This window comes from Porphyromonas circumdentaria (genome assembly GCF_900167105.1).
Lineage (GTDB): Bacteria > Bacteroidota > Bacteroidia > Bacteroidales > Porphyromonadaceae > Porphyromonas > Porphyromonas circumdentaria.
Genome location: NZ_FUXE01000006.1, coordinates 1 through 57,671, shown reverse-complemented (window position 1 = coordinate 57,671; position 57,671 = coordinate 1). Strand labels below are relative to the sequence as shown.

General features: G+C 43.0%; 49 protein-coding genes (1 of these 49 running past the window's edge). 10 read left to right on the top strand and 39 right to left on the bottom strand.

Going from position 1 to position 57,671, the window contains the following annotated elements:
* Positions 1-344 carry the 3' portion of a tail fiber domain-containing protein gene (locus B5D06_RS03750; protein WP_159442687.1) on the top strand. 1,030 nt of this gene lie to the left of the window's left edge, so the window shows 344 of its 1,374 coding nt (coding positions 1,031-1,374); the start codon falls outside the window, past its left edge; its stop codon occupies positions 342-344.
* Positions 345-348: 4 nt separating this feature from the next.
* Positions 349-1,551, top strand: a complete 1,203-nt coding sequence (locus tag B5D06_RS03745) for a hypothetical protein (RefSeq protein ID WP_078736685.1) — start codon at positions 349-351, stop codon at positions 1,549-1,551.
* 186 nt (positions 1,552-1,737) lie between these two features.
* Here B5D06_RS03745 and B5D06_RS03740 read toward each other — a convergent pair whose 3' ends face one another.
* The 12 genes from B5D06_RS03740 to B5D06_RS03685 form a co-directional block, all read right to left on the bottom strand.
* On the bottom strand, positions 1,738-3,657 hold the full coding sequence (locus B5D06_RS03740) for an ABC-F family ATP-binding cassette domain-containing protein (protein ID WP_078736684.1): 1,920 nt from the start codon (positions 3,655-3,657) through the stop codon (positions 1,738-1,740).
* A complete protein-coding gene (locus tag B5D06_RS03735; RefSeq protein ID WP_159442686.1) occupies positions 3,654-5,642 on the bottom strand; it encodes a tetratricopeptide repeat protein in 1,989 nt (662 codons plus the stop codon). Before B5D06_RS03735 ends, B5D06_RS03740 begins: the two co-directional genes overlap by 4 nt.
* A 65-nt stretch (positions 5,643-5,707) precedes the next feature.
* A complete protein-coding gene (def, locus tag B5D06_RS03730; RefSeq protein WP_078736682.1) occupies positions 5,708-6,280 on the bottom strand; it encodes a peptide deformylase in 573 nt (190 codons plus the stop codon).
* Between the two features lie 5 nt (positions 6,281-6,285).
* A complete protein-coding gene (gene ruvX, locus B5D06_RS03725) occupies positions 6,286-6,717 on the bottom strand; it encodes a Holliday junction resolvase RuvX (protein ID WP_078736681.1) in 432 nt (143 codons plus the stop codon).
* 52 nt (positions 6,718-6,769) lie between these two features.
* A complete protein-coding gene (locus B5D06_RS03720) occupies positions 6,770-7,306 on the bottom strand; it encodes a histidine phosphatase family protein (RefSeq protein WP_078736680.1) in 537 nt (178 codons plus the stop codon).
* 36 nt (positions 7,307-7,342) lie between these two features.
* A complete protein-coding gene (locus B5D06_RS03715; protein ID WP_078736679.1) occupies positions 7,343-7,930 on the bottom strand; it encodes a S4 domain-containing protein in 588 nt (195 codons plus the stop codon).
* Positions 7,931-7,940: 10 nt separating this feature from the next.
* A complete protein-coding gene (locus B5D06_RS03710) occupies positions 7,941-8,828 on the bottom strand; it encodes a glycosyltransferase family 9 protein (protein ID WP_078736678.1) in 888 nt (295 codons plus the stop codon).
* Between the two features lie 108 nt (positions 8,829-8,936).
* Positions 8,937-9,827, bottom strand: coding sequence for a bifunctional methylenetetrahydrofolate dehydrogenase/methenyltetrahydrofolate cyclohydrolase FolD (gene folD / locus B5D06_RS03705; protein ID WP_078736677.1), 891 nt, complete (start codon positions 9,825-9,827; stop codon positions 8,937-8,939).
* A gap of 9 nt (positions 9,828-9,836) precedes the next feature.
* Positions 9,837-11,165, bottom strand: coding sequence for a signal recognition particle protein (gene ffh / locus B5D06_RS03700; protein ID WP_078736676.1), 1,329 nt, complete (start codon positions 11,163-11,165; stop codon positions 9,837-9,839).
* A 37-nt stretch (positions 11,166-11,202) separates the two neighbouring features.
* On the bottom strand, positions 11,203-11,553 hold the full coding sequence (gene panD / locus B5D06_RS03695; RefSeq protein ID WP_078736675.1) for an aspartate 1-decarboxylase: 351 nt from the start codon (positions 11,551-11,553) through the stop codon (positions 11,203-11,205).
* A gap of 36 nt (positions 11,554-11,589) precedes the next feature.
* Positions 11,590-12,228: a LolA family protein gene (locus B5D06_RS03690; RefSeq protein ID WP_078736674.1), complete on the bottom strand. Its 639-nt coding sequence runs from the start codon at positions 12,226-12,228 to the stop codon at positions 11,590-11,592.
* Complete coding sequence (locus tag B5D06_RS03685) at positions 12,225-14,726, bottom strand: FtsK/SpoIIIE family DNA translocase (protein ID WP_078736673.1); 2,502 nt, start codon at positions 14,724-14,726, stop codon at positions 12,225-12,227. The genes B5D06_RS03690 and B5D06_RS03685 overlap by 4 nt, the downstream gene beginning before the upstream one ends.
* 907 nt (positions 14,727-15,633) lie before the next feature.
* On the opposite strand from B5D06_RS03685, the gene B5D06_RS03680 reads away from it, so the two are divergent.
* Positions 15,634-18,309 carry a thiol protease/hemagglutinin PrtT gene (locus B5D06_RS03680; protein ID WP_078736672.1) on the top strand — a complete coding sequence of 892 codons (2,676 nt, stop codon included), beginning with the start codon at positions 15,634-15,636 and terminating at the stop codon, positions 18,307-18,309.
* 261 nt (positions 18,310-18,570) lie between these two features.
* On the opposite strand, the gene B5D06_RS03675 is transcribed toward B5D06_RS03680, so the two are convergent.
* From B5D06_RS03675 to B5D06_RS03640, 8 genes are all read right to left on the bottom strand, one after another.
* Positions 18,571-20,241, bottom strand: a complete 1,671-nt coding sequence (locus B5D06_RS03675) for a formate--tetrahydrofolate ligase (RefSeq protein WP_078736671.1) — start codon at positions 20,239-20,241, stop codon at positions 18,571-18,573.
* 429 nt (positions 20,242-20,670) lie between these two features.
* A complete protein-coding gene (gene rpsO, locus B5D06_RS03670; protein WP_078736670.1) occupies positions 20,671-20,940 on the bottom strand; it encodes a 30S ribosomal protein S15 in 270 nt (89 codons plus the stop codon).
* A gap of 118 nt (positions 20,941-21,058) precedes the next feature.
* Positions 21,059-21,940 (bottom strand): nucleoside phosphorylase, encoded by an 882-nt coding sequence (locus B5D06_RS03665; RefSeq protein ID WP_078736669.1) that lies wholly within the window; start codon positions 21,938-21,940, stop codon positions 21,059-21,061.
* A gap of 42 nt (positions 21,941-21,982) precedes the next feature.
* Complete coding sequence (locus tag B5D06_RS03660) at positions 21,983-23,050, bottom strand: tetratricopeptide repeat protein (protein ID WP_078736668.1); 1,068 nt, start codon at positions 23,048-23,050, stop codon at positions 21,983-21,985.
* A 122-nt stretch (positions 23,051-23,172) separates the two neighbouring features.
* Positions 23,173-24,123: a thioredoxin-disulfide reductase gene (trxB, locus tag B5D06_RS03655; protein ID WP_078736667.1), complete on the bottom strand. Its 951-nt coding sequence runs from the start codon at positions 24,121-24,123 to the stop codon at positions 23,173-23,175.
* Between the two features lie 24 nt (positions 24,124-24,147).
* On the bottom strand, positions 24,148-25,035 hold the full coding sequence (fabD, locus tag B5D06_RS03650) for an ACP S-malonyltransferase (protein WP_078736666.1): 888 nt from the start codon (positions 25,033-25,035) through the stop codon (positions 24,148-24,150).
* A gap of 27 nt (positions 25,036-25,062) precedes the next feature.
* Positions 25,063-26,517, bottom strand: a complete 1,455-nt coding sequence (locus B5D06_RS03645; RefSeq protein ID WP_078736665.1) for an aminoacyl-histidine dipeptidase — start codon at positions 26,515-26,517, stop codon at positions 25,063-25,065.
* 10 nt (positions 26,518-26,527) lie between these two features.
* A complete protein-coding gene (locus tag B5D06_RS03640; RefSeq protein ID WP_078736664.1) occupies positions 26,528-27,547 on the bottom strand; it encodes a lysylphosphatidylglycerol synthase transmembrane domain-containing protein in 1,020 nt (339 codons plus the stop codon).
* Between the two features lie 156 nt (positions 27,548-27,703).
* On the opposite strand from B5D06_RS03640, the gene rsmA reads away from it, so the two are divergent.
* Positions 27,704-28,498, top strand: a complete 795-nt coding sequence (gene rsmA / locus B5D06_RS03635) for a 16S rRNA (adenine(1518)-N(6)/adenine(1519)-N(6))-dimethyltransferase RsmA (RefSeq protein WP_078736663.1) — start codon at positions 27,704-27,706, stop codon at positions 28,496-28,498.
* 121 nt (positions 28,499-28,619) lie between these two features.
* Here the strand turns inward: rsmA and cdd are convergent, their stop codons facing one another.
* The 3 genes from cdd to gap all read right to left on the bottom strand — a co-directional run bounded on the left by cdd (position 28,620) and on the right by gap (position 31,442).
* Positions 28,620-29,102 (bottom strand): cytidine deaminase, encoded by a 483-nt coding sequence (cdd, locus tag B5D06_RS03630; RefSeq protein ID WP_078736662.1) that lies wholly within the window; start codon positions 29,100-29,102, stop codon positions 28,620-28,622.
* 66 nt (positions 29,103-29,168) lie between these two features.
* A complete protein-coding gene (gene pheS / locus B5D06_RS03625) occupies positions 29,169-30,191 on the bottom strand; it encodes a phenylalanine--tRNA ligase subunit alpha (protein ID WP_078736661.1) in 1,023 nt (340 codons plus the stop codon).
* A 246-nt stretch (positions 30,192-30,437) separates the two neighbouring features.
* On the bottom strand, positions 30,438-31,442 hold the full coding sequence (gap, locus tag B5D06_RS03620) for a type I glyceraldehyde-3-phosphate dehydrogenase (protein WP_078736660.1): 1,005 nt from the start codon (positions 31,440-31,442) through the stop codon (positions 30,438-30,440).
* 1,043 nt (positions 31,443-32,485) lie between these two features.
* On the opposite strand from gap, the gene leuS reads away from it, so the two are divergent.
* From leuS to B5D06_RS09160, 4 genes are all read left to right on the top strand, one after another.
* Positions 32,486-35,269, top strand: coding sequence for a leucine--tRNA ligase (leuS, locus tag B5D06_RS03615; protein ID WP_078736659.1), 2,784 nt, complete (start codon positions 32,486-32,488; stop codon positions 35,267-35,269).
* Between the two features lie 38 nt (positions 35,270-35,307).
* Complete coding sequence (locus tag B5D06_RS03610) at positions 35,308-36,303, top strand: YitT family protein (protein WP_078736658.1); 996 nt, start codon at positions 35,308-35,310, stop codon at positions 36,301-36,303.
* A 73-nt stretch (positions 36,304-36,376) separates the two neighbouring features.
* Entirely contained in the window at positions 36,377-36,508 is a 132-nt protein-coding gene (locus B5D06_RS09115; protein ID WP_260398662.1) for a hypothetical protein, read from the top strand.
* Positions 36,505-36,729, top strand: coding sequence for a DUF2752 domain-containing protein (locus B5D06_RS09160; RefSeq protein WP_394364845.1), 225 nt, complete (start codon positions 36,505-36,507; stop codon positions 36,727-36,729). The genes B5D06_RS09115 and B5D06_RS09160 overlap by 4 nt, the downstream gene beginning before the upstream one ends.
* Before the next feature lie 130 nt (positions 36,730-36,859).
* Here B5D06_RS09160 and B5D06_RS03600 read toward each other — a convergent pair whose 3' ends face one another.
* From B5D06_RS03600 to B5D06_RS03540, 13 genes are all read right to left on the bottom strand, one after another.
* Positions 36,860-39,124 carry a RelA/SpoT family protein gene (locus B5D06_RS03600; RefSeq protein WP_078736656.1) on the bottom strand — a complete coding sequence of 755 codons (2,265 nt, stop codon included), beginning with the start codon at positions 39,122-39,124 and terminating at the stop codon, positions 36,860-36,862.
* A 20-nt stretch (positions 39,125-39,144) separates the two neighbouring features.
* Positions 39,145-39,525: a 2-amino-4-hydroxy-6-hydroxymethyldihydropteridine diphosphokinase gene (locus tag B5D06_RS03595; RefSeq protein WP_078736655.1), complete on the bottom strand. Its 381-nt coding sequence runs from the start codon at positions 39,523-39,525 to the stop codon at positions 39,145-39,147.
* A complete protein-coding gene (locus B5D06_RS03590; RefSeq protein ID WP_078736654.1) occupies positions 39,526-40,599 on the bottom strand; it encodes a bifunctional 3-deoxy-7-phosphoheptulonate synthase/chorismate mutase type II in 1,074 nt (357 codons plus the stop codon).
* Complete coding sequence (locus B5D06_RS03585) at positions 40,583-41,869, bottom strand: glycosyltransferase family protein (RefSeq protein ID WP_078736653.1); 1,287 nt, start codon at positions 41,867-41,869, stop codon at positions 40,583-40,585. The genes B5D06_RS03590 and B5D06_RS03585 overlap by 17 nt, the downstream gene beginning before the upstream one ends.
* A complete protein-coding gene (locus tag B5D06_RS03580; RefSeq protein WP_078736652.1) occupies positions 41,851-43,224 on the bottom strand; it encodes a UDP-2,3-diacetamido-2,3-dideoxy-alpha-D-glucuronate deacetylase VimE in 1,374 nt (457 codons plus the stop codon). The genes B5D06_RS03585 and B5D06_RS03580 overlap by 19 nt, the downstream gene beginning before the upstream one ends.
* A gap of 1 nt (position 43,225) precedes the next feature.
* On the bottom strand, positions 43,226-44,206 hold the full coding sequence (locus tag B5D06_RS03575) for a GNAT family N-acetyltransferase (RefSeq protein ID WP_078736651.1): 981 nt from the start codon (positions 44,204-44,206) through the stop codon (positions 43,226-43,228).
* 66 nt (positions 44,207-44,272) lie between these two features.
* The gene (recA, locus tag B5D06_RS03570) at positions 44,273-45,334 is read right to left on the bottom strand and encodes a recombinase RecA (RefSeq protein WP_078736650.1); all 1,062 of its coding nucleotides are present in this window, start codon (positions 45,332-45,334) and stop codon (positions 44,273-44,275) included.
* A gap of 3 nt (positions 45,335-45,337) precedes the next feature.
* Positions 45,338-45,793: a peroxiredoxin gene (locus tag B5D06_RS03565; protein WP_078736649.1), complete on the bottom strand. Its 456-nt coding sequence runs from the start codon at positions 45,791-45,793 to the stop codon at positions 45,338-45,340.
* 115 nt (positions 45,794-45,908) lie between these two features.
* Positions 45,909-46,913: a bifunctional diaminohydroxyphosphoribosylaminopyrimidine deaminase/5-amino-6-(5-phosphoribosylamino)uracil reductase RibD gene (gene ribD, locus B5D06_RS03560; RefSeq protein ID WP_078736648.1), complete on the bottom strand. Its 1,005-nt coding sequence runs from the start codon at positions 46,911-46,913 to the stop codon at positions 45,909-45,911.
* Between the two features lie 23 nt (positions 46,914-46,936).
* Complete coding sequence (locus B5D06_RS03555; RefSeq protein WP_143742606.1) at positions 46,937-47,533, bottom strand: ribonuclease HII; 597 nt, start codon at positions 47,531-47,533, stop codon at positions 46,937-46,939.
* A gap of 9 nt (positions 47,534-47,542) precedes the next feature.
* Positions 47,543-48,757, bottom strand: coding sequence for an aminotransferase class V-fold PLP-dependent enzyme (locus tag B5D06_RS03550; protein ID WP_078736646.1), 1,215 nt, complete (start codon positions 48,755-48,757; stop codon positions 47,543-47,545).
* A 435-nt stretch (positions 48,758-49,192) separates the two neighbouring features.
* Positions 49,193-50,473, bottom strand: a complete 1,281-nt coding sequence (gene eno / locus B5D06_RS03545) for a phosphopyruvate hydratase (RefSeq protein ID WP_078736645.1) — start codon at positions 50,471-50,473, stop codon at positions 49,193-49,195.
* Positions 50,474-50,610: 137 nt separating this feature from the next.
* Positions 50,611-52,764 carry an ATP-dependent Clp protease ATP-binding subunit gene (locus tag B5D06_RS03540; RefSeq protein WP_078736644.1) on the bottom strand — a complete coding sequence of 718 codons (2,154 nt, stop codon included), beginning with the start codon at positions 52,762-52,764 and terminating at the stop codon, positions 50,611-50,613.
* 560 nt (positions 52,765-53,324) lie between these two features.
* On the opposite strand from B5D06_RS03540, the gene B5D06_RS03535 reads away from it, so the two are divergent.
* Positions 53,325-54,527 carry a leucine-rich repeat domain-containing protein gene (locus tag B5D06_RS03535; protein ID WP_078736643.1) on the top strand — a complete coding sequence of 401 codons (1,203 nt, stop codon included), beginning with the start codon at positions 53,325-53,327 and terminating at the stop codon, positions 54,525-54,527.
* Between the two features lie 21 nt (positions 54,528-54,548).
* On the opposite strand, the gene B5D06_RS03530 is transcribed toward B5D06_RS03535, so the two are convergent.
* The 3 genes from B5D06_RS03530 to B5D06_RS03520 form a co-directional block, all read right to left on the bottom strand.
* Positions 54,549-55,328 carry a TatD family hydrolase gene (locus B5D06_RS03530; RefSeq protein ID WP_221416027.1) on the bottom strand — a complete coding sequence of 260 codons (780 nt, stop codon included), beginning with the start codon at positions 55,326-55,328 and terminating at the stop codon, positions 54,549-54,551.
* A gap of 10 nt (positions 55,329-55,338) precedes the next feature.
* Positions 55,339-56,322 (bottom strand): polyprenyl synthetase family protein, encoded by a 984-nt coding sequence (locus tag B5D06_RS03525; RefSeq protein ID WP_078736642.1) that lies wholly within the window; start codon positions 56,320-56,322, stop codon positions 55,339-55,341.
* 216 nt (positions 56,323-56,538) lie between these two features.
* Positions 56,539-57,243 (bottom strand): energy transducer TonB, encoded by a 705-nt coding sequence (locus B5D06_RS03520; protein ID WP_078736641.1) that lies wholly within the window; start codon positions 57,241-57,243, stop codon positions 56,539-56,541.
* A 172-nt stretch (positions 57,244-57,415) separates the two neighbouring features.
* On the opposite strand from B5D06_RS03520, the gene B5D06_RS03515 reads away from it, so the two are divergent.
* On the top strand, positions 57,416-57,671 hold a 256-nt coding region (locus tag B5D06_RS03515), incomplete at its 3' end, for a transposase family protein (protein ID WP_143742603.1).

The following is a 57,671-nucleotide window of genomic DNA, read 5'->3' as shown; positions in this document are numbered from 1 at the left end:
TGACGGAGCAACTCTCTCAACTTTCATCTTCTGTTCTTGACAAAAACAATAATATTGAAAACGACCCAACACTCAATAATCGCCCTGTTCTTTATGGCAATCGCCCTAATCCATTTGCTACAACAACGGAGTTCTTCTATTTCATTCCAGAGAGTAGCACAGATGCCTATATTGCAGTATTGGATATGCAAGGAAAAATGATTGAAACTCTACCCTGTAAGGAAAGAGGTGTAAAAGGGAAAATATCTTACTCTGCACACAATCTTGCAGATGGCCTTTATCTCTACAGTCTAATCGTAGACAATGAAGAGATAGCAACAAAGAAAATGATTGTAAAGAAGTAAACGTATGAAGTACTTAAAGTATATCTTTTTTCTACTGTTTCTCTTTCAAGGCATCTCCCTCTCGCTACAAGCTCAAGAGGATGGGTGTGGCACGAGAACAGGTAGAATCCCTCGAATTCGAGAGAGTGAATTAGCTCAATGGGAAAGGATTGTGTTGGCAAACGAGCATCAAGAGCAAGTTATACGAGTTAATGTGCACTTTGTGCTCCATCCCAATGACATTATTTTCTTAGACACCCTGCGCAACTTCCATCCTTCTATGCCCGAAGGTTCTGGGCTTGAAAATGGGTATCAATATGCAGAAAGACTCGTAAAAAGTACCAACGAAATACTCGAATCCAACTCAAAGATGTTTCTTATACCTGGCAATACGGTGGAAGTGCGCCCTGCTAAAATTAAGATACAGCTCTCTGGAGTCTTTTTCGATGTAGGATTTCCGTCCCAGGGTCCTGGTCTTAAATCAACTCATGATATCCACAAAAAGAATCCAGACGATTGCTTTGAAGTGTATATCTATGGGAAGGGAGGACACAATATTAGATATTCTGGGATAGCATCTCTTCCTGGCACCTATCTAATTCTTTATAATAACTGGTGTAGTTACCTAAATGATTACAACAAACTTCAAAACAATCCTCAAGAGCCCGTTTACAGTTATGCTATTCAGGTAAGAACTTTAGCTCATGAATTAGGGCATTGTTTAAGCCTGTATCATTCAATGGTGCGAGGAAGAAACGATGACTGTAGCGATACTCCAACCTCAAAAGAAGCAAAGGATTACGCGTTAGAAATTATCAAAGTAAAGGATCGCGATCCAGGACACTATTGGGTAAAGACCCGTTATGCAGAAACAGATACAATAATACCTGACGGAGATCGCTGGAAAACCAAGAGTAATAACCTCATGGACTACGGATCAGGGATACCAGCAGCTATAACTCCTCAACAAATCGCTAAGATGCATATACGCCTCACTAACCCTGAAATGCACTTCTACAAAAAAGGAAACATAAGAAAGGAGACAGAGATTGTTAGGAATTTCTCAAACAATAAAAGTGTTATCGCCCGTAAGGTTGTTATTGCTCCCAACGAAACTCTTACTATACCTCCCGAAAAAGCTCTATTCGTATCCTGTAAAGAGTTGGAAATTAAAAAGGGATTTGTAGTGGGAAAAGGAGGAGTATTCCAGGTTAATATAGAAAAGTAGAGGCTCTATCTATTTCCTTATAGCCTTGCACTTATTATAAAGAGACAATTATTGCCCCTTGAAACTCTGCAAATAGAGTTTCAAGGGGATTTTTATCAAAGTTCCGTAATAGCAACCTTATTCCCTTGGCCTGCAAAAATCTATTGAAACAGATTTTTAACAGCCAAGTATCGGTGCATGAAGGCACTACTCCATCAGCATCATGAGTTCTTCCCACTCATCCATTGCCTCTTGCAAAGCCTTTTGTAGCGTATCATAGCGTGCAAAAAGGTTGTTATCCGATGTCGCGCCCGATTGAGAGAGTGCCTGCTCAATCTCTTTTAACTCCCCCTCCAGTTCGGCTACTTTCGCCTCGGCCTTTTCGGCAGCCCGCTCTAAGTTGCGTTGCTGACGCGCCTTTTCTTTCTGCTCTTGGTAGCTCTCTTTTGAGGAGTTACCATTTTCTTTTGCTGTTTTAAGAGCAGGCTCCGTTTTAGCCTCCAACTGAGCAAGGCTCTCTAAACGACGCTTTTGCAGATAATCGTAGATGCCGCCCAAATGGGGGATAACCCTCCCATGAGAGAACTCGAAAACCTGATCGACCAAGCCATCAAGAAAATCTCTATCGTGCGAAACGACAATAACCGTTCCCTCAAAAGTTTTAATCGCTTCCTTAAGAACATCTTTCGAGCGCATATCCAAGTGGTTGGTCGGTTCGTCCAGTATGAGTAGGTTGGCAGGCTCAAGCAGTAATATCAAAATAGCCAAACGCGCTCTCTCACCCCCACTAAGTACAGAGACAGGTTTATCTGCCAATTCGCCACCAAACATAAAGGCTCCGAGTAGGTTGTTTATCTTCTCACGAACGGGGCCTATGGCAGCACGGTCTACGGTGTCTCGTATTGTCAGCTGGGGGTCCAACTCCTGTGCTCTGTTCTGCGAGAAGTAGGCAATCCTTATATTGTGCCCTATTTTGAGTTGCCCCGTATAGTCCGCAATCTGCCCCATAATACACTTGACCAATGTGGACTTACCAGCACCGTTTTTCCCAACAAAAGCAACTTTGTCGCCTCGGCGAAGTGTCATATCGACCTCTGAAAAGACACGATGCTCCCCATAACTCTTGGCAAGCTGCTCTATAATCAAAGGAAAATCTCCCGAACGCTCGGCAGGAGGAAAGCGAAAGTGCATAGCACTCTCATCGAGTATATCCAGCTCTATGCGGTCTATCTTCTCCAACTGTTTGATACGGCTCTGCACCTGAATCGACTTGGTCGCCTTGTAGCGGAAGCGTTCGATAAAAGCCTCCGTCTCCTCAATCTTCTTCGCCTGATTTTCATAGGCTCTGCGTTGCTGTTCCAAACGTTCGTGGCGCAACGTCACATAATGAGAGTAGTTGGTTTTATAGTCGTAAATGCGCCCCAACTCTATTTCGATGGTTCGTGTAGTAGTCGCATCCAAAAAAGCACGGTCGTGCGAGACCAAAAGTAGGGTAACCCCCGAGGTCTTGATGAATTGCTCCAGCCATTCGATAGACTCAATGTCGAGGTGATTGGTCGGCTCATCTAAGAGAAGCAAATCAGGTCTCTGTAAAAGTATCTTTGCCAACTCGATACGCATGCGCCACCCTCCGCTGAACTCTCGGGTAGGTCGCTCGAAGTCGCTACGTTCAAACCCCAAGCCGAGTAAAGTGCGCTCTACCTCTGCTCTGTAATTCCCCTGTCCCAAAAGAAGTAGTTTCTCGTTTTGGTGCGAGAAGCGTTCAATCAACTCTTTATAGGCATCGCTATCGAAGTCGGTACGTTGCTCCATTTCCTGCGCCAAAAGGTCTACCTCTCTCTTCAAATCCTGTAGCGAGGCAAATACTTTCTCGGTCTCCTCTATTACAGAGCACTCGTCTACAAGAGACATCACTTGCGGTAGATACCCGATGGTCAAATCTTTCTGACGAGCAATGGAACCGCTCGTGGGTTCCTCCTTGCCTGCGATTAACTTTAGTAGAGTAGATTTTCCTGCCCCATTCTTCCCCACCAGAGCTACACGCTCTTTGGCAGAAACTACAAATGTTACGTCGTCGAATAATAGTTGCTTTCCGAAGTCTACGGTTAGATGATTGACTGCAATCATTGTCGAGTCTTTTTGATGATACTATAGGCTTGATATATTCCTCCCTCTCCCGCTTTTCTCAGGTCTTTGATTGCCTCCTCTTTTTTGCCGAGGAAAAGGAATAAAAGCCCCCTATTAAAGTAAATCTCGGGATGTTCTAATCCCTCCAAAGCTCTATTATAATCTTCCAAAGCCAAGGCTTTCTGTCCCATTCTCTCCAATAAGACAGCACGGTTATAATAGGCATAATAAAACTTAGGTGATTTTGCTAAAACGTTATCCAAGTCCGAACGAATCTGTTCGTAACTCAAAGAAGGAGTTTTGCTCGGCTGCGAAGAGAGCCCCGAGAGGGAAGAAACTCCCATAACATGGGTTTTACGATCCAAAGGAGAGGCTTCTTGCTCGGCACTGCCTCTACTCAACTCCAACGTACGCTTACGTACCGCTGCACGAGCAAAGAAGAATAGAGGTTGTTTGGGATTTAACCTTATAGCCTCCGAGAGTGCGCGCTCTGCCAATTCTACATCTTGCAAAAGAAACGCCGCTATCCCTAAACGAAAGTAAACCTCTTCTGTTTTTTTTGCAGCACTATTGAGAAATTGGAGTTCCTGCTGTAAAAGCTGGATATCTAAAGTATCTATAATCTGGCCCGATGGGGTTAGAGATAATCGCTTGGGCAAGGTGTGTGCATCGTTATACTCCTCCACAAGGGCACTGTAGTAGAGACGAGGAGTAAGTCCTCCCTTTGAGACAGGCGGGAAATAGCTTAGAGTAAAGAAGTCCAAGGGCTCTAATGCCACCTCTCGATTCTGTATCTTACCCCGCAAAGACTGTGGTACATGAAGAGAAGTTTGAGCAAGCGAAGTCTCTGTAGTCTCAATCAGTTGATTATAGGCATCTATCGCTTCTTCCTCCTCGCTACGGGTCTCTTTTGCTATCGTCTTGGGAGCTTTCTTTTTGAAGTTCTTCCTTCTTTGCTGCTGTTCTGCCTGCCATAAATCTCGGTCTGAGCCCGCCAAATCACCCAACGCTTTTTTTACTTCTGCCCTCGCCAACAATCCCATCAAGAAATTAGGATAACGCTCCAAAACCCGATTAAAGCTCTTTAGTGCTGTTTTATAGTCGCCAATATCCATGCTTAAAAGACCTTGATTGTACAAAGCCATATAGTCGTTGGGGCGTTGCTTTAACACATGCTGTAAATCGGCCAAGGCATTATTGGCATCTCCCAAAGAGGCTAATAGCAAAGCTCTATTGTAACGTGCCGTTAGATCGTTGGGGGCGATTTGAATAGCCCGAGAGTAATCGTCAATAGCCCCCTCATAATCGTTGGAGTGATATCTCACCAAGCCGCGGTTAATATAAAAATTCTTGTCGTTAGGCTCATAAAAAATGGCACTGTTTAGAAAAGACAAGGCCTCTTTGTACTCTTTCTTCTGTGCCGAAAGATAGCCCAGAGAGGCATAAGCCTGCGCTTGTGTGGAGTCTATCGAAAGAGAGTTTTTGATGGCTGCCATAGCCGAAACAGTGTCTCTACTCTGCAGCAGGAGATCACCTTTCAGCAAATAGGCATATTTGTTCTTTTTATCTTTCTGTAGCAGTTTATCAATGGTATTGGCACTCTCTTCATACTGTTTGTCCCCAAAGAGTGCTTCAGCCAAACTCAATGCCACCTCTACGTCATCTGGAAGAAACTCGTAGGCTTTCTTCAAATTGACAACGGCTTGAGCATTATCCTTTAGAGCCCTTTGTGATAGTCCTCGCACCAAATATGCCTTAGCAATGAAAGCGTTCCGCTCTATCGCCCATCCAGCATCCTCTTCAGCTCCCTTATAGTCTTCCAACATAAACTTGGAAAGAGCTCTGAAATAATAGGGATCTGCCATCCAGGGGCGCAGTTCTATTACTTGGTTGAAATAGCCTATTGAGACGAGATAATCATTGAAAAAAAGAGCATTCTGACCAATAGTCATCACTCTGTTTACATCAATCTGGGCAAATGCCATAGAAATGAATAGAAACAGAGCAACAAAAAAAGACAGAAAAGCTTTCATCAAAATAAAGAGAAAAACTACCTGTTAGACTTCTTCTTGGGAGGAGCTATCACAACAGGATAATGAGGACGCACTCTTCCGCTCTCGATATTGGCTAATTTGTTTTTGATAAGCTTCTTGCGAAGAGGGCTAATACGATCGGTAAAAACGATCCCTTCTAAATGATCATACTCGTGCTGTATAACTCTTGCAGCAAAGCCAGAGAACGTTTTTGTTTGAGGAGTAAAGTTTTCGTCTAAGTACTCAATCGTAATACCTTTAGGACGGATAACCTTCTCGTGTATTCCAGGAAGACTCAAACACCCTTCATCTTCGGCAAGCGTATCCTCGCTAAAGTCTGTAATATGTGCATTTATCATCACAGTCTTAAAATCTTTACACTCTGGGAAAACATCTGCCATAGGGGTAGCATCAATAACCAACAGGCGAATAGACTTACCTATTTGAGGAGCGGCCAACCCGATTCCATCCGATTCATACATAGAAATCCACATGGACTGTATAAGTTCTTTCAAGCCTGGGTATTCTGGTGTAATATCTTGTGCCACCTCTCTCAAAACTGGGTGCCCATATAAATATACTGGTAACATACTCTTTACTGATTTAACTGTTTATACTCCAAAGATTCCATATAAGATTGAAGTATAATAACGGCACTAACTTCATCTACTAATGCCTTATTTCTCCTTTTCATCTTCCCCATGCCACTCTCCAAAATGGTACGTTGAGCCAGTTTGGAAGTAAAGCGTTCATCATATAAAACTACCTTGGCTTGAGGAAACGTCTCTTGTAGTTGCGCCACTAAAGGGCGTATTTTCTTCATCGTCTCACTCTCCTCACTATTCATTTGCGTAGGATGCCCAACAACTATAAGATCAACTTTTTCGGCGGAGATATACCTCGTAAGGAAAGAAAGTAGCTCCGAGGTCGCTACAGTCGTAAGGCCTCCTGGAATAATTCTAAGAGGATCTGTAACCGCCAGTCCTGTGCGATTTACTCCATAGTCAATAGCTAATATTCGTCCCATAACAGCGATAGAGTTAGTACTCTATACTCTAAACGTTTCTCAAACAATCGGTCTAAAACTCCAATAAAGTGTGCGACGCAAAACCAGGCAGAGAGGCAAACGCTTTCTCTATCGTAGTCTCTCCAACAAGGGTACGAGCACAGTTGATCACCCCTCCATGGCAAAAGAGCAATATATGCTTGTGCTTCTCGCGTTTCTTTTCTTCAAAGAAATGATGTACTCGATTGAGTTGATCCTTTAGAGACTCCCCATTGGGGGTAGGATTGTTGATGTAATAAGAGAAGAAGTCAGGAACATCCTCTGTAGTAAGAATCTCCGTCCAAGGTCTTCCCTCCCAATCCCCAAAATTCATCTCCTTAAGGCGATCATCTCTTTGAGCCTCTGGATAACCACAGTAGGAAGCCAATCTTACAGCTCTCTGTAGTGGACTTGTAAAAACGGCATCGGGCTGTAACTGCACAATCGCCTTTCGAGCCCCCTCGGCCTCACGCTCAAAATTTTCGGGTATAACATCAACATCCGTAGCACCATAGCAAAACTGGTTGCCATCCAAAAGCACCGATGTATGACGTACTAAGCTAACTTTCATAATCTCTAAAACATTCTTTTGAGTAGAGTCCCTTGATCAAACCCTTTTCTTTTTTTGAGGGGAAGAAAACTTATTACCCTGAGAATAAGGCTTTTTCTTTCCATCCGAAAAGTTATGCTCCTCTCGATTGCGATGCGGATAGAAGCTCTTTTCTCGTCTTTCTCCTTTTTGTGGGGACCTACTATCGGTATGTTTTCTTACTGCATCCGCTCCTGATTCTTCTTCTTCCCAATGTTTTCTAAACTTGGCAGGCTTACTGGTTGACGATTTGAAACCTGTACGAGAGGATTTCGCCCCTCTTGCTGCATGATTACTACTACCACGATTAGAAAAATTCTTACGACGATAATGGTCATCCTCGTCCAAGTCTACGTACTCACTCCCTATGCGAATAGGGGCTTTCTGCGCCAATTGCATCTTCTGCTCGGCTGCAAACTCTCTGATTAGGTCTCGTACGGGCAACTCTTCTCCATCAAGAGTTACTACATCGTCCTCCTCTATCACATCTGCCAGCTCTGCCAAAACGCCATTAACCATTACGCGCCCCTCTAAAATCAAAGCCTCTACTTCTCTTCGTGAGCCTAATCCTGTCTCACTTAGAAGTTTGTTAATTCTCATGTTCATGCAGTGTATCCTATTGTTGTGTTGTTATAAACTCTGTTAGTTGTTCTTTTGCTAAAAAGATTTTCCTTTCGAGGCAAGATAAATCCTCTATAAAGAATGTAGGTACTTTCACCAATTCTGCCATTCGAATCGACGATGCATCCACCCCCACAAAGAGATCCAAAGAAGCTAATAGTGCCAACTCTTGCGAAAAAGAGAGATTGGAAACCATGTGTATGTTGTCTAATCCTCTCTCTACATCTTTTGGGAAAGTAGAAAAGTCGCTCTTATTGAGACCGAAAATCAATACTGGTTTCGAAAAAAGCTGACGGATATAAGTAGCCTTACTGTATATTTCCTCCCAAGACAACTCTCTATCTTGTTTTTTCAGAGGCGCAAACCCAATAGCATGCTGGGGTAGCAACGATGTATTTTTCAATTTACCCTCTGTTATCGAATGGGTCTCTGTGGGGAAAAAGCGAGCTCTCTCGAAAAGGTCTCTATAAACTCGGAGGTACTCCCCTCCACTCTTGTAAGGGATGTAGTCGGTCAAAAGAGAAGATCGAAACGAATATCTTTTAGGTACCGCATAGTACTTTACACTCCCAAAAAGACGAAGATAGCCCCCCAAAAAGCGAGTCTGCTTATTGTTGTACAAATCGAAGATATAATCAAACCTCTCGTATAGAAGTTTGCGTCCTAAGACAAGCATTCCCCGTAGCGTGCCATCGTTTCTCCTCAAATCTATGGTCATAGGCTCCAAATTTTTGGGAGGAGCGACCACAATACCAGTAATTGAGGGCTTAAGAAGATAAGTGAATTGGTGTTGTGGATAGCTTTGAGCAATAGAGTAAATCAAGTCTAGCGACAAACAAACATCGCTGAGAGAGGCTGGATGAATAATAAGAATATGTGCCACAGGTCTATCTATTTGCTAAAAAACAAACTATCCACTAAATACTTACTCGAGAAAAGAAGATCTCCCCCTACCCTCTTTATAGAAAAGAGTGAAAGAGGGGGTTAGAGTTTAATTGAATAGTATTTTCTGTCCTGCCTTCAAGGTATTCATCATAAGAGAGACGATGGTCATGGGACCAACCCCTCCAGGTACAGGAGTTATGTAGGAGCAAAGAGGAGCGACCTCGTCAAACTTAACGTCTCCTGTCAGGCGGAATCCACTCTTGCGTGTGCTATCGGGAACTCTCGTAGTACCCACATCTACTACCACAGCACCAGGCTTAATCATGTCTTTAGTAACAAACTCGGGACTTCCCAATGCCGCAATGATTATATCTGCCGATTGGCACATCTCCTTCAAGCCTTGTGTGCGACTATGACACACCGTCACAGTACAATCTCCAGGATACCCCTTTTGAGCTAAAAGCTGAGCAATAGGCTTACCAACAATATTGCTACGACCTAAAACAACACAATGTTTACCTGATGTAGGTATTTCATAGCGACGAAGAAGCTCTACAATGCCCTGAGGAGTAGCCGAAACAAAACAGGGCAGACCAATACTCATACGACCTACATTGATGGGATGAAAACCATCCACATCCTTGCGGTAGTCCACGCGCTCTATAACTCTCTGCTCATCTATATGCTTAGGAAGAGGCAACTGTACAATGAAACCATCAACCTCTGGATCATTGTTTAACTGATCTATCGTAGCCAACAATTGCTCCTCTGTAACGTCGCTTTCAAAGCGTATCAAAGAGGAGGCAAAGCCGACTTCCTCACAAGACTTTACTTTAGAAGCAACATAAGTTTCACTTCCTCCGTCGTGCCCTACCAAAATGGCAGCCAAGTGAGGGCGTTTACCTCCGTTGCTTACAATCTTTTCGACCTCTAAAGCAATCTCTTTTTTTATCTCGTCTGAGATTTTTTTCCCATCTAATATCTTATAGGTTTCCATATTTGTTTTTTATTTGTGGCGCAAACGAGCCATTTTCTTGGGATTATTACCCATGGTTTGAATTGTTTTCATCATCTTTTTCGCCTGATCAAACTGTTGAATCAAACGATTGACTTCTTGGACTGTAGTACCACTTCCGTCTGCAATTCTCTTACGGCGAGAGCCATTCAATAAACCAGGGTGCGAACGCTCTTCGGGAGTCATCGAGTATATAATAGCCTCTATCCCCTTAAAGGCATTGTCGTCTATATCCATATCCTTAATAGCCTTACCAACACCAGGAATCATACCCATCAAATCCTTGATATTCCCCATCTTTTTGATTTGTTGGATTTGCTTTAGAAAGTCGTTGAAATCGAACTGGTTTTTAGCAATTCGCTCCTCCAATCTGCGAGCCTCACGCTCATCATACTGTTGCTGTGCACGCTCCACGAGAGAAACAATATCTCCCATCCCCAATATACGGTCTGCCATACGCTCTGGGTGGAAAACATCTAATGCCTCCATTCCCTCGCCCGTACCAACAAACTTTATCGGTTTATCAACCACAGTTCTAATAGAGAGAGCTGCCCCACCTCGGGTATCCCCATCCAGCTTGGTAAGAATCACTCCATCAAAGTCGAGACGCTCATTAAACTCTTTGGCAGTGTTAACGGCATCCTGCCCAGTCATCGCATCTACAACAAATAGAATTTCGTGAGGAGAAATAGCCTTCTTGATAGAAGATATTTCATTCATCATCTCCTCATCAATAGCTAAACGACCCGCCGTATCAACGATAACCACATCGTGATTCTTGGCTTTAGCCTCTTCAATGGCATGAAGAGCTATTTCAATAGGATTCTTATTAGTAACCTCTGCGAAAACAGGTATAGAGAGTTGCTCTCCAAGCACTTTCAATTGGTCAATAGCTGCAGGACGATAAACGTCACAGGCTACGAGTAGCGGATTTTTAGAACGTTTATTCTTGAGAAGATTGGCCAACTTACCAGAAAAAGTTGTCTTACCCGATCCTTGAAGCCCCGACATAAGGATAATAGTAGGCTCTCCCTTTAGATTCAGGTCTACCGCCTCGCTACCCATCAATTTGGCCAACTCGTCGTGGACGATTTTAACCATCATTTCACTGGGGCGTACTGCTGTTAAGACGTTACGTCCGAGTGCTATTTCCTTAACGTTATCGGTAAATTTCTTGGCAACATTATAGTTAACGTCGGCCTCTATGAGGGCGCGTCGTACATCTTTTAAGGTCTCTGCAACGTTGATATCCGTTATCTGACCTTCACCTTTTAGTTTTTTGAAAGATCGCTCTAAGCGTTCACTAAGATTTTCAAACATATTGTATTGTGTTCAAGAGTCTTTCTTTTGGTTGTTGTTATTGAGAAATACGATTGTTCTGGTCTGGGAATGCCAAAGCCGGGCGGAAAGCGCGCGCTTCCTCGACCTCCATCCAAGCATAGGCCATGATGATAACGACATCTCCCTGCTGACACAGACGAGCAGCAGCCCCATTGAGGCAAATCACCCCACTATCGGCAGGGCCCTCAATGACATAAGTTTCAAAACGCTCCCCATTGTTATTGTTTACAATCTGTACTCTCTCGCCAGGCAATATATTTACAGCCTCCATCAAAGTCTTATCTATGGTTACACTACCTACATAGTTAAGATTGGCCTCTGTAACATGCACACAATGTAATTTGGACTTAAGTACCTGTACTAACATATTCTCTCTTTTTCTTTTTTATCTCTTTATTCTTGCTCATCTTAAATCGACCAACTCACTTCCAGGATAGTCTGAATGCTTTTGGCTAAATAGACGATTAGAAATATTCTTTTGGGTAACTAACGAATCGATATACATAACCACCCGCGTACCATCACTAAAAAGGGTCATTAGCTCAAGAGGCAACCCTGTTTTTGGGCTAATGGTAAGCTCTATATGGTGGATATTCATCGTATTCTTTTTGGGTGTGAAAGAGAAAGCTCTCCCCTTTTTATTCTCGGGAAGTTCTCGCACCGTATACATCTCCTGCGATGTGGAGAGGTAGGCTAGCGGATTTATCGTAGCCAAATCCTCTACGGTCGGATGCATCAGGGTAAATGTTTTCTCCTCCTTATTATAATAGGAAAAGAGAGTTCCATTGTAGGTAGCGGTAAAAACCGTGTAGGTAAGCCTGAACTTCTCTTTATAGGTAATCAGTTGCCCCTGATCACGCTGGAGCAACTCTCCCGTAGACGTATAAGTATGCGAACTGAAAAGAATTTCGGCTCCACCCTCTAACTGCTTCTTCAAAGGCGATAGATGTTGCGACAAGCCCTCTCTCTGAGCAAAGAGAAAAACGGGCACACACAGTAAAAGCAACGAAAAGGTCAAGGCCTTAAAAACAGACTTTTTCATTTTAGAGAATCCAACAAATTTTGCAAAGTATAAAAGTCTTGGATTAAAACTTCTCGAGATTTACTTCCGTGCTGGGGGGCAACAATACCTGCAGCCTCCAACTGATCCATAATACGTCCTGCTCTATTGAAGCCTATTTCAAAGTGTCTTTGAATCTTAGAAGTAGATCCCTGCTGTGTTTCTACTACCATACGAGCCACCTCTTCAAAGAGAGCATCTCTTCGGTCCAGAGAGACTACTCGTCCCTCCTCTACCTCTTCTACAGGAGCCTCGGGAAGAGTATAAGGAGCCGTAAAAGAGGGCTGTTTCGAAATCATATCAACGATGCGCTGTGTCTCGGGAGTATCAATAAGGGCACACTGCAAGCGAAGCATCTCTTTACCTTGATAAAAGAGCATATCCCCACGTCCAACCAAGTGATTGGCTCCAGGACCGTCCAATATGGTACGAGAGTCTGTAGCAGAAAAAACCTTAAAGGCTATACGAGCTGGAAAGTTAGCTTTGATCGTACCCGTTATGATGTCGGTAGTCGGACGCTGTGTAGCCAAAACCATATGAATACCTGCTGCACGAGCTTTCTGCGCTATACGTGTAATGGGACGCTCAACCTCCTTGCCCGAGGTCATAATAAGATCGGCAAACTCGTCTATAATGAGCACGATATAGGGTAAGAACTTATGATGTGCAGCCTCGGAGAGCTCTCCATTTTGGATACGTTTGTTATACTCCGTTATATTACGAACTCGGGCCTCTGTTAAAAGCCGGTATCGATTATCCATTTCCACACAGAGAGAATTGAGTGTAGGAACGACCTTCGACATATCTGTAATGATGCACTTATCCTCATCTGGCAATTTCGCCAAATAATGTCTATCGAGCATTTCATAGACAGAGAACTCCAACATCTTGGGGTCTATCATGACAAACTTCAACTCCGATGGATGTTTGCTGTACAACAAAGAAGAAATCATAACGTTCAAACCGACACTCTTACCCTGCCCCGTTGCACCTGCAATCAACAAGTGTGGCATTTTGGTAAGGTCAAACATAAAGACTTCGTTGGTAATGGTTTTTCCCATAGCGATAGGAAGCTCCATCTTGTTTTCTGCAAACTTACGCGAAGATAAGAGAGAGTAAAACGAAACCGTTTGAGGACGTTTGTTCGGCACCTCTATACCAATAGTTCCCTTACCTGGTATAGGTGCTATAATACGTATCCCCCCTTCCGACTTCAAGCTAAGAGCAATATCGTCATCTAAATTGCGGATGCGAGATATCTTTATACCTGCATCGGGCTCGATTTCGTAGAGTGTTACGGTAGGCCCAATAGTTGCCTTAGTGGGGCGAGCTTTTATTTTGAAACTCTCCAGCGTATCTATAATTTGTCGCTCGTTACTTGCTATCTCTTCATAGTCGGGCGTATTGTCCTCCTTCTCATAGATCTCCAGCAAGTCGAGCGAGGGGAAAACGTAGTGAGGCAACTCTAAATCTCCACGGGAGGTCATAATCTGCTTCGCACCATAATCGGGTAAGTCTTGCTCTCCCTGAGGTACTTCGATTATAAGAGAAGAGGAAGAGGTAGGAGAGGAAGTAGTAAGTTCAGACTGCGTAGAGACTTCGGGCTGCGAAGCCCCCTCTGAACGGCCTAAGAGCACCACTCTCTCTGTAGACTCCTCTTCGGGCAAAGTTTTTTCTTCACGCTCTTTTTGTTCCTCTATCTCTCGTGTTCTTTCCGTCACAGTATTCTCTCCTTCAAAAGAAACCTCCGATTGAGGGCGACGCTTTACCCAAGAGAACGAGAGCGAATTTTGCAGCCAAAGAGCCGACTTCTGACTAATCGTAACGACAATCAGGATAAGAGAGAAGAGAATAACCCCCACCGTACCCAAATGGCCTAAATGGGTTAATAAGAATTGCGTAAAAAAGGCTCCCTGCGTCCCTCCTATCTGAAAAGGGAATGTCAAATCCAGCACAAGGCTGAAATATGTAGAAGCAACCGAGAGCCAAAGGGCAAAAAAAACTGTAACAAAAAACAGTTTCGGCATTGAGGTCTTGTAACCTCTGGAAGAGATAAAAATCCTCCGAATGGCAAAAACCAGAGGAAAAAGCAGTAAAGCAATACCTCCTACTCCGAGAAAACTGTCGATAAGCCAATCTGAGAAATAAACTCCCCAGCGACCTCCTATATTACTAATCTTGTCAGGCTCTTCTATAGTAGAAGAGAGCGTCCGATATTTAGAGAGTATACTCTGGTCCTTCGAAGCCGTAAAAAGGTACGAAAGAGACGATAAAAGCAAGAAAAGGGTTAGAAAAAAGATAACAAGAGCCCCCAAAAAGCGATAAAGACGGGCATTCTTGCTAAAAGAAAAAGAGAGACCTGCCGTCTTCCTTGCGCCTTCTTTATGTCTTTTCGTGTCGCTGTTTCCCCTACCCTTTGGAGTAGTTCTACTTTTTCTATTTCCCTGTTGAGAAACCTGTCTACCCTTTTGTGAGTTCATAGTTGCACAAAGATACTACTACTTTAGCAATGTATATCAATCGATATATAGAAATATTCACTCTATAACAAGAACTTAAGAGCATCGGGTACTCTCTTGAGATCGATTTCAAAAGAGTTTCGGCTAACCGCTCCTGTCTTTTCACACCCAAAGTACTGAAAAAGAGCCTATCAGAGAGAGCTTCCCGAGTAATCAAAACTCAATCGTAATGTAGCTATTAAAATGCCTATAAAGCAGAACAAACAATTCTCTTAGAGGATAATCCTCCCTGTCAGCCTCACAACAGATTACGAGGAGAAACTATAAAAGCGAGGCAAATAAATCATTAACTCTTTCAAAAAAAAAATTTAGACATACCTATAAACTCAAAAAGCATAGAGATATTCTTTATTTGCAGATTACGTATATATATATTCAATCTTAATATACATATATTCAACTTGCATATATATATATTCAGATTGCAAATAGAGAATTATTCAAGAGAAAACATCTTTTACGAAGCATCTTTTGAGGTTTTCCAAGGAGAGGTTGAAGTTTTTATAAAGAGACTTTGTGCCATTTTGAAACAAATGAGACTTTCTACACACGACTAACAAATAGAGAGCACAAAGAGAAAAATTTTGGAAAAACTTCACACTCCCAAAAGGCTTCTTATGCTCTTACCCCAAGCGAAGACTTCCGCCTAACAACCGAGAAAGAAACATACCCAAAGAGAATGAATCCATTTTCTTTTTGAGAAGTTTCTCTACCTAAAGAAAAGGATCACAAGACATTCCCCTAAAAATAGAGTTGATATATACATCTAATATCCTTACCTTTATACATACACCTTATATATTTTGGAAAAACAAAACAAAATCGTACCAACAAAAAGTAGTAATAATTATAGGGAGAAAACGTAAATATGAAAAGATTTTCACTTTCAATTCTGTTGCTTCTTGTGGGTTGGATAGTAACCAGCTATGCAGCTCCTGTTACCCCCCAAGAGGCCGAAGTTATTGCGAAGATTTATTTTTCTCAGAGCAGTTTGAGATCAGATCTTCCCATTAAACTAACGCACACGCGCTACATCAAGGGTAACAATGTGCTCAGAAACGGTTCTGCACAAAGCAATAACCTTGTCGGGTACTACATCTTTAACAGAGGAGATAAAGATGGATTTGTAATCGTTGCAGGCGACGATCGCATCTATCCCGTTTTGGGTTATTCCGATAAGGGTCATTTCAACTTGGAAAAAGCTCCCATACAGGTGCGTTCTTGGATGGAGGCGTATGAACAAAGTATCCTCCAAATACTCTCTCAACCCAGTATCAGTAGTGTAGAAACTCCTAAACTCCGAGCAGAAAGAGAGGTGCTCCCTCTTTTAGATACCAAGAAGATTTTGTGGGATCAAGAATATCCGTACAACCTCCTATGCCCTTACGATGGCAACATTCAATGCCCTACAGGCTGTGTGGCTACGGCTATGGCACAGATACTACGCTTTCATGAATGGCCCGATGCTGCCGTAGGAGAACACACCTATATTGATGGAGAAGAAACTCGCTATGTGAAGTATGGAGAAAAATACAACTGGCAAGATATGCCTGGTACATTCTCCAAAGAAGACCCCAATGCAGAAAAACAGGCGCAAGAATTGTCTCGTTTCCTCAGAGATGTGGGTTATGGGGTGGATATGTCCTACACCGCATCTGGCAGTGGAGCTTTTGAAACGGGAGTAATAAGAGCTCTTAGAGAAAACTTCAAGTACAAAAAAAGCGTTACTACCCTTTTCCGATACAACTATACGGCTACACAATGGGAAGAGTTAATCCGTAAAGAATTAGATGCCCAAAGACCTGTACTTCTCTCTGGTTACGGAACAGGTGGGGGGCATGCCTTCGTGTGCGATGGATATAATAAAGAAGGTTTCTTCCACATCAACTGGGGTTGGGGAGGTATAGCTAACGGTTACTTCCTTATAACAGCCTTAAACCCTGCACAGTTGGGTACGGGAGCAGGGTTAGGTGGTTATAATTACGGACAGTCTATCATCGTAAACATCATTCCCGATCGAAACAATAACCCAGGGACAGCTCCTGCGCTGGAACAACCCACTACTACGATTAGAGGCGTTATCTCACAGGACCAAACTGCTATTCGCCTCGACGGTTATCTGTACCAACGTTTTATAGAAAAGGCTCCTGGAGAAGCTCAATTTGCTTACTACAAGGATAATGTACTCAAAACAACTGCCGACCCTCTAAAACTAACTCTAACAAGAGGTAACCCGATGAACCTCAAAGGTGATTTCAAAATCATCGATGAAAAGGGCAATAAGTTGGAAGATGGAGATTATAAGAGTTGGTTTGAGTGGAAGCACCAAGGAAAAGATAAATTCGAGAAGTGTCTAACCTTCCACGACGAACCAGCAGAGCTCTATTTCACGGTTAAAGATGGCAAGTTTACCTCTGTGTCTTATGATACAGGTAGTGGGAAAATAGAAATTATCAAGAAAACCACTACAAGTACGCTCTACGCTTATGCTCGTAGCACCGTATCGTTCAAGGTGAAGAATAACGGAACAAGAGAATACTACGGCCCTGCTTTCCTCTACTGTCTGAACGATAAATACCAAGGGGACTCTGCCTTTGTTCCCCATGACAGTGACCCCATTGCAGACTCTAAAATAGTGGCCCTAAAGCCTAATGAAGAGACAACACTTACCTTTAATAATTTCTTCATCAACGAACCAGAGGGTACAAAAATGAATCTCTACATTCGTTTTGCCGATATTAACCCCAACGTTGCCACCGAAGATCTTATCTACCTTTCAGATCGTAGTATTGTATCATGGGCTAATTCTGTGGCTCTTCTCGAAAAAGTACAAAAACCAAGCGTCTACACCGACCCTGTATTGCATATAACTCCGTTGGAAAACGATCTCCGATTGAACTTAGCCAACGACAATGTCAAAGGCCCTAACTTCCTAATCGAAAATAAAGGAAGTGACTTCCAAGCGGTTCTGCCCAATGGAATTGTGGTAGGTATCGTAGGTGTGGCGTATGCTTTAGATGGAGGAAGTGAAAGACTGGTTGCTGTTTCTTCGGAATATCACTCCGATCCTATTGTTTCCAATGCTAAGGTTGAGTTTAGACCTGTCTTCAGTACAGGTTCGTTCAACCCCCGCTTCAAAGAAGCTACTGGGAAACAAGGAATCGTTAAGTTGAGAACGCTGTACGTAACTAAAGATGGAGTACCCGTGGGCTATGCAGACAAGTATGAACCCCTCTTTGGAAATCCGTTGACCAAGGTTTCTTACTATACCGATCACACCACATCCATTGAAACTCCAGACGCTTATGGAGTGGGAATACAGGTATATCCCAACCCTATTTCTGATATAGCAGAGGTAAAAGCTCCAAGTGAGATCTACACCATCGAGATTTGGAGTATGGAGGGAATGAAACTTCAAGAATATCACTTCGGAGGGAAAGAAAAGCGTGCAGCCATCAATGTTTACAATCTCCCCTCTGGATCGTATGTACTGAGAGTTAGCACGGTAAATGGACAAACATTCATGCAACAAATCATGAAATAAGTTCCACTCAGCACATTATAGAGTTATAATTGAAAAAGATACCATGACCTCGGTTATGGTATCTTTTTTGTCCCAATCAGTAGGAGCATACTTACCTCTAAAAGAGTTCTCAGGAAATCCTTCTGTCGCGCCTTAGAAACCCGAAACGAAAGTTTTCCGAAGACTATGCAACCGATATGCAAAGATGTGTATATGAAAAAGGGCTATGCCTCGTCTATGAAGCACAGCCCTTCTGTGTATAGCTTAGAAAAGTTAGCCAGATTAGCTTAACCCATCTATCTGTCCGTTTACAATATCCATATGAACAGCCTGTGGCACTTTGGGCAAACCAGGCATACGCATAATATCGCCCATGATGATAACCAACATTTCTGCTCCGCGGTTAATCACGATATCTGCAACCTTCAGTTCAAAGCCTTCTACTGCGCCGTACGCTTTGGCATCTGCCGAGAATGAGTACTGAGTTTTAGCAATACATATAGGCAAGTGCTCAAGCCCCAACTCTTGAATTTTCTTTATAGCCTTAGTAGCCTTGCCGCTATACGTAACAGCTGCTGCCTTGTAGATGTTATGAGCGATTTGATTTACTTTTTCCTCGATGGAGTGATTCAAATCATAAGCAAAATGCAACTCTTTAGATGGCTTTTGCTCTATCGTATCTACGATTAATTGTGCCAATTCAGTAGCTCCTTCTCCTCCTACGGTGTAGGCATTATTCACGGCAAAACCCACTGATAACTCATTCGCACAGTGCTGACGAACCAATTTAATTTCATCCTCAGTATCGGTTGCAAATTGGTTGAAGCAAACAACGACTTGCTGTCCGAACTTGCGGAGATTTTCCACATGTCGGTCTAAGTTCTTCAACCCCTCGATGAGACCTTCCTTATTAGGAGACTTGATCTCTTTTTCGTTAACTCCACCATGCATCTTCAATCCTGCGAGAGTAGCGACCAATACGGTCAGTTTTGGAGCCACTCCAGCCTTTCTACACTTGATGTCGTAGAACTTCTCAGCACCCAAGTCTGCCCCGAAACCAGCCTCTGTAATCACATAGTCTCCGTAAGACATCGCCATTTTGGTGGCCAAGATAGAGTTACATCCGTGAGCAATATTTGCAAAAGGACCTCCATGAATGAAAGCAGGAGTGTGCTCGGTAGTCTGTACTAAATTGGGTTTGATAGCCTCTTTGAGAAGAATCATAATAGCACCAGCAACGCCCAAATCTTTCACCGTAAATGGGGTTCCATCTTTTCTGTACCCCAAGAGAATGTTCTCCAATCTATAGCGAAGATCTTCAAAATCTGTCGCCAAACAGAGAATAGCCATAATTTCAGAAGCAGGAGTTATATCAAAACCCGTTTGACGAGGAATACCGTCCGTAGAGGCGCCTAAACCTGTTACCACATTTCTCAAAGAACGGTCATTGACATCCAACACGCGTTTCCAAAGGACTTCTGATAGGCCATCACAAGTATCTCTGTTTTGGTAGATATAGTTCTCCAAAAGAGTGGTGATCATGTTATGTGCCGACGTTATGGCATGAAAGTCTCCTGTAAAGTGGAGGTTGATTTGCTCCATAGGCAACACCTGCGCATATCCACCCCCTGCAGCTCCCCCTTTCATACCAAAACAGGGACCTAAAGAAGGTTCGCGCAAAGCGACAATAGCCTTTTTACCAATCTTATTCAGTCCTAACGACAAACCAATAGACACGGTAGTCTTTCCTACCCCACTTTTTGTAGGAGTAATAGCTGTTACCAGTATAAGATTGCTTTTCTCGATTTGTTCGGGACGTAAGGCATCAAGGTTAACTTTTGCGATGTAATGCCCATAAGGTTCTGTATATTGGGAGGGGATGCCTATTGTGTCTGCGATTTGTTGGATAGGTTTTAGCTCTATCTCGCGGGCAATTTGAATATCTGGCTTCATAAGCAATAATACTTTAATAATACTTTCCTGTAATCTAAAAAGAGGCTTCTGCTTTAGGTCATGGTACGAGCAAAATTTCTCCTATTCTCTCCCGCTCTTTGGACCGTAGCCATATAGCATTCACCACTCTCTGACACAAATTTAGTCTCTATCTATTTGAAAATATCTATAGCCGTATACACTTTTTGAATAAGAGAGATAAAAAAATCGAATATAAAACCGACTTCAGAACTTGAATAGGAACGTCTCTTTCCCTAAATTGAGAAAAGACAAACAAAAACTATACTATATGCAGTAGCCTTACATAGAAGAGACAAGAAAAAACTCTCGGAAGTTTCTATACAAAACTTCCGAGAGTTTAGGACTAAATCAAGTAAGACTTCTAAAAACTCTCCCTACGAGAGCAACTGTCTTACCGAAGATTGGGCTTTATCGGCGAATACCTAATTTCGCAATAAGAGCACGATAACGCTCAATATCTTTCTTCGCCACATAATCTAAAAGACGACGACGCTTTCCTACTAACATCTTAAGCGCACGTGCTGTTGCGAAGTCTTTTTTATTAGATTTAAGGTGCTCTGTCAAGTGAGCAATGCGATACGTAAAAAGAGCAACTTGGCTCTCTACACTACCTGTGTCGTTAGACGACTGTCCATACTGTTCGAAGATCTCTTTCTTCTTAGCTGAATCTAAATACATTTCGTTTTTATATTAACGAGTTAAACAAAGGGTGCTGCACCCGCACTACGGTTGCAGATCGCCCGCAAAGGTAATACATTTATGCAAAAAGACAATATCCCAAGTAGAAAAGTATTGCTTAGATGCGCTCCAGAACCAAATCAATTAGTCCCTCTATACTGCCTTTGTAGTCTGTATTCATATTCAGGTTTTGTCGTCCCGCTATGATGCAGCAAATGGTCAGAGCTTTATGACCTAAAAGACTTGCCATACCCGATAGAGCAGAAGACTCCATTTCAAAGTTTGTAATCTTAAATTCTTTATAGCGAAAATCCTCTATCTTTTTGTTCAACTCTTCATCTGCGAGAGGAAGTCTAAGTTTTCTTCCTTGAGGAGCGTAAAAACCGTTGCAGGCAATCGTGGAGCCTCTTACTATATATTCATCTGTTCCTACTATCTGCTCCAAAAGTTCTTTATCTGCAGTAACCACATAGGGTGTAAGCCCTTCTATTTTCCAGTCGAGTTGCTGCATCAAGGCCTTTTCGTATTCTACATCTCGTATAGAACGAGTATTAGCGTAGAAATTAATCACACCATCAAAACCGATAGTCTTTTCTGCCACAACATAAGCACCAATAGGTACCTCAGGCTGTATCCCTCCAGAGGTACCTATGCGTACCATCGTTAACTGGCGAAACTCATCCCTTACACAACGCTTTTCTAAATCAAAGTTGGCAAGGATATCAAGCTCGTTAACCACAATTTCTATGTTATCTCCGCCTATACCATGGCTCTGAATCGTAAGACGCTTTCCCTTATACAACCCTGTTATGGTGCGAAACTCTCTATTCGACACATCGCACTCTATAGACTCAAATCGAGAAGCAATCATACCCACCCTATCTGGATCTCCGCATAAAAGAATCTTATCGGACAACTGCTCTGGCTTAAGATGCAAATGAAAAACAGAACCATCGGAGTTTACAATGAGTTCGGAAGGAGGTATTATACGTTTTTCCATAATATTATTACAAAGTTTGTTTACCTATAATTATGAAGCTTTCTATTCTCCATATTGAGTAGAACGCCAGGGATACCAAGCAGCGAGAGGTCGCTTAGACTCTAAATCGTTGGTTGTTATTCTTTGAGGCTGCTCGTTTAGATGAAAGGTGTAAATATTTACCTTACCCGCTGGGCAATAACGATCAGAAGCTAAAACTCCTATCTTATACAAATCATCATAGATCAGAAAGAAATCATTAAAAGGAGAGTTGAAAGGCATCCCCAAAAGCGTTGGAGAGAGAAATTCTTCTGTATCTAAATTTTTTCTCGTTAAATAGAGATCGTACCCACCTATACCATCGGGACTCTTTCGGGCAAATATAAGAGTTATGCCATCTTGTCTTAAGATAGGAAAAGCCTCTTCAAAAGATGTATTGAGAGGAGTCAAAGGCTCCGTTGGTCTCCAATCTCCACCGACCTTTTGGGTGTAAAATAAATCAGAGTCTCCATTCTCCCCTTGCATAGAGAAAAAACGTAAAAGCCCTAAACTACTTTCGTAGAGAGAAGAAAAAAGAAAAGAGTCCGCCAATACCCCTCTTTTCGTTAGGAATTTACCCCACTCTTTTGACAACTTTCCTTGGGGAAAGTTCATCAAATGAATTGCATCTATCTGCACACTGTCAATGACTTCTATACGCTCTGAATACTCCAACATCTTCGCTGCCCTGTGTGCCATTGCACGCAAAGACTTAATCTCCTCAGATACCACTTTCCTTTTCCCCCCCATAAGTTCTATGGTTGTCACTGCCTCAGAGAAACGATAAGAATAGTAATAAGAGTGAGCCAAGAGGTCTAACGTAGTATCTTTCTTTTTCCCCCTTACGGCAGATAAGACCTCTATCGCTCTATCATATTGGGCAGATTGCATAAGCATCTTGGCCCACGAATCCCTAAGCGCGGCACTATTGGGAGACTTTTCCAAGAGCAAATGGTACATAGCATCCGCCTCGTGGAAAGCCCCTTGTGCGGTCAAAGCTTCCGCCTCCTCTACCGTTTGCCCTCTCAAATTGAAAAAAGATAAGGTACACAAAAGTCCCAAAAGGAAATAACGAATATATCTTTCTGTCATCTTAATGAATTACTAATCTCGAGAAGAAGAAAGGTTGTACCACTATATATATTCAAAAAGAAGTTCGATACAAAAGAAAAAAGCCTCTCCTCCCAAAGAGGAAAGGCTCTTTCCATCGTGTTTTATAAGTTATTCTCTACAAGATATTTCTCTGCCTCTAAAGCTGCTTTACAGCCAGACCCTGCAGAGGTAATTGCTTGACGATAACGAGAGTCTGCCACATCTCCAGCAGCAAATACACCAGGTACATTAGTCAGAGGTGTGCCGTTATGAGTTATGATATACCCAGACTCATCCAACTCAATCTGTCCTTTGAAGATGTCAGTATTGGGTTTGTGACCGATTGCCAAGAAGAATCCATCTATATCGATATCTACCATTGACTCATCGGACTCACCTTTACGCTTAACCAGATGTGCTCCCTCTACTCCATCCTCTCCAAACAAACCTACTGTATTGTGCTCGAAAAGGACCTCAATCTTAGGATTATTGAGGACACGATCTTGCATTACTTGAGAAGCTCTCAAATAGTTTTTACGTACTATGAGATAAACTTTCTTAGCCAATCCTGCAAGGTAAATAGCCTCTTCACAAGCAGTATCTCCACCTCCTACTACAGCTACAGTACGGCCTCTATAGAAGAATCCGTCGCAAGTAGCACAAGCAGAAACCCCCATACCTGCATACTTTTCTTCATCAGGCAATCCGAGATACTTAGCTGCAGCTCCTGTTGCTATGATGAGAGCGTCTGTAGTTATCTTCTTTTCGCCATCGATTGTTACCGTGTAAGGTTTCTTGGATAAGTCCACTTCTGTAGCCATACCCGAGCGAATGTCCGTACCGAAACGAAGAGCTTGTTCCTTTAATTGGTTCATCATTTCGGGACCCGTTATACCATCTGGATATCCAGGGAAATTCTCGACATCCGTTGTAGTGGTCAACTGTCCTCCAGGTTGGAGACCAGAATATAAAAGAGGACGTAAGTTGGCACGAGAAGCATAGATAGCTGCTGTATAACCAGCAGGTCCAGAACCTAAAATCAGACAACGTACGTGTTCGTTTGTATTACTCATTTGTTTTTGTGTGTATTCTAAAAATTATTGCTCTCTTCCTTCTACTTCCACTGTTGAAGCTATTTTACGCACTAAACCTTGGAGTACGCTACCTGGTCCTAACTCCACAAAATAAGTTGCACCATCTGCTACCATCTGCGTAACAGACTCTGTCCAACGTACAGGGGCTGTAAGTTGCTTAATAAGGTTTTCCTTTATTTCAGCAGGGTCTACCACTGCTTTAGCCACCACATTTTGATAGATAGGTGCTATGGGAGCAGAGAAAACAGTATCAGAAATCGCCTTTGCCAATTCTTCTCGAGCTGGCTCCATAAGAGGAGAATGAAAAGCTCCACCTACCTTTAGAGGCAAGGCTCTCTTTGCCCCTGCAGCCTTAAGAAGCTCACAAGCCTTCTCTACCCCTGCAATAGTACCAGATATAACAATCTGTCCTGGGCAATTATAATTGGCAGCTACAACGATCTCATCTGTTATAGAAGCACATACCTCTGTGACCTTTTCATCGGGTAATCCTAATACAGCTGCCATAGTAGAAGAGGTTTTCTCACAAGCCTTTTGCATAGCCTGAGCTCGCTTAGAAACCAACTGCAAACCATCTGCAAAAGAAAGAGCTTTTCCTGCAACCAAAGCGGAAAACTCTCCTAAGGAGTGCCCTGCCAACATATCTGGACGGAATTCATCGCCTAAACAACGAGCCAAAATAACGGAATGCAAAAAGACAGCTGGCTGCGTAACCTTAGTTTGCTTAAGCTCTTCGTCCGTTCCTTTGAACATTATATCTGTGATCGAAAAGCCCAAAATATCGTTAGCCTCTTCAAAAAGTTGTTTTGCTGTAGGGTTCCCCTCATAAAGAGGAAGCCCCATGCCTACGAACTGAGCCCCTTGACCAGGAAATACATAAGCCTTTTTCATAATGCGAATATCTTCTAAATATCTGTATTAAACTAATTTGAGTGTATTCAAAAGAACCTGATAAGAGCGAGCTACCGACTCGATATGCACTTTCTCATCTGGAGAATGGGGATGTCTGATCTCTGGACCGAACGAAATCATATCCATATCGGGCATAACACCTTGAATTATACCGCACTCCAAGCCTGCGTGCATAACCTTAATATCGGGCTTTTCCTTATAAAAATCTTCAAAGGCCTTACTCATCACGGTCATAATATGAGACTGAGCATTAGGTTGCCACCCTGTGTAAGAAGCATCAAACTCTACCTTAGCCCCCATAAGCAAGAAAGTACTTTCAATACTTGATGCAACCCACATCTTACGACTATCGGAAGAACTTCTCACAAGGAAGTTTACAGTAACCTTGCCTCCTCCAGCACGAACAATAGAAAGGTTAGTAGAGGCCTCAACTGTATCTGGGAAGCTTTGGAGCATAGAGACAGGGCCATTCTGACAAGCCTCTAAGGCATTTATCAAATTATCCTGAACATCTTCTGGAATCAAGAATTTGGGTAACTCACACTTCTCTACTTTGAGAGTGATTTTATCTTCTATACCTGCAAATTCTTTGGTAAAGAGAGCTTCAAATTTGGCGATGAACTTATTGAAGTTTTCACTATCCTCTGGAGCCAACGTAATGATTGCAAACGCTTCACGGGGTATAGCATTGCGCATAGTCCCCCCCTCCAAGGAAGAGAGACGAATTCCAAACTCCTCTATCGCAGCCTTAAGAAGACGTGCCATTAACTTGTTGGCATTGGCTCTACCCACGTGAATATCTACTCCTGAGTGTCCGCCCTTGAGCCCTACAAGAGATAGACGTACGGCACAATCATCTTCTGAAGAAGTTTCCTGCTCTTTATACTCTAAAGAAACATTCACATCTACCCCTCCAGCACAACCAATAAAGAGTTTCCCCTCTACTTCAGAGTCTATGTTGAGGAGAATATCACCTTTTAAGAACCCTGGTTTTAAGCCATTAGCTCCATCCATACCAACTTCTTCATTGATAGTAAAGAGTGCCTCAAGGGGACCATGTTCCAAAGAATTATCTTCCATAATAGCAAGAGCCATAGAGGCTCCGATAGCGTTGTCAGCTCCGAGTGTAGTACCTCTTGCTTTTACCCACTCGCCATCAATGTAAGCATCAATAGGGTCTTTGGAGAAATCATGCTCAACATCTGAATTCTTCTGAGGCACCATGTCTACGTGAGACTGCAGCGTTACAATCGGTCTATTTTCATAACCTTTTGTAGCAGGCTTTCGGATAAGGATATTACCTACCTCATCACGCAAGGTCTCAAGCCCCATTTTTTTACCACATTCATATACATAGTTAGTTACCTCTTCCATCTGTCCTGTAGGTCGAGGTATCTGTGTGAAATCATAAAAATACTTCCATACGGAAGCGGGTTGCAAATTCAGAATTTCTTTTGCCATAAGCTTTGTTTTATTTAGCTGTTCTATTATAGTTTTTGTTCAGTAAAGGTAGCACTAAGATAGCAAAAAAACCAACAAAAGCATTTCCAAGGGTTTGAAACGTGTGTACCACAAGAGCGAAAACACCCGCATCTTGTCGCGCTACCCCAAAAAGCGTCAGTGTAGTGATAACCATAAAGTGCCAAGCTCCAATACCCGACTGCACAGGTGCCACAACTCCTATTGTTCCCATAATAAAAGCCAATAAAGCCACGCTGCATTCTAAACCTTGCGTAAAGGTAAAGGCATCGAATGTCATACGAAAGGCGTAATAGTAACAAACCCACATCAAGACCGAGTACAATAGGAATAGCCACGGATGGGGCAACGAACGTATAGAGCTAAATCCCTCCACAATCATCCGAATCTCAGCCTTTACTTTCTGCCATAAATTTCTCTTATATATCCAAATAACCCCCACGGATATGAGCAGGAGTAGCACTACTATCAACAGCCAAAATTTAGGAGAGAGTAACCAAAGCTGTATTCTTTCGCCCCAATTGCTCTGTGCCGAGAAAAACAGAACTAAACTATCCCTAAAAAGAAACCCTCCTCCAACAATTAGGAACACAATCGCCACGACGTCCATGATCCTATCCATAAAAAGGGAGCCCAAGAGTTTGGAAAAAGAAAGATGTTCTCGACGAGCCAGAGCAGCGCATCGCCAAACTTCTCCAGCTCGAGGAAAGAGTAGATTCATAGAGAAACAGCCCCACGAAGCCAATACGACATTAATCCTCCTCGGAGGGGGAGTACTAAAAGGAGCTATAAGCAACCTCCAACGAAGACCTCTAAAGAAATTGGCCAAGACTCCCATAAAAATAGAGGCGAATATGATCTTCCACCGAATACTGCTATCTAAAAGATAAGATTGGAGATGAGTAATATCTATTGACTGATATACCCAAAAAAGCAATCCAATACCCAACAACAATGAAAAAGAATATCGAAACAGATTTTTCTTTGAAAACAAAGCGCGTAAACTACTCATTCTTAAAGTATTTATCGAGGCTAAATGGTTTGTTTCATAATTCCTTTTTTTCTTGTTGGGACAAAGTTATAGGGCTCTTATATCCTGTAATAGAACATGAATATCTAACTTCGCAGCCATAAACAGTGCAAATATACTTGATATTTCAAAGAGCATATGAATAAAGTACGTGCCAAAAAAGCCCTCGGGCAACATTTCCTCACCAATCAATCGGCTGCTCAAGCTATAGGAGAGAGTATATTGCCATGGCATGGAATACCCGTTCTGGAGATTGGTCCTGGTATGGGAATGCTTACACAGGTACTGCTTAATCTGAACTTTGAACTCTACCTTTTAGAAATAGACCACGAGTCTGTGGAGTATCTTCAAAAGTACTTCCCCTACTTCTCGGATGGAAAACGTATTACAGAGGGCGATGTGCTGCATCTTCCAGAGGAACAACTAATCCCCGATAAGCCCGACACTCCTTTCGTTATGATTGGGAATTACCCCTACAACATCTCAAGTCAAATATTTTTTCGTCTCTTGGAGCTAAGGGACAGAGTACCCTGTTGCGCGGGTATGTTACAGAAAGAAGTTGCCGAGCGTCTGTGCGCCTCTCCTGGGGGACGAGATTATGGTATACTAACCGTATTGCTACGGTGCTGGTATGATGCCGAATATCTTTTTACCGTAAGTGAATTGGACTTTGATCCACCTCCAAAAGTGAAGGGAGGAGTCCTACGATTGGTTCGTAATAAAAGAACATCTTTGCCTTGCGATGAAGCCCTCTTCAAAAAAGTAGTCAAGACCGCTTTTGGACAAAGACGTAAAACACTACGAAATGCCCTAAAAAGTCTTTTTGGAGAGCAATATGACTATTCCCAACCTATATTCTCACTCCGTGCCGAACGCTTGGATGTGGAAGAATATATTTGGCTAACGCAAGAATACGAAAAACTAATCCAATAAAGAGCCTCTCTGTCAAAGCAAAACCAGAATCAGTCTCTAACAAACTAACTCTGGTCCTATATTATACACCTTTTCACCCTTGTTTTTCGAGGTATGAAAAGGAGTTGATCAAGCATTAAATCTATTCCTTGGGCAAATCACTTCCGTCAAAAGCAAACGGGAGCAACATCTTATTATCGTCCAATACAATTGCTCGCTGCTCTCCTGACATAATCACCTGAAAGGAGCGATTAAAACGACTGCTCACCTCCAACAGTACCTGACGACAAGCTCCGCAGGGCGTTATCATATCTACCCGTTTCCCTTCTGAGAAAGCAACTATAAGAAGTGCTACAACAGGATCGTCGGGATAGAGTGCCCCTGCCGAAAAAAGAGCCGTTCGCTCGGCGCATAATCCCGAGGGATAAGCGGCATTCTCTTGATTACTTCCCGTAACAATAGTTCCACTCTGCAACAAAACAGCGGCTCCCACCAAGAAGTGGCTATACGGAGCATACGCCTTGCGCGCAGCCTCTATGGCATGTTGTTCCAAAAGCTTTATCTCTTCAGAAAATTCTGCTCGGGGTATCTCCTTGTAGGGGATATTGATTTGATTGCTTTTCATACGCGAAACTCTGTTGAGAAGTTATCGAAAAAAGAGTCTTTTCAAACCGTTACACGGCCTTTTATTTTAGTGTACTCCCTTAAATTGCTCCAAGAATCGCTTATCATTTTCAGAGAAAAGGCGCAAGTCTTTAGCTCTATACTTCAAGTTAGTGATACGCTCTATTCCCAATCCGAAAGCATAACCACTATAAACAGAGGAGTCAATTCCTGAAGCCTCTAATACGTTGGGGTCTACCATACCACAGCCCAATATCTCTACCCATCCTGTATGCTTACAGAAAGAGCATCCATCGCCTCCACATATATTGCAGGAGATATCCATCTCTGCTGAGGGTTCTGTAAAGGGGAAGTAGCTAGGGCGAAGTCTTATCTTGGTGTCGGGACCGAATAGTTCTCGAGCAAAATAGAACAAGACCTCCCTTAAGTCTGAAAACGATACATTCTTATCAATATAAAGCCCCTCTACCTGATGAAAAAAACAGTGCGCACGTGCCGAAATAGCCTCATTGCGATACACTCGACCTGGACAAAGTACTCGGATGGGGGGCTTTGAAGTCTCCATCACACGCACCTGAACCGACGAAGTATGCGAACGCAACACGATGTCGGGGTGCTGCTGCACAAAGAAAGTATCCTGCATATCACGGGCAGGATGATCTGGCGCAAAGTTGAGGGCAGAATAGACATGATAATCATCTTCTACCTCGGGACCAAGTGCTATACTAAAACCCAACTTAGAGAAGATCTGCGTTATTTCCTGACGTACCAAAGAGAGAGGGTGGCGACTACCCAAAGGAATAGGATAAGAGGAGCAAGAGAGATCCTCCCGTACCATTTCATCCTTTACCGACAGTGTTTCACGGAGAAAATTTATTCTATCGAGAGCTTTTTGCTTAAGTTCATTGAGCAATGCCCCGATAGCGGGCTTTTCCTCTCGGGGTACATCACGAAACTCCTCTACGAGAGCCTGTATTTTCCCCTTTTTGCTAAGAAACTGTATGCGTAAAGCCTCAACCTCATCTAAGTGTTGTGCTTTTAAATCCTCTACCTCGGCTATAATGCCACGTACTTTCTCTATTAAAGACACGAGTTCTTCTACTTCTTGAAAAAATCTAACTTCAATCTACCCTACTCCACAGTAAAGAGGTTTTCCCTCTTCCTCCAACTCCTGTTCGATATAAAACTATCCCAAAGCGATTCGGTAAAATGGGCTCCGCAAGGTCGATTGCCCAATAACGACCGAGAAGCGTTTGAACAACAGGGCAAGAGAAAGAAGAGACTCCATCCTATTCAAACAGTGACAAGATGTAAGTCTCTTCTTCTTTATTTCATTTTACTTATTTACTTCTGCCATATGAGCAATGAGGCAAAGCACCTTATTAGAGTACCCCCACTCGTTGTCATACCAAGAAACGAGCTTCACGAACTTATCGGTCAATGCAATACCAGCCTTTGCATCGAAGATAGAAGTACGTGGGTCTGAAGTAAAGTCGGTAGAAACCACTTCGTCTTCTGTATAACCCAAAATACCTTTAAGTTCGTTCTCTGACGCTTTCTTCACAGCAGCACAAATCTCTGCATAAGAAGCAGGTTTTTTCAAAGCAACCGTTAAGTCCACTACAGAAACGTCCATAGTAGGAACACGGAAAGACATACCTGTAAGCTTACCATTTAACTCTGGGATAACTTTACCCACAGCCTTGGCTGCACCTGTAGAAGACGGTATAATGTTACCAATAGCAGAGCGACCGCCACGCCAGTCCTTTTGACTGGGAGCATCGACGGTCTTTTGAGTTGCTGTAGCCGCATGTACAGTAGTCATAAGCCCCATTTCAATGCCGAAATTATCGTTCAACACTTTTGCCAAAGGAGCCAAACAGTTGGTAGTACAAGAAGCATTAGAAACAAACTGAGTACCCTTTTTATAGGTATCTAAGTTTACCCCTGTTACAAACATTGGAGTATCGTCTTTGGAAGGAGCAGACATAACTACATATTTTGCTCCAGCCTTAATGTGCCCCTCGCTCAACTCTTTGGTAAGGAAACGTCCTGTAGACTCAACCACATACTCTACACCCACAGCCCCCCAGTTAATCAAAGCAGGGTCCGTCTGTGCTGTTACACGTATTTTACGACCATTTACCACCAATGCTCCCTCTTCTACACTTACGGTACCTTCAAAACGCCCGTGTACAGAGTCATACTTGAGCATATAAGCCATATAGTCCACGTCAATCAAGTCGTTGATGGCTACTACTTCTACATCATCTCTAAGAAGAGAAGCTCTAAAAACCAAACGGCCAATACGGCCAAATCCATTAATCCCTACCTTAATCATAGCGATACTCTTATATTTTCTATTTTGAATTGTTTAATAAGCATTGTTTGCACGACACGAGAGAGAGCAGATTAGTCTCTTTTTCATTTCCCTCTCTGCTCATCAGAGAGTATAGCCTATTGCGATAGCTTAATATCTTAAAGAGAAAGACTTATAGTTACTCTTCTCGTGAAGCTACCGCAAAGGTAGCCAAGATTATTGAATTAGCCATATTCCCCAAGAAGATATACCCTATAAGAATACGGGTTTACTCCTAAAGAATAAAGAAGATTGTAATACCCTGATGCTACTACCTATCCCAACTTACTATGAATTACAACCTCTAAAAGGGCAATTACTCCTGTCGGATGTCGAACCGCCCTACTCGGTACCCGACTGACCTCATGCCTTTGCATTACCCCGACATTATAGATGGAAACGATTGCAAGGGTCTGAGAAAATCCTTCTTATCTACCCCACAAAAAGCACAATAGATAAGTCAAAAAAGGACTTTCCTCTCCAATAATTCTTTATTTGCAGATTGAATATACATATTTACAAGTTGCATATATATATTTTCAACTTGAATATACATATTTGCAGATTGCAAATAGAGAATATCTCAAGTCTAAACAGATTTACACTCCAGTGCAAACAAGTTTTTCCTCAAATGGTTAATAGATTTATTGCCACGCTGTTTAGAAAGAGGTGTCGCTCCTCCGCCCAAAGTTTCTCGTTACAAAAGAAAAGATTCTATCGATCTCTCCCAATTATACAAGCTGTAAGATCGGGCTATAAGTTTCGTTAAAACTAAATTTTGCACCTTTATGCAATCGGTCAAATTTGAATAATGCTCTCTTTTGAGTACCTTTGCGTGCGAATTTTAGGTTTAGGCTAAAGGCTCAAAAGAAGAGACGGAAGAAATGCGCATTCTTATTGTTACCAACAAAGCTTTAAGGAGGCTCCTTTCTTTGTCTCTCGTCCTAAAAAGTATTTCGAACACTCTTTTGTACAGAGAAGACTTACAGTAAAAATTGTAGCTACGACAATAAAGTAATATTCCTATGGAATACAAATTTTCCGATATCGAAGCCCAAATACAATCCTTTTGGCGCAAAAAAGAGATTTACAAAGTATCTGAAGAAAGTGGTCGTCCGCCCTTTTACGTACTCGATATGTTTCCCTACCCCTCTGGAGCGGGGTTACATGTGGGTCATCCATTGGGCTACATAGCCTCCGATATATTCTCTCGTTACAAAAGATTGCAGGGGTTTGAGGTGTTGCACCCGATGGGATACGATGCTTTTGGGCTCCCTGCCGAGCAATATGCCATTCAAACGGGACAGCACCCAGAGGTAACCACCGATATAAACATCAAACGTTATCGAGAACAACTCGAAAAGATAGGCTTCAGCTATGACTGGAGCAGAGAATTTCGCACAAGCGACCCAAGTTATTATAAGTGGACACAGTGGGTATTCGCACGTCTTTTTGAGAGCTACTACGATACTTCTTTCCAAAAAGCTCGTCCCATAGAGGCCCTTATTGCCCACTTTGAAGAGCGAGGGAGCGAGGGTATCTCTGCAGCTTGTAGTGAAGAGCGCACTTTTACCGCAGAGCAGTGGAAAGCGTACAGCCCCAAAGAGCAAAGCGATATACTGATGAATTACAGACTGGCTTACTTAGGCGAGTCTATCGTTAACTGGTGCCCTGCTTTGGGCACTGTGCTTGCCAACGATGAAGTGAGCGAGGGTTTGAGTATACGTGGCGGGCACCCCGTGGAGCAACGCAAGATGCAACAGTGGTGCTTGCGTATCTCTGCCTATGCAGAGCGTCTATTGGGAAGTTTGGAAAAACTGGAATGGACAGAGTCTTTGAAAGAGACACAACGTAACTGGATAGGACGCTCTGAGGGAGCAGAGGTAAACTTCCGCCTCCCCTCCATCGAAGAAAATCTAACAGTCTTCACCACGCGCCCCGACACCATCTATGGTGTCTCCTTTATTGTCTTGGCTCCCGAGAGCGAACTTATAGAGCGTATCGTTACCCCCGAGCAAAAAGAGGCCGTAAACGACTATCTCATGGCCACCAAACGCAAGACCGAGAGAGAGCGCATGGCAGAGCGAAAAGTTACGGGAGTATTCACAGGAGCTTATGCCGAGCATCCTATCACCAAAGAACTGATCCCCATCTGGACCAGCGACTACGTATTGGCAGGGTATGGCACAGGTGCGATTATGGCGGTTCCCGCACACGACACCCGCGATTTTGCCTTTGCTCGTCATTTTAATCTTCCCATCGTACAGGTTGTAGTACCCGAGGGCGAGGAAGCAAGCGACCCTGCCACATGGCAAGAGGCTAAACCAAGTAAGGTGGGCAAACTCACCAATTCTCCCCTACTCGACGGACTTTCGGTTAAAGAGGCTATTGCTAAGATGAATAGCTACGTAAAAGAACAGGGGTTGGGAGATGTAAAAGTTAACTTCCGTCTGCGTGACGCTACCTTCAGTCGTCAACGCTATTGGGGCGAACCTTTTCCTATATATTATAAAGAGGGTATCCCTACCCTGCTTTCAGACGAGCAACTCCCCTTACAACTTCCTGCCATAGACTCGTTCTTGCCGACGGAAAGTGGAGAGCCTCCTCTGGGAAGAGCTACGGCGTGGCACACCCAAGAGGGTTATCCCTATGAGTTGAGCACCATGCCAGGCTTTGCAGGTAGTAGTGCCTACTACCTCCGTTATATGGACCCACACAACGAACACGCTCTGGTAGGTAAAGAAAAGAATGAGTATTGGCGTCAGGTCGATCTTTATGTCGGAGGAACAGAGCATGCCACAGGACACTTAATCTACAGTCGCTTCTGGAATAAGTTCCTTTTTGATTTAGGTGTCGTTTGTGAGGAAGAGCCTTTCCGTAAGTTGGTCAACCAAGGTATGATACAGGGGCGTTCCAACTTTGTATATCGTATAAAAGATACCAATACATTCGTCTCGTTAGGAAAAAAAGAAGCCTGTGAAACGACGGAAATTCACGTAGATGTAAACATTGTACACAACGACATTCTGGACGTAGAGGCATTTCGCAAATGGCGTCCTGAGTTTGCAACAGCAGAGTTTGTACTTGAGGACGATGGCACCTACGTATGCGGTTGGGCGGTAGAGAAGATGAGTAAATCGATGTTCAACGTCGTGAACCCAGACGACATCGTACGCAATTATGGAGCAGATACACTCCGCCTCTATGAAATGTTTTTGGGTCCTTTAGAGCAGAGCAAGCCTTGGGACACGAAAGGCATTGATGGGGTACACCGTTTCCTCAAAAAGTTAATCGGACTCTTCTACCAAGACGAGGCTTGGAGAGTTACCGATGTAGCTCCTACCAACGAAGAGTTACGCTCTTTGCACAAGCTCATCCGCAAGGTAGGACAAGACATTGAGCAATTCTCTTTCAACACCTCTGTCTCGGCATTCATGATTTGTGTGGGAGAGCTACAACAGCTAAAAACAACTTCAAGAGAGATTTTAGAACCCCTTCTGATAGTGCTCTCTCCTTTTGCCCCACATCTCACAGAGTTTTTATACCAAAAAATTGAGGGCGCAGAGCACTCTATAGTCGTAGCCGAGTGGCCTAAGTTTGAAGAAAAATATTTGGTAGAAGAGACCGTTAAGTACCCCATAAGTTTCAACGGCAAGGTACGCTTTACGCTCACTCTCCCTGCAGATACCTCCAAAGAGGTGGTTGAAAAAACAGTTTTAGAGGCTCCTGATACGGAAAAATGGCTAGAGGGGAAGATGCCCAAAAAGATTATTGTGGTACCAGGTCGTATTGTAAATATCGTTTTTTAAAATATCCTTTTAATACTTTATAAAAAGCTTTTTATTGTATGTCACACACAGCAGCTATGCACCTTGCCCCTCGTAAGAACAAATCTTTAGGGTTGGCCAAGGAACTTCTTACTATGTTTTTAGGGGTCGTTTGCTATACCCTTGGATGGACAGCATTCATTCTTTCCCAAGAAATTACCTCTGGAGGGTTAGCAGGTATCACTACGATTATTCAGATTGCAACCGATATCCCAGCAACAATCCCCTATAACATCATCAACGTAGGTCTTTTGGTATTGGCACTTGTATTCTTAGGATGGAAGTTTACCATACACACCGCTATTGGGGTGGGTATGATTTTCTTCACTTTCCCAGTAGGGCAAGCCCTCTTTACACCTGCCGACTCAGATGTTTACACTAAGATTTGGCCTTGGTTGCGAGAGTTGGTACCTAATGTGGGACCTCTCTTAAGTGCAGAAGAGCCATTCTTGGCACTTGTATTGGGTTCTATGCTTTGCGGCTTGGGTCTTGGGCTCGTCTTCTCGGTTAATGGTTCTACTGGTGGAACAGACGTTATCGTAGCTATCATCAATAAATACAAAAATATCTCTTTGGGGCGTGCTATGATAATGGTAGATGCTGTAATTGTGATCAGCGGATGCCTTGTAGGGCACTATGTAAAAGGAATGCCTTGGGGAGTAGCTCTGGGCAAACTCGCCTACTCTTTTGTAGAGGTTATTATTGTAGCCCAAACTATGGACTTTTTCCTCAACAGTAATAAGCAAAGTATTCAATTCTTTATCAACAGCCTTAAATACGAGCAAATCAATGATGCTATCATCAATAAGCTTAACAGAGGCTGTACAATTATTGAAGCACAGGGAGGTTACAGTAAGAACCCTGCTAAAATTCTCATGGTAGTGGCTCGTAAGAGCATGCGTAAACAACTCATGGAAATAGTTCGCGAAATAGATCCTAAGGCCTTCGTTTCAGAAGGTATTGTACACGGCGTATACGGAGAGGGATTCGATACCATGAGAAGAGAAAGTAAGTAAGTTTCTCCCTCTCTTCTTGGTATCTCTGAAAAGAGGCCAATTATACTAAGCGTGAGAAAAAATCTTATAAAATATGGAGCAGTCGGGGGCGGCATCATACTCCTCCTACTGCTCTACTTTTTTAACCCCGAGAACTATTCTTTCTATCCCCGATGTCCTTTTCTTCTGGTCACAGGGTACCAGTGCCCTGGATGCGGGTCCTTGAGGTTTGCACACGCACTACTCCAAGGGGATTTTTCTTTAGCTTGGCATCATAATCCAGTTTTATTTGCAGCTCTTCCCTTTCTTCTCTTTCTTTTCTTCCTGAGCATAACACGCCAAAGAAACCCATGGGTGGAGCGATGCTACCTTTTTTTAAACTCAAAAGTGAGCATTATACTAATGACTTTGCTTATTTTTATCTGGTGGATTGGGCGCAACCTATAACAATCCCTATCGCTTAGCCCTAAAAAGGTAGTGTTTGGGGTGGTTGCCTGAGCAGAAGAAGTGCAAGACAAGACACAAGGCAATCAGGTTCTCTTCTTCAAAAGAAAACCTTAAAACTATTCCGTCGAAATTACACGATGCGTGTATTATGAACGCCTGGTAAGGTGTTCAAACGATTGCGAAGAGCATTTAGATGGGGGCGCAAAGCCTGTACGGTGAACTCTCCATACATGAGAGCTTCGTTCGGCTTTATATTGTATGATAATAGTCGTATCCCTACGGAGTGATTGAAAAGGGAGATAATACGTGCAACAAGGTCCATACTATTTATTCCCTCTATATGAATATGCGCTTTGGTAGGATTAACTCCCAAGCCATTCCATTGAGCTGGTAGTATTTTCTCGGGATTGTTTTCTATTAGATTGGGCATGTTAGGGCAAGAACAGCGGTGAATTCTAATCCCATTGCGAGTAGGATAGGCCACAATAGAGTCTCCATACTGCGGATTGCAGCACTGCGCCAGTGTATAATCCAGCCCTTTTATGTTCATATCAACAATAAGAACGGAGCCGTCTCCCTTGCCTGTAATGGTATTGTCTTTATGAGCATCGTCTCCCGTCTTTACCTCCTCATAGGAGAGAGGGGCATCAAGCCTTTGCTGTTCCTGTATCTCCAGTGCTTTATGTAGAGACTCATACTCTCTTTCATACTCACTCAGGAAAGTAACAATATCTACCTTACCATCGCTTAGATCAATAAAGAAATCTTTGGAAGAGGTATATTTCCAGCGGTAAACAACTTGTAGGAAAACGCGCTCATTATAAATTAGCTTACGATTGCGAAAACGTCGATCCAAAAGCTCTCTGGCTGCTGCAAGACCTTTTTCTTTTCGCTCTCGAATCTTACGTCTAATATGCGCCCTGGCAGAAGATGAGACCACAAACTGTAACCAATCTTCTCGCGGATATTGATTTCTACTGGTTATAATATTTACCGTATCTCCATTGTGCAGTTCTGTCCGTAAAGAAACATTGCGTCCATTCACAATGGCAGAGACTGCATGACTACCGACATTGCCATGAATAGAGAAAGCAAAATCGAGCACGGTAGCTCCCGAGGAAAGTTTTTTCAGTTCGCCCAAAGGCGTAAAAACAAAGACACTTTCCGTTGCTTTAATGCGATACTTTTCATCGGAGATAAGAGCTTCATTGGGAGACTTCTCTAAAAATTTTCGCACAGAGGTAAGGGAACTATCGAACTCCCCCTCTCCTTTAAGCCCCTTATAACGCCAGTGTGCAGCAACTCCCCTCTCGGCAATTTCATCCATCCGCACCGTACGTATTTGTACCTCTATAAAACGTCCTTCTGGTCCCTTTACCGTTATCTGCAAAGACTCGTATCCATTATCCTTGGGATGTGTAATCCAATCCCTCAAACGTTTAATATCGGGTTCAAAAGCATCTGTAACTACAGAGTAAACGTGCCAGCAAGCCTCTAACTCTTTCTTTAAGGGGACATCGAGAATAATACGAATAGCCGTGAGATCAAATATGTTATCAAAATCGACGCCTTTTGTTTTAATCTTATTGTGAATAGAGTATATTGACTTAGTACGAGACTTGATCGTATATTGCCATCGAGAGGCACGCCCCTTGTCAAGGTGTTTTTTCAGCAAAGCCAAGAAATTATTCAGATATTTCTCTCTATTGGTTTTAGTTTCTCCCAGTTTATTTTTAATCCAATAGAAAGAGTCAGGATCGGTATACTTGAGATACAAATCTTCCAGCTCTCCTTTTATAGCATAAAGCCCCAACTTATGAATAAGTGGAAGAAAATAGGTACCAACCTCAACAGCTTGCTCTTTTCTCTTTTCTTCCGGCAGATAATCCTTTGCCGTGCGCATACGGTAAAGCCTGTCGGCGATAATCAAAAGCAAAACCCGAGCATCTTCTGCAACAGAGAGTAAGAGCTCTCTAAAAAGATCGCCCTCTAACGAGGTACGACGCATATAGATTTTCTCCGTTTGGAGCATCTTTTCGATCAAATCTGCAGTACTCTTAGAGGTTAAACGCTCCACCTCCTGTAAGGAATAGAACTCCTTTTGTACAGCTCTATAAAAGAGAATAGCGGAAACTGATATAGCACTTAGTCCTAGCTCCTCTACGGCAATAAGTGCTGTCTCTAAATGTCGCAAAAAGCCATTGTAGCCAAACTCATCCCTACTCCAACATCCCTTAAGTAGCAAATCTGTAAGAAGGGAGCGATAGGATCTATAGTCGTATACCAGATGACCGCACGTTTTAAGTCTTCGGTATACCTCTAACAGACGTTTCTTCTCCTCTCCAGAAAAATAATCTCTACCCTCAGTTTGATCTTTTAGGAAAAGGTCTGACATCGTTACCTTTTGTTTAACTCTTAAAACTCATCGAGCTCTTCAAGCCCTGCTACTACATAAGGACGCACCAGATCATGAGGCTTTATCACCTCATCATTCCACTCTATCAGGTCAATATCTATAACGACAATGCCCTCTTCCTCATCTTCCTCTTCTCTCCCCATTTCTGTCTCTACCGTTTTTAAGTATTCGACAAAAACTTCCTGAGAGTATTCTGTTTTTACCACAGCAACAAGATTCAAAAAAGGCTTAGCTCCCTCAGGGAGATCAATCGGATCTGTTATCTCTGGGGTAGAAAATCTCGTGTCGGGATAATCTACCTGTAAGCGTTGGATGGCCATACGTATATTCTGCGTACGCTCATAATTACTACCAATGCTTATAATCGCTTTGTTTGTCATTTATATCTTAAATGAATTTTTATTGTTTTCTTCTGATTGCACACGCACAGATTCTTCATGAACAATAGACATTATATGTTCAACAAAAGCTCTCTGCAAGCCCAATTTTTCTCCCCAAGAAGCTCTCTCTTGCAGTATAGAAGCAAATTGCTCTGCTTGTAAGATCGGGATATGAGCCGACTGCTTATAGAGACCTATTTCTCGGGAAACAGCCATCCTTCGAGACAAAACAGAAAAGAGGTGTTCATCTATTTCTGAGAGAAGTATGCGGTAACGATTCAATTGCTCATCTTCAGAAAAAGATATATTCCGAGGAGATATCTTTGCCATTATATCGCATAACTCCAGTGGTGTTATTTGCTGTTTAGCATCACTCAAAGCTTTTTCTGGCTCGACATGGCACTCAATCATCAATGTGTCGAAACCTAAATCAACCGCTTTCTGGCACATCGCATCTACGGCACTACGCTGCCCTGTTATATGACTTGGGTCACAAATAATATGAATGTCTGGGAAAATACGTTTCAGCTCAAAAACGATGCTCCAGTAGGGCACATTACGGTAGAGGGAACGCCCTGTAGGATAAGAAGAAAAACCTCTAAATACGGCACTTATGTTAGAAACACCCACTGCCTGTAAGCGTTCTATCGCCCCAACCCAGAGAGAGAGATCGGGACTAATTGGGTTTTTAACAAGTACAGGAGCCTTGGAAGAGCGTAAAATCTCTGCAATGCTCTGTACCGCATAAGGATTAGAAACAGTCCTTGCCCCTAACCACAAAACGTCTATGTTAGCCTCTAAGGCAAGAGCTGCATGCTCAGGCAAACAGACCTCGGTTGCTACTTTATAACCAAAATCTCGCTGAACGCTTTGTAACCATGATAAGCCTTTCTTACCGACCCCTTCGAAACAACCTGGTTGCGTACGAGGCTTCCATAGCCCAGCGCGAAAGAGCGATATATCTAAAGGCTTTAATCCTAAAGCTGTAGCATAAACCTGCTCGTAACTTTCGGCACTACAAGGGCCTGCGATTAATGTTATAGGGACTGCCCCCTCTTTATTTTGTTGCCTCATTTTTCTTTTCTTTTTTCCTATTTGCAAGTATCACCTGCTCTAAAAGACTCGCATATTTTGTGGCAATATCGGAGCGAGAAAAACCTTTCACATAGGTTTTATTCTGATTTTCAATGCAAGTATACCCATTTTCTTTCCAATAGGCATAATATTTCTTGATAAAATCTATTGCATCTTTCTGTTTTTCGACAGCACAACCCGCATTGGCATCTCTCAGTATAGTACTTCTGATGGCATCATCACTGCGTACCATAAGAATCGGCTTTTCCATTGCCATCGCCTCAAATATTTTAGTGGAAACAATCCCTTTAGCCCCTTCTGGATGTGCCAAAAGCAAGACAATCGAAGACTCCGACAGGATATCAGCAACCTTGCGAAAAGGCACCATAGAGTAAAAATGCTGCATCTCTTTTATATATTCAGGTTGTTGCTCCAATTGCTTTCTCAGAATCCCTTCTGAGTGGGCATCCACGTACCATCTTACCTCTAAGGCTTTGGTATTAATTATATCTGAAAGTTCCTCCGACTTTAAAATATCAAAAAAGAGAGAAGGATTGGCATGCTCAACAGAAAGAAGCCTCCCCGTAAAGACAATTCTAAAAAGGTCTACCCTCGGATGACGCGGTGTAAAGATGGTTTCCTCAAAACCATTATAAAACGACTCTATTGATTTATCAGGAAAGTAACCTTTTAATGTTTCACAATGCCATGGGGAAACAGTCGTTATAGCCCCAGCCTGCTGTAAAAATTGATTTCTCTGAAAAATAAAGATCTTACGCAATATGCTCAAAACACCCCTTTTCAAAAACAAGGGATTGTCGGTAGCAGTAGGCAAAAACTTATAAGGAGGGTATTGCTCTATAATATCTCGACAATCCATTACACAAGGCTTCCGATACTTCCTTGCCAACTTTTTTACAGAGAAGAGAGGAAATGTCCTGTAGGTAAAGCCTACCAATATGTCAAAAGAAGATACATCAACCCTTTTTTCTACCTCTTTTACAAACTTTCTACTCTTAGAGAAAAGAAATAACTCCTGCAAAGACTCTTGCAAGTTATATCTCTTGCGAAGAGGTATTCTATGTACTGCAAATCGATCAACCTCATCTTGAAATACCAAACCATGAGCCGCCTTACTCCACTCAGTTATATGCTCGGTAACGACCTCTACATGCCACCCTATCTGTGTCCACTGTGTGGCCATAGAGTAGACCCGTGGAGCAAAATGAGGCGGATATAAATCTGCAAAAATTAAAACTCTTCGGGACATGGAGCAATGGTTTCTAAAGGGAGATCTTTAAGTTTGTTTTCCTCAATCCGAAGGATGGTACGCAACAGTTCTCTATAAAGCCTCGAATGAAATGGGTGTACCTCTTTGGCCAAAAGATTATTATGAAACAGAAGGTTGGCCTCTCCGCCGAAACGTGCTGTTTGAAGTATAAGGTTATGAGCATAACGAAGAGATTCCTCTCCATTCAATCCCATATATTGAGGTCTATCCAAAGAGCAATCCATAACCGTAAGAGGATGGAGTAACAAATTGGTAATAATACCTGTAGATGGTAATATAAAATGTACAGGACGACAAGTACCTAAGCGAAATCCAGCAATGTCGGGATAACCCATTGAAAAGTCTTCCCAAATACCCGCATCTGACAGAAACAAAAAGTCTTCTGGCTCTCTACACGCCAAATAATGATAGCGACATTTGGTAATACTCTTTCTCAAGTCATGTTTCAAACGATTAACATGCGTAATAATCCGCCCTGGATGTTTCGAACACTCCATAGGAAAATGGATTTCTTCCTCTACACCATACTTCTGAGCATAACAATGTACCTTATGGGCTACCCCTCTAAGAAGACTATAATTAGGTCGGTCTTCTATCTCTTTCCCCTGTGTTTTGTAGAAAAAAATAGAGGAACATTTTCCTGGAATGCGCCGCTCTACCTCTCGATTCCACTCCAAGAAACGATCGAAAGTAAAGAATCTATCTTTCAACAAGGGTTGGAAAGCTAAGCTATAAGCCTTTTTCAAAGACTTCCCTTCCTTTAGTAAAGCTCGCAAAAAGCTCCTAATACCATGATATTCATAGGGTTCATCAATATCATGGGTAAGATGTATGTAACTGAACTTCTGCTCGTATTTAGGCACAGAAATTCCCTCCTCTTCCAAGAGAGAGAGTAGATAATCTCCGTACTCTTCCACCACAGGACGATGTATAAAACCTGCTTTTACAGGCAGAGACCACTGTCCTAAAAAACGCCCATACTTATCTCTTTCAAAGCGTTTATACATCTCCTCATAGCGAGAAATAAGAAAATAAGTAGAAGCTATTATATCTGCACGCAACAAAAGTACTCCAGTCTCACTACAACGCTCTACACGAGGCTCTCCAAAAAGTATAGGGGTATTTTTCCACTCCTTAAGAGGTAATTCTGGATAGGCCTCTTCGGTACCGTAAACGCCAAACTCAAAAAAGCGAGAAGGGATAATAACAATTTTATAATTACTCCATTCGCTCCTATTCGATGTATACCCCACAAGTTTGGAGAGCACTCCCACAGGAGGGTCCTCTCGCAGTAAGAAAGAAAGAATATATTCAACAATCTTATCGGTACGCATCTCAAGAATTAGCTCTTAAATAGTAGTGTCTTAGTCTAACTTTTTGAGCAATGCTCATATTCCCCTTAGAGACTTCAATAAAAGGTATTTGTGTGGAAGAAAAAGAGCGAAAAAGAAACTCGACCCCCTTAATCATAGAACCTTCAAAGTCAAATAAAAGAACTCCCCGCTCATAGAGAGAAAGTAACACTCTGTGCAAAAGATAAGCCGTAGGGCTACTATCCTTAACTTCGGGATGCGTAGCCGTTGCTATCAAATAGGCTGTTTCACAAGACAAGGCTACAAAAGCAGATGCCAAAAGTACTCCATCGGCAGAAGTTATCCCTGCAATAAATCCTTGCTGGAGAGCAAGGCTCTCTGTTACTCCTCTTTCTAAAGAAGGGAGCAAAAGAAGAGAAATATTTCGTCTTTTGTAGAGATCTTTCAGGTGCTTAAAAAACTCTTGGCTCGCAATTTCTTCTGAATAAACCCATCCGTTCTTCTCGGCAGTTACCACCTTTTGTCGGATATGACTACTCTCTCTTCGTAGCAAATCTCTCTCTTCACAGAGAGAAAGCTGATAAGTATAACGCACCGAAGAAGAATATCCCCTCCAATAAAAGGGCAACCAATCTGAAAAATCGGAAGAAAAGGGAAGCCTAAAAAATCGTTTGTCGCTATGAGACTCTAAGAAAGACTCTAAAAGCTGCCTTCGCTTAACAAAGACTTTATGATCATTGCGATACCTCCCCGACAAAGAAGAGTGATAAACGATGCCTCCCGATTGAGAATAGGGAGGAGTTATCACCAAATTACCCACAGGTTGAAAAACAGGTATTACCGCCCAAGTAGCCGAGGAGGATATAGTATAAGGCTTCCACCCCTCTTTTCCTACCATAGCATCAAGCCACCAGGGCATATAATACAAAGAGGTTGTCTGCGGGTTTTCCGAGACAAACTCTTCGTAACGTTTTCTATCTAAAACGACCTCTGAGTAGGGCATTCAAAGAATCAATAGCAAGCGAGTATAGGGCAACTACTCTAAATTATTTCTAAGGAAATATCCTTATTACTTATTAGACTCTTTTATAGCTTGAAGAATTTTTTCGCGCAACTCTTCCCTTAACTCGGGATTATCTTTTAAGAGCGTGCGTATTGCTTCCTTACCCTGCCCTAATTTCGCCCCTTCATAGCTGTACCAAGAACCGCTCTTTTTAAGAATATCCAGGTCTGTTGCGATGTTAATAATCTCGCTTTCCAAAGAAATACCCTCTCCAAAAATAATTTCGAAGTCAGCGGTGCGGAAAGGAGGAGCAACCTTATTTTTCACCACCTTGACTCTTGTTTCATAGCCATATATGTCCTCTCCATTTTTCAATGCACCCGATCCTTTCTTACGGATATCAATACGAATAGAAGAGTAGAACTTAAGAGCGTTTCCTCCTGTGGTTGTTTCTGGATTACCATAAGTAACCCCTATTTTATCGCGCAGCTGATTGATAAAAATGCACACAGCATTCGACTTACTCACAGCACCCGTCATCTTACGCAGGGCTTGCGACATCAAACGTGCTTGAAGTCCCACGTTTTTGTCTCCCATATCGCCCTCAATCTCGGCCTTGGGAGTTAGAGCCGCCACGGAGTCTATAACTACTATATCAACGGCAGAAGAACGTATCAACTGCTCGGCTATTTCCAAAGCCTGCTCCCCGTTGTCGGGTTGAGAAATCCATAGTCGCTCTACATCTACACCTAAATTGGCAGCATAAGCGGGGTCAAAAGCATGTTCGGCATCAACAATAGCAGCTAAGCCGCCTAACTTTTGAGCCTCTGCAATGGCATGTATAGCCAAAGTAGTTTTACCAGAAGACTCTGGTCCAAAGATCTCTATAATTCGCCCACGTGGGTACCCACCCACGCCTAAAGCCAAATCAACAGAAAGGCTTCCAGAGGGAATCACACTAATGTTTTCTGCATGTCCATTGGCAAGGTTCATAATAGCACCCTTACCAAAACTTTTTTCGATGCGCTCCATGGTAGCCTTGAGGGCTTCCAATTTATTTTTGTCTACCTCTGGTTTGCTCTTTTCGGCAGGTTTAGAAGTAGCAGGGTTTGTTGTATCGGTACTCATAATTTATAATGCTTTAAGTATCTGAGCTGCGTGTTCTTTTGTTTTTATCTCTTTTCCACGGAAAACAAAGGCAATCACACCCTCTCTATCTATAATAAAAGTGGTACGTTCTGTACCCATATACTCTCTTCCATACATCGATTTCTTTACCCAAACACCCATCTGCTCTTGCAATGTATGCTCTACGTCTGCAATTAGGGGGAAAGGCAGTTTATGTTCTTCGATAAACTTCTGATGAGAGCGTGCAGAGTCCTTGCTTACACCGACTATTTTACAGCCTTTTTCCGCCAAAAGTTCTATGTTATCTCTTAAGGAACAAGCCTCTGCTGTACAGCCCGATGTATTATCTTTCGGATAGAAATATAAAACCCAAGGAGAGCCTAAAAAATCACTACTTTTAAGCATGTTACCCTCCTGATCCAATCCCAGAATTTCTGGTACTTTATCTCCAACGTTCATAGTTCATATTGTTTATCACAAAGATACAATTAAAAGTCTGTTTCAAAAGACTTTTTACAAGACTTCGAAGTATAGAAACAACTGCGATATACAGAGAAAGGAAAAAGCAAAAAGATTACAAAAGAGGAGCTTTCACCCCCTCTTTCAGTAACAGAGGAGCAACCTCACGGTCAATCGCATCGTATAAATTTTGGTCTATAAAAGCCTGCAGCGTATATGCCCCACCTTCAACCAGAAGCGATTGTATCCCCTGTCTTTTCAATTCCTCTAAAAGCTGTGATAGTTCCCCCCGCTCCGAATCCCAACGAATAGCTCTTAAATAAGAGGGAAGCAAAGAGGTGTCGGCATCGGGAGCTACTACTATCCATGTGGGGACATCATTAGGTACAAAAAGATGGTAAGTTCCCGTTTTCAGTAAAGATAGCTGCTTATCTAAGACAATCCTTATAGGAGATTTCCCCGACCAATATCGATTGGTTAGCTTCGGATTGTCCCATACCACCGTATTGCGCCCCACCAATATAGCATCATGTATTGCGCGCAATCTATGCACTTCACGCTGACGCAAAGGAGTGCTAAGCACAAAAGGAGGCTCTTCTGGAGAGGTGCGCAAACTATCAATATATCCATCTTCGCTCTCTGCCCACTTCAAGGTTACATAGGGACGTTTTTTGCGAACGGCAGTAAGAAAGAAACGGTTGAGATACTCTGCTTGCTCTTCCAACACACCACAAACGACTTCCACCCCATTGTTTCGCAGTTTTTGAATCCCCCTCCCCGCGACCTGCGGGAAAGGGTCTTTCATAGCTACCACTACCCTACGCACTCCTTTCTTCAAGACTAAATCCACACAAGGAGGCGTTTTACCAAAATGGGAGCAAGGTTCTAAACTAACGTAGAGAGTGCTATGAGGTAGGAAAACTTCATCTTCTGCTTTCACCGAGGCAAAGCAGTTAACCTCTGCATGTGGAGCACCTGCCTTTTGATGAAACCCCTCCCCTATTATACGATTATTATATACCAAGACAGCCCCGACCATCGGATTGGGCGAAGTCTTACCCTCTGCCCAAAGAGCGATGTCTAAACAGCGCTGCATAAAGAGTTCATCTTGAGAAGTCATAAAAAACGATAGCTTTAGCCCAATTATTTTACCGTGAAAGATAAGCGGTGCAAAGGAGTTAGTCCCAACTCCTTTATGGCCTTGCAATGTTGCGGTGTAGGATACCCCTTATTCTCTTCCCATCCATAACCTGGATAGCGAAGAGCTGCGGCTTGCATATACTCGTCTCGATAGGTTTTTGCCAATATCGACGCAGCAGCAATCGCCATAAACTTCGCATCTCCCTTTACGATACAGTGGTGGGGAGTATCCCTGTAAGGCGTAAACCTATTCCCATCGATAAGTAAGCGGTCAGGGCGCAATGCCATAGCATCAATAGCCCTATGCATCGCGAGAAAAGAGGCTCGAAGTATATTTAGCTCATCGATTTCCTGAGCAGATACGCGCCCTATACCCCACGCCAAGGCAGTCTGCTCTATTACGGGGCGTAGCTGTAAGCGTTTGCGCTCACTAATCTTCTTGGAGTCATTAAGCCCCTCTAAAAAAAAGCCCTCTGGTAAAATGACTGCAGCGGCAAAAACATCTCCCGCCAAAGGGCCTCGTCCTGCCTCGTCACAACCACACTCCAAGAGAGTATCGGCTTGAAAACGAAGCGATAAAGAAGCTACCTCTCCCGACATGCCCATCCCTTAAAAGAGGCGTAACACCTTACGTAAAGCCACGACCAAAGCATCAATCTCTTCCATCGTATTGTAGAGCGCAAAAGAGGCTCTAAGCGTAGAGGAGAGACCGAGCAAATCAAGTAGAGGTTCGGCACAATGATGCCCCGAGCGGAGCGCAAAGCCCAATTCGTCTAAAAGCAAACAGATATCATAAGGATGGGCCTGCTCTGCTACAAAAGAGATGACTCCGCTCTTCTCCTTGGCCGTGCCAATGAGACGTATACCCTCAATCGTAGAAAGTTGCTCCATCGCATAGGTCAATAGACTGGTTTCGTAAGCTGCGATTGTCTCTATACCGATACTCTCTATATAATCAATGGCTGTAGCCAAAGCCACAGAGCCAACATAATCGGGTGTACCTGCCTCAAACTTGTAGGGTAACTTGTTAAAAGTAGTGCACTCAAAAGTAACTTTCTCTATCATCTCTCCCCCGAAGTGATAGGGGGGCATCTCCTCCAAAAGAGCCTTTTTACCGTAGAGTACGCCAATCCCCGTTGGGGCATACATTTTATGCCCCGAGAAGACATAGAAATCACAATCGAGTTCTCGCACATTTACCCGACTATGCGCTATTGCTTGCGCTCCATCGATAAGGATTTTTGCCCCTACCTTATGCGCCTCTTCTATAAGTTCTTTTATCGGATTGATGCTACCCAATACATTACTAATGTGAGTGATAGCCACAAAACGAGTTTTTTTCGTCAAAAGCGATTTGTAGGCTTCAACATCTAAAGAGCCATCTGCTCTAAGGGGTGCCACTCGTAGCGTAGCACCTTTGCGTAGTGCTAACTGTTGCCAAGGCACCAAATTGGAGTGATGCTCCATGGCAGATATAACGATTTCATCTCCCTGCCCAATAAAAGTAGCCCCATACGTACTTGCCACCAAGTTGATACTCTCGGTAGTACCTCTTGTAAAGATGACCTCTTCTGATGTAGCCCCTATAAACTCTGCTATGCGCAAACGAGCCGATTCGTGTCGTTCCGTTGCCTCCCTACTCATCTTATACACCCCTCGATGCACGTTAGCATTGCACGATTGATACGACCAGTTAATACTATCAATTACGCACTGAGGCTTCTGGGTGGTTGCAGCACTATCTAAATAAACCCACGGACGCGTTAGATCTGATCGGTTTAATATCGGAAAGTCTGCTCTTACTTTATGTATATCGTAATTCATTTTGTTGCTTACATCTTGTATTTACAATGACACAGGTCAGGGATAATCACTCCAAAATTAGTGAATGTATAGGGGTTTTGCAATGGCAATATGCCAAAAGAGGAGAAAGAAACACCAAGCTTCGTAACACAAACCTTTTCTGAAAGATGAAAGACATAAAAAACAAGAGTAACGCTCTTCCTCTTTTTAGGCAGTCACAAAGAACTAATCACAAACTATTCGAATACGAACATGTAACTTCTACAATAACAATGTGTACGTATGGGGGTATCGATCTTAGCTCCCCTTCCTCAGAGGCTATTTGCAAAACTTTTTTATCTACACTCAAACACCCGCTTGGAGCAAAAAAAACCACAGCCCCAATAAGGAGCTATGGTCTTTCCTATAGTCAAACTGAACAGAGACCGTAGAGAGCCTCTGATGGGAAGTTCGTTATTAGCGGATACGCTTGTAACCGTACACTGCACGTTCACCCAATTCTTCCTCGATACGGAGTAATTGGTTGTACTTAGCAATACGGTCTGTACGGCTCAAAGAGCCCGTCTTAATCTGTCCAGAGTTGGTAGCTACGGCGATGTCTGCAATAGTTGTATCTTCCGTTTCTCCCGAGCGGTGTGATGTAACCGATGTATATCCGTGACGGTGTGCCATATCGATAGCATCCAACGTTTCGCTAAGGGTACCGATTTGGTTTACCTTAATGAGGATAGAATTTGCACAACCCTCTGCGATACCACGACGGAGGAACTCAACATTGGTTACGAAGAGGTCGTCCCCTACGAGCTGACACTTGCCACCAATAGCCTCAGTAAGTTTCTTCCATCCGTCCCAATCGTTTTCAGACATTCCATCCTCGATAGAATCGATAGGGTACTTTTCTGTCAACTGCTTGAGGTAAGCTACCTGCTCATCAATACTACGCTTGGCACCATTAGCACCCTCAAACTTAGAGTAGTCATAGATACCATCTTTGAAGAACTCGCTGGAAGCACAGTCAAGAGCGATAGTAATATCTTTTCCTGGCTCATAACCTGCTGTGCGGATAGCCTCGATAATGCTGTTAAGAGCATCTTCTGTACCCTCAAGTGCAGGAGCAAAACCTCCCTCATCACCTACTGCGGTGCTTAAGCCTCGCCCGTGCAACACTTTCTTCAAAGCATGGAAAACCTCTGCTCCCATACGAAGACCTTCGCGGAAACAACAAGCCCCCACAGGGCGGATCATAAACTCTTGGAACGCGATAGGTGCATCACTATGAGAACCTCCATTGATGATATTCATCATAGGAATGGGGAGTACATACGCATTGGTGCCTCCAATATAACGATAGAGAGGAATATCCAGCTCGGCAGCAGCAGCCTTTGCAACCGCAAGAGAAACACCTAACATAGCATTAGCCCCGAGGTTAGATTTCGTCTTAGTACCATCCAACTCGATAAGCTTCTGGTCAATAGCTCTTTGGTCCAAAGCAGACATACCGAAGAGTGCAGGAGCTATAATTTCGTTTACATTCTCAACAGCCTTAAGCACTCCCTTGCCGAGGTAACGTTTCTTATCGCCATCTCGCAACTCTATTGCTTCATGTTCTCCTGTAGAGGCACCACTGGGCACCGCTGCACGACCAATAAATCCGCTATCCAACACAACCTCTACCTCTACCGTAGGGTTACCACGTGAGTCCAATATCTCACGACCTGTAATTTTCACAATCTCCATAATGATTGATGTTATTTATTTTCTCTTTACGTTTTGTTCCCCACAAAGTTACTCCTTATTTATGAATAGAGAATAACCTCAAGCAAAAGAATACCTCTTACCCACCCAGAAGTAGGTAAGAGGTATCTGTTTTAGGCTTAGTTCTTGAATATAATCTTTTTATCTTCAGAAAGTTCGACCGTTATAGGGCGTTCGTTTACAATCGTACCCGCCAAGAGTGCTTTGGAAAGCTCATTGAGCACCTCACGCTGCAACACGCGCTTCAAGGCTCTTGCCCCAAACTCTGGACTGTATCCCATAGAAGATAGATGCTCCAAGGCTTGATCTGTATAGCGCAACTCTATGCCGTTATTTTTGAGCTGACGTGCAATGCCCTCAAGTTGCAAACGCACAATAGTGTGTATCTCCTCTCTGTTAAGCGGATTAAACACGACAATTTCATCGATACGGTTGAGAAACTCTGGGCGCATAGTACGCTTTAGAAGCGTAAGTACCTCCTGTTTGGATTGCTCCATGGCTTCGGCACCGTGCGCATCGTTACTATCGCCCATCCTTTCACTGAGGATATGGCTGCCCAAGTTGGAGGTCATGATGATGATTGTATTCTTAAAGTTCACCACATGTCCCTTATTATCGGTAAGACGACCATCATCAAGCACTTGTAGCAAGAGGTTAAAGACATCGGGATGCGCCTTCTCTATCTCATCGAAAAGAACGACCGAATAGGGTTTGCGACGAATAGCCTCTGTGAGTTGTCCCCCCTCATCATACCCTACATATCCAGGAGGGGCACCGATTAAGCGCGTAGCGGCAAACTTCTCTTGATACTCACTCATATCGATACGCGTCATCATATTTTCATCATCAAAGAGACACTCTGCCAAGGCTTTCGCCAACTCTGTCTTTCCCACCCCCGTAGTACCTAAGAATATGAAACTACCGATAGGACGCTTAGGGTCTTGCAAACCTGCTCGTGAGCGACGTATAGCATCCGAGACGGCACGTATAGCGTCGTCCTGCCCCACCACTCTCTTGTGCAGTTCTTCCTCAAGGGTAAGAAGTTTCTCACGCTCGCTACGGAGCATACGACTGATAGGTATACCCGTCCACTTAGCAACGATATCGGCTATATCATCGGAAGAAACAACCTCTTTGATCATACCCTCTCCGTTGCGCAGTGCCTCCAATCGAGCATTTTCCTCTTCGATAGCACGGGTCAAAGCCTCCATCTTACCATACCTTATCTCGGCTACTTTGCCATAATCTCCATCACGCTCGGCACGCTCGGCTTCTTGAGCGAGTTGCTCTTTCTCTATTTTCCTTTGTTGAATGGCATTGATAATCTCTTTCTCTGCCTTCCAACGCTTTGAGAGTGCCTCTTCACGCTCTTTCAAAAGAGATATATCGGCAGATAGTTGCTCCAACTTAGGTTCGTCGTTCTCCTTTTTAATCGCTTCTCGCTCAATTTCCAACTGTTTGATACGTCTACTTATCTCGTCCAACTCCTCGGGCATAGAGTCGATTTGAATACGCAAACGAGCAGCTGCCTCGTCTACCAAGTCGATGGCCTTATCAGGCAGGAAGCGATCCGTTATGTACCTATGCGACAAGTGAACAGCAGCAAGCAACGCTTCGTCTAAGATGCGCACCTTATGATGGTTTTCGTAACGCTCTTTTAGCCCTCTTAATATAGATATGGAGGCCAACTCATCAGGCTCCTCGACCATAACCATTTGGAAACGACGCTCCAAAGCTTTATCTACCTCGAAATACTTTCTGTACTCATCCAACGTAGTTGCCCCAATAGCTCGCAACTCTCCACGTGCCAAAGCTGGTTTGAGGATATTGGCTGCATCCAAAGAGCTTGCACCACCCCCAGCACCAACTAAGGTGTGAATTTCATCAATGAAGAGTATTATCCCGCCCTGGCTATCGATAACCTCTTTAATAACTCCTTTGAGACGCTCCTCAAACTCTCCTTGGTATTTTGCCCCTGCTATAAGGGCTCCCATATCAAGAGAGTAGATTTTTTTCCCTTTCAAATTCTCTGGCACGTCTCCTCGTACAATACGATGCGCCAACCCCTCTACGATAGCGGTTTTTCCCACTCCAGGCTCCCCTATTAATATAGGATTATTCTTCGTTCTTCGTGAAAGGATTTGCAACATACGCCTAATCTCATCATCTCGACCGATTACAGGGTCGAGTTTGCTCTCCGAAGCGGCTTGACACAAATCGCGTGCATATTTGCTCAAGGCTTCTTGTTGATTGTTTTGTTGGTTGTTGTTCATAGCTTTCTTTTTTATTGTTTACAAAAAGATATACAAGAGCAATACCCAACGTAGTTTTTATGCCAAAATGACCAAAACAACATCGAAATAAGACTTTTTGTCCGAAATATTCTTCAAAATGAGCCAAGAAAAAAACAAAAGGGCATAGCAAGTAACTCAGTACGACGCTTACCTATTGAGACATTACACCCCTCTAAAAAAGAGTTTTCTCCTTAGCTATAATTCATAAGGATATGAGGAAATCTCTATTTGCAGATTAAATATATATATACGTAGATTGAATATATATATTTTCAATCTTAATATATATATACTCAATCTAAAAATAAAGAACATGTCAAAAGGAAACAGGAATTACCCTCTGTTTATCAAAACTTTATATGGAGACAAAACTATTTTCTACAGAAAGGCTGGAAGCTCTGCAATGGTAAGGAGTAAAAGAAAGGTATTCACACCAACTCCCCGAAGAGCAAGAATTTGATATTCTAAGTATATTTGTACTCAGGAAGTTTATGCACCTCTCTCCCCTCGCGGAAAGAACAAAAAACAAGTAACGTATTATGGGTCAATATCGTTTACATATAAAACTATTTTTACAAGGGCTCTTTGGAGCACTTTTAATTTGGAGTAATTTCCTTACAGCCCACGAACAGCAACACGTAGAGGTTACGTTGGCAATCCCCCGCCAAAGCTATGAATTAAGCCCCTCGGGACGTACACTCGTACTCTGGAAGGGAGACCAAAGCAAAATAAACATGGGCACGGACCCCGTTTTGAGTAAAATAGATACTATCGGAGCCTATGCCTTTCATGCGTTAGATAGTTTGGGACAGATGGTAGCGGATTATACCATCGAGGAGTTAATCCTCCCCCCAACCCTTCGGGCGGTAGAAGAGGGAGCTTTCTACTGTATGGCACTGAAGAAGATCTACCTGAACAATCGCTTGGAATACTTAGCGCGGGCTGCCTTTATTGATTGTGCCCTGACGGAGATCTATCTACCCGCTTCGTTGCGCCTTGTGGCGTCTCCTTTCCTCCGCTGTATGCGTTTGGATCGTGTAGAGGTAGCCGAAGACTCTCCATTCCTTGCCATTGAGAAAGGGGCTTTGGTCAATCTTGATAGAAAGGAATTACTTTACTACCCCACAGGGGCTATCTATGCACAACCTTTATTGCCCGAAGAAATCGTTGCTATAGCTCCCTCTGCCTTCGCCAACAATCCCTACATCCAAAAACTAATTATCCCCAAAGGCGTTCGCTATATTGCCCAAGAGGCTTTTGCAGAGTGCCCCTCTCTTACTACCATAGAGCTACCCTCTACCATTGAAGCTTTAGGAGAGAATGTGTGGCGTTATAGTCCCGTAGATACTTTAGTGATGCGAAGCAATTTTCCCCCTCAATTTGAAGGAAACCCTCGGTTTTTAGTTACCCGTCGGCCTGCACACCTTTACGTTCCCTCTACCACCTTGTCCCTTTATGCAGGAGATGAGTTTTGGAAAAAACACTTTGCGACTCTTGAAAGTATGGACGTTTTAGAAGAGTATTTTATGCAAGAGGGCGAAGATAGCCTACCCTTTTACTTATTGGACAGAATGCTCTATCTAACCCTCCCCGATGGGGTGCGAGAGGCAAGACTATTCGATAGGGATGGGATATTAGTAAAAGTATTATCCCACAGCGGAGGGCACGCCCTATTACCTGGGACGTACCTCCTGCGTATAAAAGATAAAACTTATAAGGTGATTTGTGCCAACCAGCCCTGATTGGAGTAAAAAGCCTGCTCTTTAGGCGTGGAATAATCTAAGATAATTGCTATAAGTTGCCTCTGCAATCTCTTCCAACGGTTTTTGGTACGCATGAGCAATCTCTTGCAACGTATTGATAATGTAAGAGGGTTCGTTCCTTTTTCCTCTATAAGGAGTAGGAGCCAGATAGGGAGCATCCGTCTCTACCAGTAACCGCTCCAAGGGAATTTGGGCGATAAACTCGCGCAAGGGCGACTTCTTAAAGGTAACAACACCATTTATCCCGATATAAAACCTCTCGAAAGAGAGGAGTTCTTTTAGTTCCTCTTCCGTACCCGTGAAGCTATGAAACACACCTTTCAACGATGTCTCATCGTAAGAAGCGATGCATTGTAGCATCTCTTTATGCGCCTCTCTGGTGTGCAAAACAATGGGTAGACAATGTTCCAAAGCAAGCTCTATCTGTAGGTGTAAGGCTTTTTGTTGCTCGGTATAGAATGTTTTATCCCAATAATAATCAAGCCCAATCTCTCCAATGGCGACACATCCGTGTAGGCCTTCTTTTAATTGGAGGGCTATCTTTTGTACATCTTCTTTGTAAGATGAAGTTATAGAAGTAGGGTGTATGCCTATGGCTATATCTGTCAAGTCGGGGAAACGGCTGTGCGTAGCCCATAGAGCAGAGAGTGTATCGAGGTCGATATTGGGGAGTAGCATCTTTTCTACCCCCCTACTCAATGCTCGCGACACCATCTCATCTCCATCCAGATCAAAGGCTTCATCAAATATATGTGTGTGTGAGTCTGCTATTCGTAGCATATTCGATTCGTTAGATGGACCGTTCGGCCAAAGTGTGTATCAAACTCTGGAGAAGTTGCATCGATGTTTCTTCTAAATTGGGAATGGATAAGAGTTTTTTATCGGCTCTATTGGAGTAAAAGAGAATCTCCTTTTTAACCAAACGGTCTATCTCGTAGCGGTCATAGATGGCACGCACAGCATCATATTTCTCTTTTTTGGAAGAAGTTATACCGAGAGCTAGCTCCAAAACCTCTTGCTCCTTTCGCAAAGAGGCTATCTCCCTCGCTTTTATGAGCAACCACGTCTTTTTGTTCTCCTCTATATCGCCACCGATAGGTTTACCAAATACCTTTTCATCGCCATATACATCCAAATAGTCATCTTTAAGTTGGAAAGCAATACCCATATCAATTCCTACCTGATAGAGATCTTCGGTCACTGGCGTAGAAGCTCCCCCAACATATCCGCCTATCTGCAACGCTGCCCCTAAAAGAACTGCAGTTTTATTATGTATCATGCGGATATACTCTTCCATAGCAACCTTTTCTCGCCACTCAAAGTCCATATCCCACTGCTGCCCTTCCATAATACCAATAGACATATTGGTAAAGTGGCGCATGGCCTCTACAATATATTCTCGAGGTAGTTGCATAAGGGCTTTATAAGCTAAGGCAAACATGGCATCGCCCGAGAGAATCGCAGCAGAGAGACCATACTCTGCGGGAACAGAGGGGCGACCTCTTCTCAAAAGAGAGTTGTCCATCACATCGTCGTGCAGGAGAGTAAAGTTGTGAAATATCTCCAAAGCGATTGCAGCTGGCAAAACCTCTTCTTCTCTCCCCCCTACCATTCGGTTAGCCAAGAGAGTGAGTACGGGGCGAAGACGCTTTCCTCCTCCCTCCAATGCATATTGTATAGGTTGGTAAAGCCCTTCTGGCTGTTTATAGGTGGCTAAAAAGTTGAAAAGTTCTTTTTCTACCGTTTGGGCTAAATGTGCAATATCTAAAGTCATAATATATTAGGGACTCTTTAAGAAATGATTGTTTGAGGATTCTGGGGAAAGAAAGAAATCTGTAGCTGAATTTATGAGATTAGAAAACATGAGATTCAAAAAAGAGGGAAAGCTCTTTCTATAGGAACTTTCCCTCTTTTACTATTCATAGCACAAGACCTTTGCCGAATTAATACCCTCTCAAGCCTTATGCTTTCTAAATTACCGTTTAGAGGATTACTGGAGTTTAAATTGGATAGGCAAAGTATATTTCACACGAACAGGTTTTCCTCTTTGCTTACCAGGCTTCCACTTATCCATCTTGTTCACTACACGGAGTGCCTCTTTGTCAAGAGAGGGGTCTACTCCTCTTACTACCGTAGCCTTACTGATAGAACCGTCACGCTCTACAACGAACTGTACGATAACACGTCCCTGGATACCATTATCAGCTGCAATTTCTGGGTAAACAATCGTGCGAGCAACCCATTTCAGCAGAGCTTCCTGACTTCCGCCTGGAGGAACTGGCTCTTCTTCTACGATCTCGAAGATTTGTTCTTCCTCTTCTACCACAGGTGCTGGAGCTGTCACTACAGGAGCAGGGGGAGGAAGAGGTCTCTTTTCGTCAGCAGAGACAAGAGCAATCTTGACTACTTCCTTTTCATTGTCCACGACTTTAAACTCTTCGGGGAGCTGTACTTCTACCGTTTGTTGTACCGGAGTTTCTGGTTCTGGTGGTGGTGGCTCTTGGGTGTCTGGAATGAACAGAGCATCTTCCATGTCTGCCACATCAAGCCTGTCGGCTACTCTTCCATCATCTGCGTTTGATGAATGCCACTCAAGGGCAACAAACACAATAGAAAGCGAGAGTACCAATCCCATCAGAAGTGAGAGTGTTTTCCCACGTTCCAAATTTGCTTTGGGTGATTTCTTTACTTCCATACTTTAATGTATCTTATTAGCTAAACATAGCAACACAAAAGTACAAAGTTTTTTACTTGTATCCTAATAACTCTGCACAACAAGTTCAAAATAAATTTCTGCAAGAGAAATAGATGACTAAGAAGATATATCGCTCAGGGCAACCGCATCAAAATAGGCTTATCTTTGGGTTATGGATATACAAGATTATTTTTCTAATGTAGAAGACCCACGTGTAGTGGGTCGTTGCAAGCATAAGTTGAGCGATATTCTAGTAATTGCATTGGCGAGTTATCTGTGTGGAGGCGAGGATTATGAGTCGATGCATGAACTTTGCTTAGAGCGTGGAGAATCGCTTCGCCCACTAGTTGAGTTGCCTAATGGTTGTCCGAGTGTAGACACTTTCGAAAGAGTGCTCCAACGTATTGAGCCTCAGTCTCTCTATGCCT

Coding starts and splice junctions, on each gene's coding strand:
- B5D06_RS03685 (WP_078736673.1), bottom strand. CDS start 14,726: ATGAACTCACAAAAGGGTAGACAGGTTTCTCAACAGGGAAATAGAAAA.
- B5D06_RS03590 (WP_078736654.1), bottom strand. CDS start 40,599: ATGAGGCAACAAAATAAAGAGGGGGCAGTCCCTATAACATTAATCGCA.
- fabD (WP_078736666.1), bottom strand. CDS start 25,035: ATGAAAAAGGCTTATGTATTTCCTGGTCAAGGGGCTCAGTTCGTAGGC.
- B5D06_RS03715 (WP_078736679.1), bottom strand. CDS start 7,930: ATGAACATGAGAATTAACAAACTTCTAAGTGAGACAGGATTAGGCTCA.
- B5D06_RS03640 (WP_078736664.1), bottom strand. CDS start 27,547: ATGAGTAGTTTACGCGCTTTGTTTTCAAAGAAAAATCTGTTTCGATAT.
- gap (WP_078736660.1), bottom strand. CDS start 31,442: ATGATTAAGGTAGGGATTAATGGATTTGGCCGTATTGGCCGTTTGGTT.
- B5D06_RS03600 (WP_078736656.1), bottom strand. CDS start 39,124: ATGTCAGACCTTTTCCTAAAAGATCAAACTGAGGGTAGAGATTATTTT.
- B5D06_RS03645 (WP_078736665.1), bottom strand. CDS start 26,517: ATGGCAAAAGAAATTCTGAATTTGCAACCCGCTTCCGTATGGAAGTAT.
- B5D06_RS03675 (WP_078736671.1), bottom strand. CDS start 20,241: ATGAAGCCAGATATTCAAATTGCCCGCGAGATAGAGCTAAAACCTATC.
- B5D06_RS03520 (WP_078736641.1), bottom strand. CDS start 57,243: ATGGAAGTAAAGAAATCACCCAAAGCAAATTTGGAACGTGGGAAAACA.
- eno (WP_078736645.1), bottom strand. CDS start 50,473: ATGGAGATTGTGAAAATTACAGGTCGTGAGATATTGGACTCACGTGGT.
- B5D06_RS03565 (WP_078736649.1), bottom strand. CDS start 45,793: ATGAACGTTGGAGATAAAGTACCAGAAATTCTGGGATTGGATCAGGAG.
- B5D06_RS03585 (WP_078736653.1), bottom strand. CDS start 41,869: ATGTCCCGAAGAGTTTTAATTTTTGCAGATTTATATCCGCCTCATTTT.
- B5D06_RS03575 (WP_078736651.1), bottom strand. CDS start 44,206: ATGCCCTACTCAGAGGTCGTTTTAGATAGAAAACGTTACGAAGAGTTT.
- ribD (WP_078736648.1), bottom strand. CDS start 46,913: ATGACTTCTCAAGATGAACTCTTTATGCAGCGCTGTTTAGACATCGCT.
- B5D06_RS03550 (WP_078736646.1), bottom strand. CDS start 48,757: ATGAATTACGATATACATAAAGTAAGAGCAGACTTTCCGATATTAAAC.
- B5D06_RS03525 (WP_078736642.1), bottom strand. CDS start 56,322: ATGACTTTAGATATTGCACATTTAGCCCAAACGGTAGAAAAAGAACTT.
- B5D06_RS03530 (WP_221416027.1), bottom strand. CDS start 55,328: ATGCTACGAATAGCAGACTCACACACACATATATTTGATGAAGCCTTT.
- recA (WP_078736650.1), bottom strand. CDS start 45,334: ATGAGTACCGATACAACAAACCCTGCTACTTCTAAACCTGCCGAAAAG.
- def (WP_078736682.1), bottom strand. CDS start 6,280: ATGTTACCAGTATATTTATATGGGCACCCAGTTTTGAGAGAGGTGGCA.
- trxB (WP_078736667.1), bottom strand. CDS start 24,123: ATGAGTAATACAAACGAACACGTACGTTGTCTGATTTTAGGTTCTGGA.
- rsmA (WP_078736663.1), top strand. CDS start 27,704: ATGAATAAAGTACGTGCCAAAAAAGCCCTCGGGCAACATTTCCTCACC.
- B5D06_RS03580 (WP_078736652.1), bottom strand. CDS start 43,224: ATGCGTACCGATAAGATTGTTGAATATATTCTTTCTTTCTTACTGCGA.
- B5D06_RS03665 (WP_078736669.1), bottom strand. CDS start 21,940: ATGGAAAAACGTATAATACCTCCTTCCGAACTCATTGTAAACTCCGAT.
- B5D06_RS03555 (WP_143742606.1), bottom strand. CDS start 47,533: ATGTCGGGAGAGGTAGCTTCTTTATCGCTTCGTTTTCAAGCCGATACT.
- B5D06_RS03595 (WP_078736655.1), bottom strand. CDS start 39,525: ATGACAAACAAAGCGATTATAAGCATTGGTAGTAATTATGAGCGTACG.
- B5D06_RS03720 (WP_078736680.1), bottom strand. CDS start 7,306: ATGAAAGTTAGCTTAGTACGTCATACATCGGTGCTTTTGGATGGCAAC.
- panD (WP_078736675.1), bottom strand. CDS start 11,553: ATGTTAGTACAGGTACTTAAGTCCAAATTACATTGTGTGCATGTTACA.
- B5D06_RS03745 (WP_078736685.1), top strand. CDS start 349: ATGAAGTACTTAAAGTATATCTTTTTTCTACTGTTTCTCTTTCAAGGC.
- leuS (WP_078736659.1), top strand. CDS start 32,486: ATGGAATACAAATTTTCCGATATCGAAGCCCAAATACAATCCTTTTGG.
- B5D06_RS03690 (WP_078736674.1), bottom strand. CDS start 12,228: ATGAAAAAGTCTGTTTTTAAGGCCTTGACCTTTTCGTTGCTTTTACTG.
- B5D06_RS03660 (WP_078736668.1), bottom strand. CDS start 23,050: ATGACAGAAAGATATATTCGTTATTTCCTTTTGGGACTTTTGTGTACC.
- folD (WP_078736677.1), bottom strand. CDS start 9,827: ATGGAAACCTATAAGATATTAGATGGGAAAAAAATCTCAGACGAGATA.
- B5D06_RS03610 (WP_078736658.1), top strand. CDS start 35,308: ATGTCACACACAGCAGCTATGCACCTTGCCCCTCGTAAGAACAAATCT.
- B5D06_RS03535 (WP_078736643.1), top strand. CDS start 53,325: ATGGGTCAATATCGTTTACATATAAAACTATTTTTACAAGGGCTCTTT.
- ffh (WP_078736676.1), bottom strand. CDS start 11,165: ATGTTTGAAAATCTTAGTGAACGCTTAGAGCGATCTTTCAAAAAACTA.
- B5D06_RS09115 (WP_260398662.1), top strand. CDS start 36,377: ATGGAGCAGTCGGGGGCGGCATCATACTCCTCCTACTGCTCTACTTTT.
- B5D06_RS03735 (WP_159442686.1), bottom strand. CDS start 5,642: ATGGCATTTGCCCAGATTGATGTAAACAGAGTGATGACTATTGGTCAG.
- cdd (WP_078736662.1), bottom strand. CDS start 29,102: ATGAAAAGCAATCAAATCAATATCCCCTACAAGGAGATACCCCGAGCA.
- B5D06_RS03680 (WP_078736672.1), top strand. CDS start 15,634: ATGAAAAGATTTTCACTTTCAATTCTGTTGCTTCTTGTGGGTTGGATA.
- B5D06_RS03540 (WP_078736644.1), bottom strand. CDS start 52,764: ATGAACAACAACCAACAAAACAATCAACAAGAAGCCTTGAGCAAATAT.
- rpsO (WP_078736670.1), bottom strand. CDS start 20,940: ATGTATTTAGATTCAGCTAAGAAGAAAGAGATCTTCGAACAGTATGGA.
- ruvX (WP_078736681.1), bottom strand. CDS start 6,717: ATGGGACGAATATTAGCTATTGACTATGGAGTAAATCGCACAGGACTG.
- B5D06_RS03740 (WP_078736684.1), bottom strand. CDS start 3,657: ATGATTGCAGTCAATCATCTAACCGTAGACTTCGGAAAGCAACTATTA.